The organism is Mycobacterium sp. VKM Ac-1816D (genome assembly GCF_000416385.1).
Taxonomy (GTDB): domain Bacteria; phylum Actinomycetota; class Actinomycetes; order Mycobacteriales; family Mycobacteriaceae; genus Mycobacterium; species Mycobacterium neoaurum_A.
In genome coordinates this window covers 1-57,388 of record NZ_AOHQ01000123.1, presented here as the reverse complement: position 1 = coordinate 57,388, position 57,388 = coordinate 1, and the positions used below count along the sequence as shown (strand labels likewise).

The 57,388-nt window shown below is 68.1% G+C and carries 52 protein-coding genes and 1 tRNA gene (1 of these 53 cut by a window edge); 35 read left to right on the top strand and 18 right to left on the bottom strand.

Annotation, left to right across the window (positions count from 1 at the left end):
- On the bottom strand, positions 1-402 hold the 5' portion of the coding sequence (locus tag G154_RS07020) for a phage holin family protein (protein WP_019510757.1). Its footprint begins 102 nt before the window's first position; only the first 402 of its 504 coding nucleotides appear in the window; it begins with the start codon at positions 400-402; its stop codon lies off the left edge, out of view.
- A 200-nt stretch (positions 403-602) separates the two neighbouring features.
- Here G154_RS07020 and G154_RS07015 point away from each other — a divergent pair, with 200 nt between their 5' ends.
- Positions 603-1,304, top strand: a complete 702-nt coding sequence (locus G154_RS07015; RefSeq protein WP_045546566.1) for a S1 family peptidase — start codon at positions 603-605, stop codon at positions 1,302-1,304.
- Between the two features lie 14 nt (positions 1,305-1,318).
- On the opposite strand, the gene acs is transcribed toward G154_RS07015, so the two are convergent.
- Positions 1,319-3,292, bottom strand: a complete 1,974-nt coding sequence (gene acs / locus G154_RS07010; RefSeq protein ID WP_019510759.1) for an acetate--CoA ligase — start codon at positions 3,290-3,292, stop codon at positions 1,319-1,321.
- A 125-nt stretch (positions 3,293-3,417) separates the two neighbouring features.
- Here acs and G154_RS07005 point away from each other — a divergent pair, with 125 nt between their 5' ends.
- The gene (locus G154_RS07005; RefSeq protein WP_019510760.1) at positions 3,418-4,203 is read left to right on the top strand and encodes a hypothetical protein; all 786 of its coding nucleotides are present in this window, start codon (positions 3,418-3,420) and stop codon (positions 4,201-4,203) included.
- Positions 4,204-4,591: 388 nt separating this feature from the next.
- Here G154_RS07005 and G154_RS07000 read toward each other — a convergent pair whose 3' ends face one another.
- Positions 4,592-5,467 carry an HAD-IB family hydrolase gene (locus tag G154_RS07000; RefSeq protein ID WP_019510761.1) on the bottom strand — a complete coding sequence of 292 codons (876 nt, stop codon included), beginning with the start codon at positions 5,465-5,467 and terminating at the stop codon, positions 4,592-4,594.
- A 411-nt stretch (positions 5,468-5,878) separates the two neighbouring features.
- Between G154_RS07000 and ssd the strand changes: the two genes are divergently transcribed.
- The 7 genes from ssd to G154_RS06965 are packed head-to-tail and all read left to right on the top strand — an operon-like array spanning position 5,879 to position 10,342.
- Complete coding sequence (ssd, locus tag G154_RS06995; RefSeq protein ID WP_019510762.1) at positions 5,879-6,943, top strand: septum site-determining protein Ssd; 1,065 nt, start codon at positions 5,879-5,881, stop codon at positions 6,941-6,943.
- 22 nt (positions 6,944-6,965) lie between these two features.
- The gene (locus tag G154_RS06990) at positions 6,966-8,123 is read left to right on the top strand and encodes a TadA family conjugal transfer-associated ATPase (protein WP_019510763.1); all 1,158 of its coding nucleotides are present in this window, start codon (positions 6,966-6,968) and stop codon (positions 8,121-8,123) included.
- Positions 8,120-8,902: a type II secretion system F family protein gene (locus G154_RS06985; RefSeq protein WP_019510764.1), complete on the top strand. Its 783-nt coding sequence runs from the start codon at positions 8,120-8,122 to the stop codon at positions 8,900-8,902. The genes G154_RS06990 and G154_RS06985 overlap by 4 nt, the downstream gene beginning before the upstream one ends.
- A complete protein-coding gene (locus G154_RS06980) occupies positions 8,899-9,447 on the top strand; it encodes a type II secretion system F family protein (protein ID WP_019510765.1) in 549 nt (182 codons plus the stop codon). Before G154_RS06985 ends, G154_RS06980 begins: the two co-directional genes overlap by 4 nt.
- 19 nt (positions 9,448-9,466) lie before the next feature.
- Entirely contained in the window at positions 9,467-9,670 is a 204-nt protein-coding gene (locus tag G154_RS06975) for a DUF4244 domain-containing protein (protein WP_019510766.1), read from the top strand.
- Positions 9,671-9,693: 23 nt separating this feature from the next.
- Positions 9,694-9,990, top strand: coding sequence for a TadE family type IV pilus minor pilin (locus tag G154_RS06970; RefSeq protein ID WP_019510767.1), 297 nt, complete (start codon positions 9,694-9,696; stop codon positions 9,988-9,990).
- Entirely contained in the window at positions 9,959-10,342 is a 384-nt protein-coding gene (locus G154_RS06965; RefSeq protein WP_019510768.1) for an Rv3654c family TadE-like protein, read from the top strand. Before G154_RS06970 ends, G154_RS06965 begins: the two co-directional genes overlap by 32 nt.
- On the opposite strand, the gene G154_RS06960 is transcribed toward G154_RS06965, so the two are convergent.
- Positions 10,323-11,426: a PAS domain-containing protein gene (locus G154_RS06960; RefSeq protein WP_019510769.1), complete on the bottom strand. Its 1,104-nt coding sequence runs from the start codon at positions 11,424-11,426 to the stop codon at positions 10,323-10,325. The genes G154_RS06965 and G154_RS06960 overlap by 20 nt on opposite strands.
- Before the next feature lie 309 nt (positions 11,427-11,735).
- Positions 11,736-14,066, bottom strand: coding sequence for a DEAD/DEAH box helicase (locus G154_RS06955; protein ID WP_023986381.1), 2,331 nt, complete (start codon positions 14,064-14,066; stop codon positions 11,736-11,738).
- A 290-nt stretch (positions 14,067-14,356) separates the two neighbouring features.
- Here G154_RS06955 and G154_RS06950 point away from each other — a divergent pair, with 290 nt between their 5' ends.
- The 3 genes from G154_RS06950 (at position 14,357) to topA (ending at position 18,203) form a co-directional block, all read left to right on the top strand.
- A complete protein-coding gene (locus G154_RS06950) occupies positions 14,357-14,560 on the top strand; it encodes a cold-shock protein (RefSeq protein WP_006243848.1) in 204 nt (67 codons plus the stop codon).
- A 103-nt stretch (positions 14,561-14,663) separates the two neighbouring features.
- A complete protein-coding gene (locus G154_RS06945; RefSeq protein WP_019510771.1) occupies positions 14,664-15,245 on the top strand; it encodes a hypothetical protein in 582 nt (193 codons plus the stop codon).
- Positions 15,246-15,356: 111 nt separating this feature from the next.
- Entirely contained in the window at positions 15,357-18,203 is a 2,847-nt protein-coding gene (gene topA / locus G154_RS06940; RefSeq protein ID WP_019510772.1) for a type I DNA topoisomerase, read from the top strand.
- A gap of 10 nt (positions 18,204-18,213) precedes the next feature.
- On the opposite strand, the gene G154_RS06935 is transcribed toward topA, so the two are convergent.
- Positions 18,214-19,800 (bottom strand): adenylate/guanylate cyclase domain-containing protein, encoded by a 1,587-nt coding sequence (locus tag G154_RS06935; RefSeq protein ID WP_019510773.1) that lies wholly within the window; start codon positions 19,798-19,800, stop codon positions 18,214-18,216.
- Between the two features lie 80 nt (positions 19,801-19,880).
- Between G154_RS06935 and G154_RS06930 the strand changes: the two genes are divergently transcribed.
- Both G154_RS06930 and G154_RS06925 read left to right on the top strand, forming a co-directional pair.
- The gene (locus G154_RS06930; protein WP_023986380.1) at positions 19,881-21,092 is read left to right on the top strand and encodes a DNA polymerase III subunit delta'; all 1,212 of its coding nucleotides are present in this window, start codon (positions 19,881-19,883) and stop codon (positions 21,090-21,092) included.
- Between the two features lie 66 nt (positions 21,093-21,158).
- Positions 21,159-21,234, top strand: a tRNA-Thr gene (locus tag G154_RS06925).
- Positions 21,235-21,271: 37 nt separating this feature from the next.
- On the opposite strand, the gene G154_RS06920 is transcribed toward G154_RS06925, so the two are convergent.
- On the bottom strand, positions 21,272-22,126 hold the full coding sequence (locus G154_RS06920) for a lysophospholipid acyltransferase family protein (protein WP_023986379.1): 855 nt from the start codon (positions 22,124-22,126) through the stop codon (positions 21,272-21,274).
- Between the two features lie 47 nt (positions 22,127-22,173).
- On the opposite strand from G154_RS06920, the gene G154_RS06915 reads away from it, so the two are divergent.
- On the top strand, positions 22,174-22,743 hold the full coding sequence (locus G154_RS06915; RefSeq protein ID WP_019510776.1) for a TetR family transcriptional regulator: 570 nt from the start codon (positions 22,174-22,176) through the stop codon (positions 22,741-22,743).
- Here the strand turns inward: G154_RS06915 and G154_RS06910 are convergent.
- Genes G154_RS06910 through G154_RS06885 form a run of 6 tightly spaced genes read right to left on the bottom strand, consistent with a single transcriptional unit; the run spans position 22,740 to position 32,442 of the window.
- Complete coding sequence (locus G154_RS06910) at positions 22,740-23,108, bottom strand: hypothetical protein (protein ID WP_019510777.1); 369 nt, start codon at positions 23,106-23,108, stop codon at positions 22,740-22,742. The two genes, G154_RS06915 and G154_RS06910, sit on opposite strands and share 4 nt — an antisense overlap.
- Before the next feature lie 52 nt (positions 23,109-23,160).
- Positions 23,161-24,915, bottom strand: coding sequence for a hypothetical protein (locus G154_RS06905; RefSeq protein ID WP_019510778.1), 1,755 nt, complete (start codon positions 24,913-24,915; stop codon positions 23,161-23,163).
- 33 nt (positions 24,916-24,948) lie between these two features.
- The gene (gene galE / locus G154_RS06900; protein ID WP_023986378.1) at positions 24,949-25,932 is read right to left on the bottom strand and encodes a UDP-glucose 4-epimerase GalE; all 984 of its coding nucleotides are present in this window, start codon (positions 25,930-25,932) and stop codon (positions 24,949-24,951) included.
- 47 nt (positions 25,933-25,979) lie between these two features.
- The gene (locus G154_RS06895; RefSeq protein ID WP_019510780.1) at positions 25,980-27,224 is read right to left on the bottom strand and encodes a hypothetical protein; all 1,245 of its coding nucleotides are present in this window, start codon (positions 27,222-27,224) and stop codon (positions 25,980-25,982) included.
- Positions 27,221-28,561 (bottom strand): M1 family metallopeptidase, encoded by a 1,341-nt coding sequence (locus tag G154_RS06890; protein ID WP_019510781.1) that lies wholly within the window; start codon positions 28,559-28,561, stop codon positions 27,221-27,223. Before G154_RS06890 ends, G154_RS06895 begins: the two co-directional genes overlap by 4 nt.
- A complete protein-coding gene (locus tag G154_RS06885) occupies positions 28,558-32,442 on the bottom strand; it encodes a Pls/PosA family non-ribosomal peptide synthetase (RefSeq protein WP_031601717.1) in 3,885 nt (1,294 codons plus the stop codon). The genes G154_RS06890 and G154_RS06885 overlap by 4 nt, the downstream gene beginning before the upstream one ends.
- 125 nt (positions 32,443-32,567) lie before the next feature.
- On the opposite strand from G154_RS06885, the gene G154_RS06880 reads away from it, so the two are divergent.
- The 5 genes from G154_RS06880 to G154_RS06860 all read left to right on the top strand — a co-directional run bounded on the left by G154_RS06880 (position 32,568) and on the right by G154_RS06860 (position 37,364).
- Positions 32,568-32,954 carry a hypothetical protein gene (locus G154_RS06880; protein WP_019510783.1) on the top strand — a complete coding sequence of 129 codons (387 nt, stop codon included), beginning with the start codon at positions 32,568-32,570 and terminating at the stop codon, positions 32,952-32,954.
- A 90-nt stretch (positions 32,955-33,044) separates the two neighbouring features.
- Positions 33,045-34,637, top strand: coding sequence for an aldehyde dehydrogenase (NADP(+)) (locus G154_RS06875; RefSeq protein WP_023986376.1), 1,593 nt, complete (start codon positions 33,045-33,047; stop codon positions 34,635-34,637).
- A 37-nt stretch (positions 34,638-34,674) separates the two neighbouring features.
- A complete protein-coding gene (locus G154_RS06870; RefSeq protein WP_023986375.1) occupies positions 34,675-35,604 on the top strand; it encodes a 5-dehydro-4-deoxyglucarate dehydratase in 930 nt (309 codons plus the stop codon).
- Positions 35,605-35,607: 3 nt separating this feature from the next.
- On the top strand, positions 35,608-36,867 hold the full coding sequence (locus G154_RS06865) for a glucarate dehydratase family protein (protein ID WP_019510786.1): 1,260 nt from the start codon (positions 35,608-35,610) through the stop codon (positions 36,865-36,867).
- Positions 36,868-36,893: 26 nt separating this feature from the next.
- Positions 36,894-37,364, top strand: coding sequence for a hypothetical protein (locus G154_RS06860; protein WP_019510787.1), 471 nt, complete (start codon positions 36,894-36,896; stop codon positions 37,362-37,364).
- Here G154_RS06860 and G154_RS06855 read toward each other — a convergent pair.
- Positions 37,361-37,990 carry a TetR/AcrR family transcriptional regulator gene (locus G154_RS06855; RefSeq protein WP_019510788.1) on the bottom strand — a complete coding sequence of 210 codons (630 nt, stop codon included), beginning with the start codon at positions 37,988-37,990 and terminating at the stop codon, positions 37,361-37,363. The two genes, G154_RS06860 and G154_RS06855, sit on opposite strands and share 4 nt — an antisense overlap.
- 86 nt (positions 37,991-38,076) lie before the next feature.
- Here G154_RS06855 and G154_RS06850 point away from each other — a divergent pair, with 86 nt between their 5' ends.
- Entirely contained in the window at positions 38,077-39,033 is a 957-nt protein-coding gene (locus G154_RS06850) for an oxygenase MpaB family protein (protein WP_031601715.1), read from the top strand.
- A 53-nt stretch (positions 39,034-39,086) separates the two neighbouring features.
- Positions 39,087-40,013, top strand: a complete 927-nt coding sequence (locus tag G154_RS06845) for a LysR substrate-binding domain-containing protein (RefSeq protein ID WP_019510790.1) — start codon at positions 39,087-39,089, stop codon at positions 40,011-40,013.
- Between the two features lie 85 nt (positions 40,014-40,098).
- Here G154_RS06845 and G154_RS06840 read toward each other — a convergent pair whose 3' ends face one another.
- Entirely contained in the window at positions 40,099-41,079 is a 981-nt protein-coding gene (locus G154_RS06840) for a 2-hydroxyacid dehydrogenase (RefSeq protein WP_019510791.1), read from the bottom strand.
- A 343-nt stretch (positions 41,080-41,422) separates the two neighbouring features.
- On the opposite strand from G154_RS06840, the gene G154_RS06835 reads away from it, so the two are divergent.
- From G154_RS06835 to G154_RS06795, 9 genes are all read left to right on the top strand, one after another.
- Positions 41,423-42,982, top strand: a complete 1,560-nt coding sequence (locus tag G154_RS06835; RefSeq protein WP_031601714.1) for an ABC transporter substrate-binding protein — start codon at positions 41,423-41,425, stop codon at positions 42,980-42,982.
- 28 nt (positions 42,983-43,010) lie between these two features.
- Complete coding sequence (locus G154_RS06830) at positions 43,011-43,940, top strand: ABC transporter permease (protein ID WP_019510793.1); 930 nt, start codon at positions 43,011-43,013, stop codon at positions 43,938-43,940.
- 15 nt (positions 43,941-43,955) lie between these two features.
- The gene (locus G154_RS06825) at positions 43,956-44,939 is read left to right on the top strand and encodes an ABC transporter permease (RefSeq protein ID WP_019510794.1); all 984 of its coding nucleotides are present in this window, start codon (positions 43,956-43,958) and stop codon (positions 44,937-44,939) included.
- On the top strand, positions 44,939-45,958 hold the full coding sequence (locus tag G154_RS06820) for an ABC transporter ATP-binding protein (RefSeq protein WP_023986372.1): 1,020 nt from the start codon (positions 44,939-44,941) through the stop codon (positions 45,956-45,958). Before G154_RS06825 ends, G154_RS06820 begins: the two co-directional genes overlap by 1 nt.
- Positions 45,951-46,982 (top strand): ABC transporter ATP-binding protein, encoded by a 1,032-nt coding sequence (locus tag G154_RS06815; protein ID WP_234713110.1) that lies wholly within the window; start codon positions 45,951-45,953, stop codon positions 46,980-46,982. The genes G154_RS06820 and G154_RS06815 overlap by 8 nt, the downstream gene beginning before the upstream one ends.
- Before the next feature lie 40 nt (positions 46,983-47,022).
- The gene (locus tag G154_RS06810; protein ID WP_019510797.1) at positions 47,023-47,751 is read left to right on the top strand and encodes a sulfite exporter TauE/SafE family protein; all 729 of its coding nucleotides are present in this window, start codon (positions 47,023-47,025) and stop codon (positions 47,749-47,751) included.
- On the top strand, positions 47,748-48,542 hold the full coding sequence (locus G154_RS06805) for an IclR family transcriptional regulator (protein WP_019510798.1): 795 nt from the start codon (positions 47,748-47,750) through the stop codon (positions 48,540-48,542). Before G154_RS06810 ends, G154_RS06805 begins: the two co-directional genes overlap by 4 nt.
- A gap of 97 nt (positions 48,543-48,639) precedes the next feature.
- Positions 48,640-49,998, top strand: coding sequence for an enolase C-terminal domain-like protein (locus tag G154_RS06800; RefSeq protein WP_019510799.1), 1,359 nt, complete (start codon positions 48,640-48,642; stop codon positions 49,996-49,998).
- Complete coding sequence (locus tag G154_RS06795; protein WP_019510800.1) at positions 49,995-50,969, top strand: 2-hydroxyacid dehydrogenase; 975 nt, start codon at positions 49,995-49,997, stop codon at positions 50,967-50,969. The genes G154_RS06800 and G154_RS06795 overlap by 4 nt, the downstream gene beginning before the upstream one ends.
- Before the next feature lie 8 nt (positions 50,970-50,977).
- Here the strand turns inward: G154_RS06795 and G154_RS06790 are convergent, their stop codons facing one another.
- The 3 genes from G154_RS06790 to G154_RS06780 form a co-directional block, all read right to left on the bottom strand.
- Positions 50,978-52,126, bottom strand: coding sequence for an EstA family serine hydrolase (locus G154_RS06790; RefSeq protein ID WP_023986371.1), 1,149 nt, complete (start codon positions 52,124-52,126; stop codon positions 50,978-50,980).
- Positions 52,127-52,160: 34 nt separating this feature from the next.
- The gene (locus tag G154_RS06785; protein WP_019510802.1) at positions 52,161-52,682 is read right to left on the bottom strand and encodes a 2-oxo-4-hydroxy-4-carboxy-5-ureidoimidazoline decarboxylase; all 522 of its coding nucleotides are present in this window, start codon (positions 52,680-52,682) and stop codon (positions 52,161-52,163) included.
- A gap of 71 nt (positions 52,683-52,753) precedes the next feature.
- Positions 52,754-53,242, bottom strand: a complete 489-nt coding sequence (locus G154_RS06780) for an inorganic diphosphatase (protein ID WP_019510803.1) — start codon at positions 53,240-53,242, stop codon at positions 52,754-52,756.
- 66 nt (positions 53,243-53,308) lie between these two features.
- Between G154_RS06780 and dacB the strand changes: the two genes are divergently transcribed.
- The 4 genes from dacB to hpt are packed head-to-tail and all read left to right on the top strand — an operon-like array spanning position 53,309 to position 57,252.
- A complete protein-coding gene (dacB, locus tag G154_RS06775; protein WP_023986370.1) occupies positions 53,309-54,688 on the top strand; it encodes a D-alanyl-D-alanine carboxypeptidase/D-alanyl-D-alanine-endopeptidase in 1,380 nt (459 codons plus the stop codon).
- The gene (locus tag G154_RS06770; protein ID WP_187697569.1) at positions 54,685-55,728 is read left to right on the top strand and encodes a zinc-dependent metalloprotease; all 1,044 of its coding nucleotides are present in this window, start codon (positions 54,685-54,687) and stop codon (positions 55,726-55,728) included. The genes dacB and G154_RS06770 overlap by 4 nt, the downstream gene beginning before the upstream one ends.
- Positions 55,707-56,663 carry a tRNA lysidine(34) synthetase TilS gene (tilS, locus tag G154_RS06765; RefSeq protein WP_023986369.1) on the top strand — a complete coding sequence of 319 codons (957 nt, stop codon included), beginning with the start codon at positions 55,707-55,709 and terminating at the stop codon, positions 56,661-56,663. Before G154_RS06770 ends, tilS begins: the two co-directional genes overlap by 22 nt.
- Complete coding sequence (gene hpt, locus G154_RS06760; RefSeq protein WP_019510807.1) at positions 56,647-57,252, top strand: hypoxanthine phosphoribosyltransferase; 606 nt, start codon at positions 56,647-56,649, stop codon at positions 57,250-57,252. Before tilS ends, hpt begins: the two co-directional genes overlap by 17 nt.
- Positions 57,253-57,388 lie beyond the last annotated feature (136 nt).

The window sequence follows — 57,388 nt, the reverse complement described above, 5'->3', positions numbered from 1 at the left end:
GGTTTCGCGCGGCCCGCGGATGCGCCGCACCTTCAAATAGCCGAGCAGCGCCAGTGCGATGGTGACCAGCACCATGACGCCGAACACGATCAGGAAGGCAGCCCAGCGCCACAGCCAGGTATCCAGCAGCTCGGCAATGAAGAAGAAGAGGAAGAAGGTCGAGTAGAACAACACGACCAGGGCCGCGATGAAGAACAGGCTGCCGGTCAGGCCCTTCTTCACATCGCGGGTGATCTCGGCCTTGGCGAGTTCCACCTCGGCGCGCACCAGGGTGGAAACCTGTGCGGTCGCATCCTTGACCAGATCTCCGATGGAGGGGTCGGCCTTGGGGGCGTGCGGGTCGACGAGCGGAATCGACGTCACAGTGGCAGGCACGCCGTTCTTGCGGTCGCTGGTGCTCATAGGAGGCTATGTTGCCATGTTCTGAGGCGAGCGAAGCGACGGGGAGAGATCTGAGGCGAGCGAAGCGACGGGGAGAGATCTGAGGCGAGCGAAGCGACGGGGAGAGATCTCAGGGCGAGCGAAGCGACGGGGAGAGGGCTCCAGTCCGAGGAGGTGGCGGCTCCGCCACATAGAATGGCGGCCAGCCGAGGAACGGGGAGATGTTGAGACACCGCTGGCAGTCCATTGCGCGCACTGTTTCGCTCGCGGTCCTGGCGCCCGTGGCGGTCGCGCTGAGCCCGGTGGCACATGCCGACGGCCCGGTTCCGCTCGGCGGCGGATCGGGGATCGTCATCGACGGTCACGCCTACTGCACACTCACCGCCATCGGCCACGACTCCGCGGGCAAGTTGATCGGGTTCACCTCGGCGCACTGCGGCGGGCCGGGCGCGGTGGTCGCCGCCGAAGGCGTGCCGACGGCGGGAACGCTCGGCGTCATGGTCGCCGGTAATGACAACCTGGACTATGCGGTCATCGAATTCGACCCGCAGCGGGTGCAACCGGTGAACACGGTCAAGGGATTCCGGATCGACGGGCTGGGACCGGACCCGTCGTTCGGCGAAGTGGCCTGCAAGCTGGGTCGCACGACCGGCTACTCGTGCGGTGTGACGTGGGGTCCCGGTCAGGATCCGGGCACCATCCTCAACCAGGTCTGCGGCCAGCCCGGTGATTCCGGGGCGCCGGTGACGGTCAACAACAGACTGGTCGGCATGATCCACGGCGCGTTCACCGAGGACCTGCCGACGTGCGTGACGCAGTACATCCCGCTGCACACCCCGGCGGTCACCATGTCGATGTCCTCGGTGCTCACCGATATCGCCACCAAGAATCGGCCAGGCGCCGGCTTCGTGCCGATCGCCTGACCGAATTCCGGCGGCTACTTGCTGGCGCGGATCGCCTCGAAGACGCTGGGGTCGACCAGGGTCGAGGTGTCACCGAGTTCGCGGCCCTCGGCCACATCGCGCAGCAGTCGGCGCATGATCTTGCCGCTGCGGGTCTTGGGAAGTTCCGGGACGACGTGGATCTCCCGAGGTTTGGCGATCGGGGAGATCTCCTTGGAGACTTCGGCGCGCAGCTCGTCGACCATCTGCTCGTGGGACAGTTCGGCGGCGTGGCTCTTGAGGATGACGAACGCGCAGATGCCCTGGCCGGTGTGCTCGTCGGTGGCACCGACGACGGCGGCCTCGGCCACCCCGGCGTGCCCGACGAGTGCGGATTCCACCTCGGCGGTCGAGATGCGGTGTCCGGACACGTTCATCACATCGTCGATGCGGCCCAGCACCCAGATCTCACCGTCGCTGCCGTAGCGTGCGCCGTCGCCGGCGAAGTACCAGCCCTGCTCGGCGAAGCGCGACCAGTACGTTTCCTTGAACCGTTCGTCGTCACCCCAGATGCCGCGCAGCATCGACGGCCACGGCTTGTCCAGCACCAGGTATCCGGTGGTCTGCTCGGCACCGTCGACGGCGCGGGCGAGATCGTTGCCGTCGTCGTCGACGATCTTGGCCGAGATGCCGGGCAGCGGTGTCATCGCCGAACCGGGCTTGCAGTGGGTGACCCCGGGCAGCGGGGAGATCATGATCGCCCCGGTCTCGGTCTGCCACCAGGTGTCCACGATCGGGGTCTTGTCGGCGCCGAACACCAGCCGGTACCACCGCCACGCCTCGGGGTTGATCGGTTCACCCACCGAGCCCAGCAGGCGGATGCTGGACAGGTCGTGTTCGAAGGCGAGCTCGCGGCCCCACTTCATGAAGGTCCGGACCACCGTGGGAGCGGTGTAATAGATGGATACGCCGTACTTTTCGATGACCTGGAAGTGCCGGTGCTCGTCCGGGGACGCCGGCGTGCCCTCGTAGACCACCTGCGTGGCTCCGTTGGACAGCGGTCCGTACACGATGTAGGTGTGGCCGGTCACCCAGCCGATATCGGCTGTGCACCAATAGACGTCGGTCTCGGGCTTGAGGTCGAAGACGACCGAGTGCGTGTAGGACGCCTGGGTCAGGTACCCGCCCGAGGTGTGCACGATGCCCTTGGGCTTGCCGGTGGTCCCGGAGGTGTACAGCAGGAACAGCGGGTGCTCGGAGTCGAAGGACTCGTGGGCGTGTTCGACCGATGCCTTGGGCACCGTTTCGTCCCACCACAGGTCGCGGCCCTGGGTCCACGGCACGTCGATCCCGGTGCGGCGCACCACGAGAACATGCTCGACGGGGCTGCCGGAGCCGAGGCCTTCCAATGCCTCGTCGACACCCGTCTTCAGCGGTGCGGCCTTGCCCCGGCGGTACTGGCCGTCGGAGGTGATGACGATCTTGGCCTGGGCATCCTCGATGCGGGCCTTGAGCGCCGAGGCGGAGAAGCCGGCGAACACGACCGAATGCATCGCGCCCAGCCGTGCGCAGGCCAGCATCGCGATGATCGCCTCGGGCACCATCGGCATGTAGATGGCCACCCGGTCGCCTGTGGTCAGGCCGAGTTCGGCGAGCGTGTTGGCGGCTTGGTTGACCTCGTCTTGGAGCTGGGCGTAGGTGATGGTGCGCGCGTCGCCGACGGGCTCGCCCTCCCAGTGGATGGCGACCCGGTCACCATTGCCGGCCTCGACGTGGCGGTCCACACAGTTGTAGGCGACGTTGAGCTTGCCGCCGACGAACCACTTGGCGAACGGCGCGTTCGACCAGTCCAGCACCTCGGTGAACGGGGTGCCCCAGGACAGTCGGTCGGCCTGGGTGGCCCAGAACGCCAGTCGGTCGGCCTCGGCCTGATCGTAGAGATCGCTCGTGGCGTTGGCATTGGCCGCGAACTCGGCGGGCGGGGGATAGGCTGAGGGCACGCCGGTCTGCGTCGCTGTCGTCTCGCTCATGGGTGTGAGCGTAGTCACCGAAGGTTGCAGCGGCGTTGGAGCGTCACAAGATGCGCTGCGGACGGCTGTCGAACTGCGCCGAACGTCGGGGATTGCAGGCTCAGCGGTCGGCTAGCGTTGTTCGGATGACCGACGAGCGCTCGCGCAAGGAGCCGAACAACACCGATCCACTCGCCCCGCTGGTGGCTCTGGAAGGTGTTGCCGCCGCCGGTGACGAGGCGCGCGAGGCGCTCGGCCGGGCCCATCGGCACCGCACCAATCTGCGGGGCTGGCCGGCGACCGCGGCGGAGGCGGCCCTGCGCGCGGCGCGCGCGAGCTCGGTGCTCGACGGCGGCTCACTGAATCTGTCCGAGTCCGGCGAACCCGATGCGGTGCTGGCCGGGGCATTGCGGGTGTCCGAGGCGTTGGAAGGTGGCGCGACCGCGCTGACGCAGGTGTGGCAGCGGGCGCCGCTGCAGGCGTTGGCCCGGTTGCACTCGCTGGCGGCGGCGGACCTGGTCGAGGACGACCGGTTGGGTAGGCCGCGCTCGGCGCCGGAGGTGGGTCCACGGCTGGAGATGCTGGCCGAACTGGTCACCGGCGGCACATCGGTGCCCGCCTTCGTGCTGGCCGCCGTCGCGCACGGTGAACTGTTGACCCTGGAGCCCTTCGGTTCGGCCGACGGTGTGGTGGCCCGCGCGGTGTCGCGACTGATCACGATGTCCAGCGGGCTGGATCCGCACGGACTCGGTGTGCCGGAGATGTTCTGGATGAAGCAGTCCGGGAACTACCGGGCCGCCGCGCGTGGGTTCGCCTCGGGCACGCCGAACGGATTGGGTGCCTGGCTGGTATTGAGCAGTCAGGCGCTGCACGCCGGAGCGCGGGAGGCACTGTCGATTGCGGAGGCCGCGCGCGACCAGCCCAGCAAATGAAGCGGGCGACGCTCCGTGACCCACTTGCGTCGGTCACGGCTCGTCGCCCGCTAGCACGGATTCCGGTTACCAAGCGTGCTGAGGTGGGTTGTGTGGGTGGCCTCGGCGTTCTCACGTTGCGCTATGGGCGCAACCCCACCCAAGGGGTTGTCACGTCATTCGCTTTTCGTGATTCCGCAGGCCCACAACGCTTCTGCCTGTATCGCGGCTTGAGCTCCGCGTGGGTTCCGGTGATCCGTGCTAGGAGTTTCGACTCGGGAGATCACACCTTCTCTTCCGGTGTGGCCTTGGCCTTGTCGAGCTCCGTGCACTCCTTTGTACTACGTGACCGCGGTCACAGCAAGGGTCAAACGGGGGTGATTCTCGATCGTTATGAGGACGCTCTCAGCTACCGACGGGTAACGGTGGGCGGCAACAGCTTCCGCAGCAGTGAGTAGGTGAGCGCACCGCCTGCGAGCGCGCTCAGTCCCACCGCGAGCGTGGTCGCCACGGCAGCGCCGGAGGGTGCCGGGAGTCGGTCGCGCAGCGATACCGGCCGGGTGAAGGCCAGCACCGGCCAACCGCGCTGGCCGGCCTCCTTGCGCAGTGCGCGATCGGGGTTGACGACCGAGGGATGTCCGACTGCCTCGAGCATCGGCAGGTCGGTGATCGAGTCCGAGTAGGCGTAGCAGTGCTCCAGCGCGTAGCCCTCGCGGGCGGCCAGTTCCCGGATGGCCTCGACCTTGCCCTCGCCGTAGCAGTAGAAGGCCACCTCCCCGGTGTACTTGCCGTCCTCGACGACCATGCGGGTGGCCATGGCGTGGGTTGCGCCGAGGGCCGCGGCGATCGGCGCGACGATCTCTTCGCCGGATGCCGACACCACGACGACATCGCGCCCGCAGAGCTTGTGGTCGGCGATCAGGTTGGCGGCCTCGTCGAAGACCAACGGGTCGACGATCTCATGCAGGGTTTCGCCGACCACGGATCGCACCTGGTCCACGTCCCAGCCGCTGCACATATCGGTGAGGTAGGTGCGCATCCGATCCATCTGGTCATGGTCGGCGCCGGACATGAGGAACAGAAACTGGGCGTACGAGGACTTGAGTACCGCACGTCTGTTCAAAAGTCCTTGGTCGAAAAAAGGTTTGCTGAAAGCCAAGGTGCTGGATTTCGCGATGACGGTCTTGTCGAGGTCGAAGAACGCCGCGGTGCGAACTGGCTGACCGCCCTGTACTGCGGGATCGGGAGCGGTGGCAAAATCGGCAGAACCATCGGGTACCGTCACAGGTCACAGCATAGGCGCCCGCGACGCGGCAACACTTTCCCAATGCTGGGAAAGTGACAGCTCACGACACCTGTCGCAATCTGCAGGATTTTCGACATAACCTGCGAATTCGGTCGTCCGCTACTTGCACTGCACGGCGAATCCGTGTGTATAGTGGCAATCACTCGGCCTTAGCCGAGTGTGGATCAGCCCGACCCCCCGGGGCTGATACACGACGACCTCCGCCTCCTCCCCCCCTGGCGGGGGTCGTCCCTTTTTCCGGACTTTTTCCGCCCTCTCCTCGACATCGAGACCTTCCGCGAGGTTGCGGAACGCTGTTTTCAGTCTTTTGGTCTATCCACAATCGCCGGTTCATCCACAGATGTGCGTGCGGCACTGGTGCGGTGCGGGTCGTCCGCACAGGCTGGTGGGGTGACGTCGAACGCAACCCTGCTGGCCGTGGTCGAGCGCAGCTCCCTCCGCGAGGAGATCGACAGGGTGGCCGCCGCCGCCGGCCTGCCGGTGGTGCATGCCGAACGTCCGTCGGGGCGGGCAGCCTGGCTCGGCGCCCGTGCCGTCGTGCTCGACGCCGGGTCCGCACATCGCCTCGCGGAGTTGGATCTGCCGCGACGGGATCGCGTGCTGCTGGTCGGTGAGGACGATGCCGGAGTGTGGGAGTGGCGGGGTGCGGCAGCCGTTGGCGCACAACACTTCTTCAAGCTGCCCGAGCAGGACGAGGACCTCGTCGGCGCCTTCGGTGCCGCGGCCGCCGACCCCGGCCCGGGCGGTCGCGACGGTGGTGTCCTCGCTGTCATCGGTGGGTGCGGCGGTGCGGGCGCCTCACTGTTCGCCACTGCCGTGGCGCAGTCGGCGGATTCGGCACTGCTCGTCGACGCGGATCCGTGGGGCGGAGGCATCGACCTGGCGATGGGCACCGAGGGCGTGCCCGGCCTGCGCTGGCCGGATCTCGCGGTGCGGGCGGGCAGGCTGAGTTTCGACGCACTGCGCGGGGCGTTGCCGACGTCGCGGACGGTGACGGTGTTATCCGGCGGACGCAGCGGTGGGGAGATTGCGGCGGGACCGATATCTGCGGTCGTGGACGCCGGTCGCCGCGCCGGGGTCACGGTGGTCTGTGACATCCCGCGCCGAGCTACGCCGGTGACCGAAACAGCGCTCTGCACGGCGGATCTGGTGGTCGTCATCGCACCTGCCGATGTGCGCTCGGCGGCCGCCACCGGTGCGCTCACCCGGTGGGCGAGGGAGATCAATCCGAATCTCGGTCTGGTGGTGCGCGGGCCGGCGCCCGGGGGGCTGCGGGCTGCGGACCTGGCCGACGGTATCGGTCTGCCGCTTCTTGCGGCGATGCGTCCGCAGCCCGGACTGGCCGGTGCGCTGGAGCGCGGTGGGCTCCGGCTCGCCGCCCGGTCGCCGTTGGCACTCGCCGCCGTGCGGGTGTTGCAGGTGCTGCGCGGACAACCGGTGGGGGCGGGGTCATGAGCGACGCTTGCGAGGACACCGCATGAGCGACTTGATCGAGCGGGTGCGGGAACGCCTCGCCCATGACGGGGCCGCGTTGCGACCGGCGGTGGTCGCCGACGCCATCCGCGCGGAATCCGGTGGCCTGCTCGGTGACACCGAAGTACTCAGCAACATGCGCAGCGTTGCCATCGAGTTGACCGGCGCCGGCCTGCTTGATCCGTTGTTACGTGCCTCGGGGACCACCGATGTCCTTGTCACCGCGCCCGACGCGGTCTGGGTGGACGACGGTAACGGGTTGCGGCGCAGCGGCATCCGCTTCCCCGATGAGGACGCAGTGCGCAGGCTCGCGCAGCGCCTCGCCCTGGCCGCCGGACGCAGGCTGGACGACAGCCAACCCTGGGTCGATGGTCATTTGAGCTGTGTGGGGGTCGATCCCGTCCGGTTGCACGCGGTGCTGCCGCCCGTGGCGGCCGCGGGGACCTGCATCTCGCTGCGGGTGCTCCGACCGGCCCGCCAGGATCTGGCTGCGCTGATCGCCGCTGGTGCGATCGCCGAGCCCGCCGCGGACCTGTTGGCCGGCATCATCGCGGCGCGGCTGGCCTTCCTGGTCTGTGGTGGGACCGGCGCCGGCAAGACCACGCTGCTGTCGGCGCTGCTGGGGACGGTGGCCGACACCGAACGTCTCGTCTGCGTGGAGGATGCGGCCGAGCTCGCGCCCCAACACCCGCATGTGGTGAAGCTGGTCGCCCGCGGCCCCAACGTCGAGGGCGTGGGTGCGGTGACGGTACGTGACCTCGTTCGTCAGGCACTGCGGATGCGGCCGGACCGGATCGTGGTCGGCGAGGTGCGTGGCGCCGAGGTGGTGGACCTGTTGACCGCGCTGAACACCGGTCATGACGGCGGCGCGGGCACCGTGCACGCCAACAGCGCAGCCGAGGTTCCCGCGCGGCTGGAGGCGTTGGCCGGGCTCGGTGGACTGGACCGCACCGCGCTGCACAGCCAGCTGGCCGCCGCGATCCAGGTCGTCGTGCACGTCGGGCGCGACCGCGACGGGATCCGGCGGGTGCGCGAGATCGCCGTCGTAGAACGCGATCATGATGGCTGGGTAGGCGCGCGCACCGCCTGGCAGCTGCGGCGCGGGTTCGGCGACGGGATCGACGCGCTGCGCCACCTGTTCGAGGATGCGGGCATCCGATGACGGTGGCGGTGATCCTGTTGGCGGCGGCGCTGCTCGTCTTGCCGACGCCGGCCGGTCACCGACTCGGGCCTCGGAGGCGACCTCGTCGACGACGGCGGATCTCACCGGCGTGGCTCGGTGCACCCGCAACCGTGCTCGCGATGCTCTGGTGGGAGCCGACGGTCGTTCTGGCATGTCTCCTGGTGGCGGCCACCGTGGCTCACCGGCGTCGGCGCGCGGCGTGCCGACGGGCGGCCGTCGCGGAGGCGCTGCAACTGCGCGATGCGCTGGACGTCCTGGTCGGAGAGCTCAGGGTCGGCGCGCACCCCGTGGCCGCGCTCAGCGCGGCGGCCGGTGAGGTCGGCGGTCAGGTCGGGGACCGCCTGAGGACCGTCTCGGCGCACGGGCGTCTCGGCGCCGATATCGCCATCGGGTTGAGTTCGGTGGCCGAGACCTCCGCCATCCCCGCGCAATGGCGACGGCTGGCGCTCTGCTGGCAGTTGGCCCACCATCACGGCCTCGCGGTCGCCACGCTGCTTCGCGCCGCGCAGCACGACATCGTCGAGCGCGACAGGTTCCGGCTGCGGCTGGACGCCGGACTGGCCGGACCGCGCACCACCGCCGCGGTACTGGCCGGGATGCCGGTACTGGGAATCCTGCTGGGACAGCTGATCGGAGCCGAGCCGGTGCGGTTCCTGGTCGCCGGCGGGCCCGGCGGGGTCATCCTGCTGATCGGAGTGGCACTGTCCTGCCTGGGGCTGTACTGGTCGGACCGCATCATCACGGCGGTGGCGTCATGAGCGTGGCCGCGGTGCTACTCGCGGCGGCGGTGCTGATCGGAGCCGGACCCGCACACAGAATGCGGGCACCGATGCGATGCGCGCCGGAGCTGCCCGATGATCCGCTGGCCGCGGCATCGTGTCTGGACGTCCTGGCAGCCTGCCTGTCGGCGGGTATGGCGACCGCGACCGCCGCTGCGGCGGCCGCGCCGCTGGCGCCGGTGCTGCTGCGTGCTCAGCTGATACGCGCGGCCGACCTCCTCGTCCTGGGCGCGGGTTCGGAGCGGGCCTGGGCAGACCCCGGTGGCACCGCCGACCCGCACGGGGCGGTGCTGGCCAGGCTGGCTCGCCGCTCGGCGGTATCGGGTGCGGCACTGGCCGGCGGGATCGCCGAACTGGCCGACCAGGTGCGCATCGACGCGGGTTCGGCCGCCGATGCGGCCGCCGAGCGCGCCTCGGTGTTGATCGCAGGCCCGCTCGGGCTGTGCTATCTGCCCGCCTTCGTCTGCCTGGGAATCGTCCCGGTGGTCGCCGGGCTGGCCGGTGACCTGATGTCAGGCCTGTAACCGATGAGAAGGAGAAAACATGCTGCACAACATGATCCGAAGGATGCAGGCCCGTGTCATGGTGGTCGCCGCCGACGAGTCCGGGATGAGCACCGTCGAATATGCGATCGGCACCATCGCCGCCGCCGCCTTCGGTGCCATCCTCTACACCGTGGTGACCGGCGACTCGATCGTGACCGCACTGTCCAACATCATCACCCGCGCTCTGAACACCGGTGTCTGAGCGGTGATCGCGGCGGTGTCACGGTGGAGGCGGCGTTTGCGATCGCCGCCTTGGTCGCGGTGTTGGTGGTGTGCCTTGCCGGTATCAACGCGACCGTCCTGCACATCCGGTGTGTCGACGCCGCGCGGGAGGCAGCGCGACTGCTCGCCCGCGGCGACGACGGGGTCGCCGCGGCGCGCCGGGTCGGGCCGACCGGGTCGACGATCTCGGCGCAGCGCGACGGTGCGTTCGTCGTGGTGCGCGTCAGCACGGCGACGGCACTGCTGCCAGGGATCGTCATCTCCGGCGATGCGGTGGCGATGGCCGAGCAGTTCCGGTGAGGACCGTGGCTCGGCGACGTTGATCGCGACCGCGCTGATGGTCGTGCTGCTCACGGTGACCGTCGGGGTGCTGGTGCTCGGCTCGGTGGTGGTGGCACGCCACCGCGCGCAATCGGGGGCCGATCTGGCCGCGCTCGCGGGCGCCGCATCGGTGCCCGCCGGTCACCAGAGTGCCTGCACGGCAGCACAAGCCGTCGCCGAATCGAACCATGTCACGGTGGTCGAGTGCGCTGTGCACGGGCTGGATGTGGTGGTCAGCGTCACGGCCACCACCGTGCTGCCAGGCCGAAGCGCCCGGGCGGAGGCCAGGGCGGGGCCTGCCGATGGTGTTCTCAGTCCGTCTGGCCGGTGATCTTGCGCAGCCGCAGCAGCGATTTGAGTGCCGCACGAGTGCCTGACTGTGCACCCTCGACCGCGGTCGCCTCCTGCTCGGCGGCGGCGATCTCCTCGTCGGTGGGCAACCGCATCGACATCAGTGCCGCGTAGGTGTCGTCGTCGAGTTCGATGCGATTCACGGTGACGTGGATGGGGGTGAACCCGCCGCCGTGGGCGGGCAGTCGCAGTACCCGGGCGGTCGGCCCGTCAACGAATTCCTGTGCCATTGCCAGGACGTGGCGTTCGTCGCCGGGATGCAGGACGGTTTCGCCCTGCTCGCCGGCCCGCCAGTCGAAGAACGGGCACGGCTTGTCCAGCCATTTGAGCAGCCGCCAGTGGTTGAGGTCGACGATCGCCCGGTGCACGCCGGGCGCGGCAAGGCCGTTGAGAATCCGTTGCGCCAGATCGTCGGGTCGCACCACCGGCCCCTCGACGAGGCTGCGCCAGTTCATCGCTCGGCATATCAACCGTTCGCTGCCGTCGTCCTGCTCCTCGGAGATCGCCCTGGCCACGAAACCCACGGTGATCGGCTCACCCCGGAAATCGGTGACGTTCCACGTGCTGCACAGCACATGACCGGGCTTGGCCCGGATCACCATGGACAACACCTTCGATTCGTTGGGATTGAGAGCCCTGGCCGGCAGATCCTCGGCGAAGGCGCGGCCCTGGGTTGCCTCGACGCTGGCGTCCCGGCCCGCGTTGTACAGCGATTCCGCAGTGTCCGTGGCGATTCCGGCCGTCAGATCCCATTTCAGCGGTCCGGGTACCGGCCGGTCCGGCGGGTCGGCGCCGGGTTCGCCGATCCAGAGGTGTACGCCGTGGATCACCCCGTCGGACATGTGCACCACCTCGGTGCGGATCACGCGGTCGTTCTTGGGGGTGATGCTGGTCAGCGCCTGACCGGCACGCAGCGTCTCGCCGATCGCCGATTGGATGGCCATCAGGTGCGGGTTACGGCGGAGAAAAGTACTGATCGGGACCAGGTTCTTGGTCCTCGATCCCTGGGCGACGATCGCGGGTTCGTCACCCAGTGTCTCCACGAGCAGCCAGTCGTGGTCCATGCCTGCGAGTTTAACTGGCCCCGACGCTCCTGCCGGGTGTTTGCTCATGCTGCGGAATCCGTAGGAACGTGCTGCTGAACCCCGATTCGGATGCGCATTCTTGACGTCGCTGGCGTCAAAAAGAGTTGCAGGGGGTCTGCTGAAAAGGTAATTTCCGACTGTACCTGGTTCGCCGGGACTGAAAACGGATCGCGTCTTCCGACCGTTTTGAGCATGCGGAAAGTGTGATCGGCGTTGCTGGTGTGGCGCTGCAGACCACGGCGAGACGGCCGACGCGGGGTGGGCCTTCCTGTCGGGGACAACGCGGCGTCAGTGTCCCGCCAGCTCGCCGAGCACCATCCGCAGAACGCGTACCGCGCCTGCCTTGTCCAACGGATCGTTACCGTTGCCGCACTTCGGCGATTGCACGCACGACGGGCAACCGGCGGGGCATTCGCAGGCCTCGATGGCCGCCGCCGTCGCCTCCCACCACAGTTGCATCTGCCGATATCCACGGTCGGCGAATCCCGCGCCGCCCGGATATCCGTCGTAGACGAAGATGGTCGGCAGCCCGTCTTCCGGCCCGGAGGCCGTGGACACCCCGCCGATATCGCCGCGATCACAGCTGGCCACCAGCGGCAACAACCCGATCGCGGCATGCTCGGCCGCATGCAGCGAACCCGGAACGGCCAATGGGTCTATCCCGTTGGCGTACAGCATTTCCGGAGTGATCGTGCACATCACCGCGACGGTCTCCAGTGTCCTGGTCGGCAGGTCCAGCTCGACGAAGTCGATGACCTCACCATCGAGGCTGCGGCGCAGGTATCCGGTGACGGTGTTCGACACCGAGACCGGCACGACACCGACGGTCACCTGACCCACGGTCCGGCGCTCACCGGCTCCGGTCACCGCGATATCGGTGACTTCCCTTGCGGCCGTGGTGTATCCGGGGTCCTCGGCGTGCACGATCGCGATACCACCCTCGAAGTCGAGGCTGTCCACGACGTAGCTCTCACCCTGGTGCAGATACACCGCGCCGGGATGTACCGACGCCGGAGCCTGGCCGGTTCCGGTGGTGCCGAGTACGCGGCCGGTACCGGATTCCAGGATCGCGATCTGTCCACCCGAAGCGCCGCGGATGTCGACCGCCGGGTGCGGATCGATCTCGGGCGCGGGGAACCAGCCGTTGGGACGCCGGCGCAGCAATCCGTCGTCGACCAGGGTGCGCGCGACCTCCTCGGCATCCCAGGTCCGCACCTCGGCGTCGGTCAGCGGGAGTTCGGTCGCCGCGCACAGCAGCTGCGGACCCAGCACATACGGGTTGCCCGGGTCGATCACCACCTTCTCGATCGGTCTGGCCAGCAGCGCGCGCGGATGGTGCACCAGGTAGGTGTCCAGTGGGTCGTCGCGGGCGATCAGCACGATCAGTGCGCTCTGGCCGCGGCGGCCGGACCGCCCGGCCTGCTGCCAGAACGAAGTGACGGTGCCGGGGAACCCGGCCAGCACCACCGCATCCAACCCGGCGATGTCGACACCGAGTTCGAGGGCGTTGGTGGTGGCCACCCCGCGCAGGTCCCCCTCGCTGAGCGCGTGTTCCAGCGCGCGGCGGTCCTCGGCCAGATAGCCGGCCCGGTAGGAGGCGACCCGGTCGGCGAGGTCGGGGGCTATTTCCTCCAGCCGGTTCGCCGCGGCCAGGGCGGTCAGTTCGGCCCCGCGCCGCGACCGCACGAAGGTCAGGGTGCGGGCACCCTCGGCGATCAGGTCGGCCATCACCCGAGCGGATTCCGCACCGGCCGACCGCCGCACCGGCGCGCCGTTCTCCCCGACCAGGTCCTCGAGCAGCGCGGGCTCCCACAGTGCCACCGTCCGCCCGCCGTGCGGGGAGCCGTCCTCGGTCACCGCCGTGACGGTCTCACCGATCAGCTGGGCGGCGGTCTCGGCGGGGGCCGCGGTCGTGGCGCTGGCGAAGATGACCGTCGGCGACCCGGAGTATCGCGCGCACAGCCGCAACAGCCTGCGCAGTACCAACGCCACATTCGAGCCGAAAATACCCCGGTAGTAGTGGCATTCGTCGACGACGATGTACTTGAGGTGGCGCAGGAAGACCGCCCACCTGGCGTGGTTGCGCAGCAGCGACAGGTGGATCATGTCCGGATTGGAGAATAGCCACCGGGACCGTTCGCGGGCGAAGCGGCGCAGATCGGTGCCCGCATCACCGTCGTAGGCGCACGGCGCGACACCGCGCAGGCCGGGCACCTCTTCGCACAGGCTGTGCGCGGCGCGCAGCTGATCGTGCCCGAGCGCCTTGGTGGGGGACAGGTACAGCGCGCGGGCCAACGGTTCGGCGGCCAGCGTGGTCAGGATCGGCAGCTGGTAGGCCAGGGACTTGCCCGAGGCCGTGCCGGTGGACAGCACCACGTGCCGTCCGTTGTGGGCCAGGTCGGCGGCGACCACCTGGTGCGACCACGGGGTGTGCACCCCGCGTGCGGTGAAGGCGGCCACGACGTCGGGTTGGGCCCACGCCGGCCAGGGCAGGGTCGTGCCGCGCCGGGGTGGGATGTCTTCGACATGACGGATCGGATGTTCGTCGACCGGAGTGCCCCGCACCGCGCAGGACAGCAGGTCACGGCCGAAATCGGACCCGGTATTGCGCCCTGACACAGACACGACGCTCCCTTCGGTGTTCACCAGCATGTATCCCCAGGTGAATTGTTGACTACTTGATCGTGCCGAGACTGTTGCTGGCGCGTTGAACGTGGTTGACTGAAGGTGGTCGCAGCTTCTGTGTTCGTGTTTTTGCACCCGCAGGATCGTCGTTGCGATCGCGGTTCCTGCGAGGGTTGTAGGTCGGGTCGAGTTCCGACGACACACGCGTTGGTAAGCGGTCGGAACGGGCCCGGTACACCGGACGTCGGTGGACCGCACCCGGTAAGAGAAGGAAAGTACGAAAGATGCCACAGGGAACTGTGAAGTGGTTCAACGCGGAGAAGGGCTTCGGCTTCATCGCCCCCGAGGACGGCTCCGCTGACGTTTTTGTCCACTACACGGAGATCCAGGGGTCGGGCTTCCGCACCCTGGAGGAAAACCAGAAGGTTGAGTTCGAGGTCGGCCAGAGCCCCAAGGGCCCCCAGGCGACCGGCGTCCGCGCCGTCTGAGCCAACGCAACACCGAAGACACCCCCGGCCCGGCCGGGGGTGTTTTCGTATCCGACCGTGCCATTGCACCGACGTCTCGGCCACCACGGATAGTGTCGAACATGTGAGCCAACTGTCCTTCTTCTCGGCGGAGTCGGTGCCCCCGACCATCGCCGACCTGACCGGCCTGCTGGCCGCCCAGGGACAGGTGGTGTCCGTCGGTGGGCAGGCGCGGCTGTCGGTGGTGGTCGACAAGTGGTGGCGCGCCCAGGGGCTTGCCGAGATGATCGCCGAAGCCGGGCTGACCCCCGAGCTGACCCGCACCGAGGAGGACAACCCCCTGGTGCGCACCGCGCTGGACTCCCGCGTGGTCGATATCGCGGGAGCCTGGACCCGCGGCGCGGTCAAGACGGTGCCGGGTAGCTGGGTGCCCGGCCCGCGTGCGCTGCGTGCCTGGACGCTGGCCGCCGGGGTGCCCGAGGCCGCCGACCGGTACTTGCTGGGATTGGATCCGCATGCGCCGGATACCCACGCCACGTTGGCATCGGCGCTGATGCGGGTGGGAATCGCACCGACGCTGATCGGTACTCGCGGACCGCGTCCGGCGTTGCGGGTGAGCGGTCGACGACGGCTGTCACGCCTGGTCGAGAACGTCGGGGAACCCCCCGGTGATGCCGAAGCGTTTGCACATTGGCCGAGAATATGAGGCCGTCCGGCGGGCGAGCCAGTTTGCACATGCCCGTCCTGGATGCGAAATTGTCAGTTGCCTGCGGTGACAGATACCGCCAGGCAACAAAGAAGTGGAGAGTAGAAGAAGGTGGCTGACGACGACCGGAGCCGGGGAGGCACCGGTACCGTTCGGCGTCTCGTAATTGTCGAGTCGCCGACCAAAGCGCGCAAGATCGCCGGCTATCTGGGCTCCAACTACATAGTCGAATCCTCCCGCGGCCACATCCGAGACCTGCCACGCGCAGCCGCCGATGTCCCGGCCAAGTACAAGTCCGAGCCGTGGGCGCGGCTCGGGGTGAACGTCGACGCCGACTTCGAACCGCTCTACATCGTGAGTCCGGACAAGAAGGCCACGGTCACCGAGCTCAAGGAACTGCTCAAGGATGTCGACGAGCTCTACCTCGCCACCGACGGTGACCGCGAGGGTGAAGCCATCGCCTGGCACCTGCTGGAGACGCTGAAACCGCGCGTCCCGGTCAAGCGGATGGTCTTCCACGAGATCACCGAGCCGGCCATCCGGGCCGCCGCCGAAAACCCGCGTGATCTGGACATCGACCTTGTCGACGCCCAGGAAACCCGCCGCATCCTCGACCGCCTCTACGGCTACGAGGTGTCCCCGGTGCTGTGGAAGAAGGTCGCCCCCAAGCTCTCGGCAGGCCGGGTGCAGTCGGTGGCGACCCGCATCATCGTGCAGCGCGAGCGTGAGCGCATGGCGTTCCGCAGCGCCGGATACTGGGATGTCAGCGCCGAGCTGGACGCCTCTGTGTCCGATCCGGACGCGTCGCCGCCGCGGTTCACCGCCCGGCTCAACACCGTCGACGGCCGCCGGGTCGCCGCCGGACGTGATTTCGACTCCCTCGGCGCGGTCAAACGCCCCGACGAGGTGCTCGTCCTCGACGAGGCCGGCGCGACCAGCCTGGCCAACGGCCTGCGTGGCGCGCAACTTGCCGTGTCCTCGGTGGAGCAGAAGCCCTACACCCGCAAGCCCTATGCACCGTTCATGACGTCGACGTTGCAGCAGGAGGCCGGCCGGAAACTGCGGTTCTCCTCCGAGCGCACCATGAGCATCGCGCAGCGGTTGTACGAGAACGGCTACATCACCTATATGCGTACCGACTCCACGACGCTGTCGGAGTCGGCGATCAATGCCGCCCGTAACCAGGCCCGGGACCTCTACGGCGCGGAGTATGTCCATCCGACGCCGCGTCAGTACACCCGCAAGGTCAAGAACGCGCAGGAGGCGCACGAGGCGATCCGCCCGTCCGGTGACGTGTTCCAGACCCCCGGCCAGCTGCACAGCGCGCTGGAGGCCGACGAGTTCCGGCTCTACGAGCTGATCTGGCAGCGCACCGTTGCCTCGCAGATGGCCGATGCCCGCGGTACCACGCTGAGCCTGCGCATCGCAGGCGCCGCCAGTTCGGGCGAGCAGGTCGTCTTCAACGCCTCCGGTCGTACCCTGACCTTCCCCGGCTTCCTGAAGGCCTATGTCGAGAGCATCGACGATCAGGCCGGCGGTGAATCCGATGACGCCGAGAGCAGGTTGCCCAACCTGACGCAGGGGCAGCGGGTCGATGCCGCGGACCTGACCGCCGACGGGCACACCACCTCACCCCCCGCGCGCTACACCGAGGCCTCGCTGATCAAGGCGCTCGAAGAACTCGGCATCGGTCGTCCGTCGACGTACTCGTCGATCATCAAGACCATCCAGGACCGTGGCTACGTGCACAAGAAGGGCAGCGCACTGGTGCCGTCCTGGGTCGCGTTCGCCGTGATCGGCCTGTTGGAACAACATTTCGGCAGGCTGGTGGATTACGACTTCACCGCCGCGATGGAGGACGAGCTCGACGCGATCGCCTCCGGCAACGAGCGACGCACCAACTGGCTCAACAACTTCTACTTCGGTGGCGAGCATGGTGTGGACGGCTCGATCGCGCGGGCCGGTGGGCTCAAGCAGTTGGTCGGCGGCAACCTTGAGGAGATCGACGCGCGACTGGTCAACTCCATCAAGCTCTTCGACGATGACCAGGGTCGCGCCATCAATGTGCGCGTCGGACGTAATGGCCCCTACCTGGAGCGGATGATCGAAGACCCGGACAACCCGGGTGAACTCAAGCCGCAGCGCGCCAATCTCAAGGACGAGCTGACACCCGACGAACTCACCCTTGAGCTCGCCGAAAAGGCTTTTGCGACACCGCAAGAGGGTCGCTCCCTCGGCGTCGATCCGGAATCCGGGCACGAGATCGTGGCCAAGGACGGACGTTTCGGGCCCTATGTCACCGAGGTGCTGCCCGAGCCCGAGGATCCCGATGACGGCAGCGCGGGGTCGCCGGCGAAGAAGGGCAAGAAGCCCACCGGACCCAAGCCGCGCACCGGCTCACTGCTGCGCTCCATGGATCTGGAGACGGTGACCCTTGACGACGCGCTCAAACTGCTCTCACTGCCCCGCGTGGTCGGTGTCGACCCCGCCAACGGTGAGGAGATCACCGCGCAGAACGGCCGCTACGGGCCATACCTCAAGCGCGGCACCGACTCTCGTTCGCTGGCGACCGAAGAGCAGATGTTCACCATCACCCTCGACGAGGCCCTGGCGATCTACGCCGAACCGAAGCGGCGCGGCCGTCAGGGTGCGGCCACCCCGCCGCTGCGTGAGCTGGGCAACGATGCCGCCTCGGGTAAGCCGATGGTCATCAAGGACGGCCGGTTCGGACCGTACGTCACCGATGGGGAGACCAACGCCAGCCTGCGCAAGGGTGACGATGTCCTCTCGATCACCGACGAACGCGCCTCGGAACTGCTGGCCGATCGGCGTGCCCGCGGTCCGGTGAAGAAGGCCACCAAGAAGGCTGCGGCCAAGAAGACGACCGCGAAGAAGGCGGCGGTCAAGAAGGCTCCCGCCAAGAAAGCACCGGCCAAGAAAGCCGCCAAGAAGGCTTAGCCGGAAGGCGTCAGCTGCTGGGCTCGGGCTGTGGCGCGTGGGCGATGGCGCGCACCGCGGGCCTGGCCAGCTGGGTGGGCGCCGACCGGCCTCGCAGTTCGACGATCTCGCCGACGTCCCAGGCCAGCGCTTCGGCATCGACGGCGCTGCTGACCGCGTTCGCCGAGGCAAGCACGTGGCCCTCCTCGAGCTTGGCGAGCTCGGTCAGGCGCGCGGCCTCGTTGACTGGGTCGCCGATCACGGTGTACTCGAATCGGGCCTGCGCACCGATGTGCCCGGCGATGGCCCGGCCCGCCGACACCCCGATACCGAATTCGGTCTGGCCCAACACGTTGATCAGCTCGTCGTGCAGTTCACGGGACGCCGCCAGTGCGGCACCGGAGGCGTCCGGGTGTTCGATGGGCGCGCCGAAGATGGCCAGGGCGGCATCACCTTGGAACTTGTTGACGAAGCCGCCGTGTTTGTTCACGGTGTCCACGATGACCCGGAAGAACTCGTTGAGCAGGTTGACGACCTCGGCGGCCGGGATCGTGGAGGCCAGCTGTGTCGAGCCGACCAGATCGACGAAAAGCACTGCCACGTCGCGTTCCTGGCCGCCCAGCTCGGTGCCGCGCTCCAGCGCCCGGCGGGCCACGTCCTCGCCGACGTAACGGCCGAACAGGTCACGCAGGCGCTGCCGTTCGGCCAGATCGCGGACCATGTCGTTGAAGCCGGCCTGCAGCAAGCCCAGTTCGCTGGCATCGTAGATCTGCATGTGCGCGTTGTAGTTTCCGCGCTGCACCTCCCCGAGCGCCCAGCGCAGCTGGCGCAGCGGATCGGCGATCGACATGGACACCAGTACGGTGCCGACCAACCCGATGAGCAGTGCGGCGATAGCCAACAACAGGATCGGGGTCGCCAGCTTGTCCGCGGGCGCCTTGAGCACCTCGAACTTGCTGGCCACCACCGCCAGCACGATCGTCAGGATGGGCACGCCGGTGGACAGCACCCAGGTGAGCACCTGGCGCAGGATCACCCCAGGTGCGCGGAAGTTCTCCGGCACGCCGGTGCGCAGCGCGGCCACCGCGACCGGACGCAGCACCCGCTCGGACTGCAGGTAGCCGATGATGGCCACCGTCGTGGCACCCAGCGCGGAGGCCACCGCGACCACCGGCGCCGACCGGCTGGCCACCGGCCAGCTCGCGACGATGAACACCACCGAGCCCAGCAGCCAGTTGGTGACGTTGATGACCGAGCGATAGAACGGCATCTTCAGCGCGCGTGCGCGGGCGACCTCGCTGATGGGCGCCACATCGCCCATCAGGGTGTCCCGGCGCTGCCAGCGGATCACCGGCAGCAGCAGCCGCAACGTCACGTAGGCGGCGATGCTGAACGACACGAACAGGAAGCCGAGGAACACGGTGAGGTTGAAGGTGGGCAGCTCCTGGAGCTGCACGCGATCCTCCGGGGGCAGCGCATAACGCAGGAACCCCAGCACCATCAGCGCACCGATGATGTCGGCCTGGACCATGCCCAGCAGGAACACCGGCCAGGGGGTACGGGCCACCCATCGGACGAACGCACTGATGCGCCCGATCGGTATGGCCTCCGCACTCACCCGTTTACCGTATCGGTCGGTTGCGACCTCTGGCGCCGCTGTCGCCGTGTCGTGTCCTTGTGTGGCACTAGGGTGCAGGTGTGGGAAGCGGTGTTTTTTCGTCTCTGGTGGGCCAGCACCATGTGGAGGAAGAGCTGGTGGCGGCCGCTTTGGCGGCCCGTGCCGTGGGTTCGCACAGTGGGCTCACCGCAGGCGGGATGACACATGCCTGGTTGATCACCGGTCCGCCGGGGTCGGGGCGTTCGGTGGCCGCGGTGTGCTTCGCTGCGGCCCTGCAGTGCACCTCCGAGGGCGTTCCGGGCTGCGGGGAATGCCGCGCGTGCACCACGACGATGGCGGGTACGCACGCCGATGTCCGCCGCATCATCCCCGAGGGCCTGTCGATCGCGGTCAAGGAGATGCGGGAGATCGTGCAGATCGCCTCGCGCCGGCCGGGCACCGGACGCTGGCAGATCGTGGTCGTCGAGGACGCCGACCGACTCACCGAGGGGGCGGCCAACGCCTTGCTGAAGGTGGTGGAGGAGCCGCCGGCGTCCACGGTGTTCCTGCTTTGTGCGCCGTCGGTGGATCCCGAGGACATTGCGGTGACCCTGCGGTCACGGTGCAGGCACGTCGCGCTGGTGACACCACCGACCGATGCGATCGCCGATGTGCTCACCGAACGCGACGGGATCGCGGCCGATATCGCGGCTTGGGCGGCCTCGGTCAGCGGTGGCCACGTGGGCCGGGCCCGCCGGCTGGCCACCGATCCGGAGTCGCGGCAGCGCCGCGAGCGGGCGCTCGGGCTGGCGCGGGACGCGGCGACGCCGACCCGCGCGTACGCGGCCGCCGAGGAGTTGGTGACCACCGCCGATGCCGAGGCCAAGGCTCAGACGGTGGACCGCAACGAGGTCGAGACCGAGGAACTGCGCACCGCGCTGGGCGCCGGGGGCACCGGTAAGGGCACGGCGGGGGCGATGCGCGGTGCGGCAGGCGCGATGAAGCTGCTGGAGCAGCGGCAGAAATCGCGCCAGACCCGCGCCTCGCGGGACGCGCTCGACCGGGCGTTGATGGATTTGGCGACCTATTTCCGTGATGCGCTGGTGGTGTCGGCGGGTGCGGGGACCGTGACGGCCAATCACCCGGACATGGCCGAGCGGGTCGGCGCGATGGCCGCCCATGTGCCACCGGATCGGCTGCTGCGCTGCATCGAGGCGGTCCTGGAGTGCCGGGAGGCGCTGGCGGTGAACGTGAAGCCCAAGTTCGCCGTCGATGCCATGGTCGCGACGGTCGGGCAGGCGCTGCGCGTCTGAACGGCAACTGATTCGTGCCGCGGGCGGGGGCTGTCGTAGACTCGTCGGGCCTGCCCAGGCAGGCGCGCCACCCTAGCTCAGTCGGTAGAGCAATTCACTCGTAATGAATAGGTCAGGGGTTCGATTCCCCTGGGTGGCTCCACGTCTTGATCACTGCACGTCTTGATCACTGCACGTCTTCATGGCTGTACGGCATCACGCCAGGCCAGCGGGTTCAGTTGCCGGTACGGATCGGCTGCGCGAATCTGAAGAAGCTGGGCCAACACCGCTTCCAAGGATTCCTGGGTACGAGTCTTGAGGCTCTCGGCCCAGTCGTCGGCGGCGACGCCGGCAGGTCGGGTCGAGTCGATGGGCTCGGCGAAACGCAGGTACATCCGTTGTGGCCGCGGGATCATTGTCGGGCCGATCCCGCGCACCAGCGGCATCGCCATATCGGGCTTGCCCGCCATATGGCTCGACAGTGCCGCACTGAGCCTGCCCCATGCCCCGTCGCGGGTGGTGAAGCTCCGGTATACGTCGTCGCCACCGATCAGTCCGGCCGGGACGATCGGATAGTCGTGCTCGGCGGCGATCCGGGCGAACCCCGCGCGGCCCCGCCAGTTCAGGGTGTTCTCCTCACCCTTGAACTTGCCGATCTCGCGGCCTCCGCCGGGGAAGACCAGGATCGGCTGATCATGGCGCATCAGTTCGCGCGCGGATTCGGGCGCGCCGACGGTGGCGCCGCAGGCGGCCAGCAGATCTGCCGCCGGGCCGGGCATCCTGCCGAAGGCGCGGTCGGTGAGCGGTCGGACCAGCGTGCCGAGTTCGCGACGCACCGCATACGGAATCAGCAGCCCTTCGGTTCCGGACTGAGTGTGGTTGCCCACCAGCAGGAATCGGCCATCGCGAGGGAGGTGATCGAGTCCATCGACATAAGGGCGGCACAAGTCGACGAGTGGTGCTGCACCGTCGGCAATGGTCTCGACGGCCCGCCGTAGTGCACGGATGCGGCCGGGCTGGTTCATCAGATTGGCGGTGTCGGTCATAACGGACATATCCACACCGTACCGAACGAACTGGTTCGTCTGGTTATGCTTTGGCTGTGAGACGCACGACGGAGCTTCGCGACGACATCCTCTCCGCGGCGCGCGCCGAGTTTGCGCAGTACGGTCTGGCCGGCGCCCGGATCGATCGAATCGCCCGGGCCGCCCATGCCAGCAAGGAGCGCCTCTATGCGCATTTCGGCAACAAGGAGGCGCTGTTCCGCGAGGTGTTCGTCACCGATGGCGCCGAATTCTTCCGTTCGGCCAGGCTACGTCCGGACGACGTCGCCGAGTTCGTCGGCGAGGTCTATGACCTGGCCTGCCGTCGGCCTGAGCACCTGCGCATGGTCACCTGGGCGCGGCTGGAGGGATTCGACCTGGGCGCACCGGAGTTCGAGGATGCGCCGCCCATGGAGGCGGCACTGACCGCCATCGGCACGGCGCAGGCCGACGGTCACGTCGATCCGAGCTGGCGGCCCGCGGATCTGCTGGTATTGCTGTTCTCGGCGGGGCTGGCATGGGCGCATCTACCGCATCCGGACGCTGTCGCAGAGGGCGCGGTCGAGACCGCGCGCCGCCGCGGCGTCGCCATCGAGGCCGCCCGCCGACTCATCGCGCCGCGTCCCTAACCCGCCCGGCGCCGGGCCTCCCGCCGCTCGGCCAGGCGGCCGAACAGATCGTCGAGGTCGATCTCATTGGCCTGCCGCGGCCTGCGCTGATGAAAGCGCGCGTCGTCATAGCTGGTCGGGCATTCGAACCGGTGCAGGTGCAGGCAGGTGGCCGGCCACCTGCCCTCGTACACATCGTCGAGATCCACCACCTGCCGGGACAGCCGCCGGATGGCGAAGCGGTTACCGGCCGCGCTGTCCTCGGTGGGGAACTCGGCGGCGTCGAAGAGGTGCCAGCCGCCGTACACGGTCTGCAACCACACGGTCTCGATGCCGCAGTGTCTGCACGGCGCCACCGTCGAGGGCCGCGAGTCCGAGGAGATCATCAGCCAACCGTAGGCGCGGGCACCGACAAGTCGGGGGCAGCACACGCCGGTGTCAGCGGGCAGCGACGAATCCCACCGGTCCCGACGCGATGCACACCGACAGTGCCGCGGTGTTCGCGCTGACCGTGATCGAGTCACCGGCGCCGGACAACCGCACGAAGACCCGGTTCAACCCGGGATGGGTCGGCACCTTCACCGGTGCGCCCTCGGCCAGCGACATCGTCAGCGAGCCTTCGCTGTTGGCCAGGTAGTTGATCTCGGCGGTCCAGTCGGCGGGCAGCAGCGGACCGTCCAGCGGCATCGTGACGTCGGCATCGGTCTGCACCAGATACCCGCAGTTGGGGATCGGACCTGCGGCGATGGACCGCACCCAGGTGACCAGCGCCTCGCGCAGCCTGCCGGTACTGTCGAGCACACGCAGATCGGTGGTGGTGCCGCTGAACTCGGGGCGCTGCGGCAACAGCGCGAACATGTGGCTGGCCAGATTCTCCGGCGCGGCCACCCGCTGCATGATCAGCGGATCGACCTCCTGGTCGAGCAGCGGCGTCCCGCGCGGTGCATCGGCCAGGCCGGCCTCGGCGTTGTGCAGGTACTGCGGCACCGGGCTGTCCCGCCACACCCGCAGGAATGTCGATGTCGAGTACAGGCTGCTGCCGACGAACGCGACGGCCAGGGCGCAGACCACCGCGGTGCGCCCCCGGGAGGCATCCAGCCATGCCGATCCCGGCCGGTTGGGCGCGCTCAGCGCGACGGCGGCCAGGATGGTCGCCACCACCACCAGATCGGGCAGGTAGCGCAGGGCCTGCGCCAGTTCCAGCGCGGTGAACTGCGAGGAGCGCATCAGATAGATCGGCACCTGGCAGGCCAGCCCGTAGCCCAGCGCGGCCACCCATACCGCGGCGATCCGCTGTTTCCGGGCCACCGACACCGCTACCACCGCGGCCAGCGCAATCCAGCCGAGCACCATCACCGTGACCGGCGGCGTGGCCCAGGGTGAGGCGGGGGCCCAGCGCTGCCAGTCCCACGGTCCACCGGCCAGACCCGGCACGATCCCGTGCGTCACCGAGCGCCACCACAGTTCGGCGGTCATGCCCAGATCCAGCGTCCACCGTTTCTGGTCGACCACCAGCAGATAGACCCCGATCCAGCCGGCGGTGGCCGCCAGCAGCCCGACCCACAGGCGGATCCCTCGATGCCACACGGCGGCAAGCGGTTCCCGGCTCACCCACGCCAGCAGGGCGGTCACCGTGAACGCGACGAACGGGATCACCGCCGATTTCTCGAAGAACAGCAGGCCCCCGCAATAGACCAGCACCCCGGTCACCGCGTAACGCCGGTTGCCGGTGCGCACCAGCTGGATGGCATCCCCACACACCCAGGCCAGTGCGGCCAGCATCGGCAGCGAGTTCAGCCCCGCGGCCCACCACGCGAATGCCGGCACCGTCAGCGGGGTGAACAGGGCGAACACCAACGGGACCAGCAGCACCGGGCGCCACCCGAGGATCAGGTGCAGCACGCGCAGCAGGGCCAGCGAGGCCAGCAGCTGCAGCACCACGAGGCTCAGAGCGGGCCAGAACCATTCCAGCGGAGCCAATCGGGTGATGGCCCCGGCGACCAGGAACGCCCCCGGCATCACGTGCCCGTCGTGATCGTCGAACAGATACTCGACGGACAGCAACCCCTGCGTGCCCGCCCGGCCGATCAGGATCAGGTCATCCCAGTAGAAGTAGCCACCGAAGGCGAGCACCGCCCGGATCGCCAGCTGTGCCGCGATCAACGCGGCGGCAACCCTGGGGACCCATTTCATCGCAGCCGACTGTACGGACGCCCGTCCAGTCGCTCAGCCCGCGGTCGGATAGTCCTGCCCGACGGCCTGTCGGGCCGCCCACGCCGAGGCGACCATATCCGTCAGCGAATGCCGCATCTGCCAGCCCAGATCGCGCGCCGCCAGGGTGCCCGCGGCCACGATGCGGGCCGGATCACCCGGCCGGCGCGGGGTGACCGCGGGCTCGAAATCGATACCGGTGACGTCCCGGATCGCGGTCATGATCTCGCGCACCGACGTCCCCGATCCGCTGCCGAGGTTGTACACCGGCTCGACGGGCTCACCGGCGGCCAGCCTGCGCGCCGCCGCGACATGGGCGTCCGCCAGATCGGAGACGTGGACGTAGTCGCGCACGCAGGTGCCGTCCGGGGTGGCGTAGTCGCCGCCGTTGATCTGCGGGACGCGGCCGCCGTAGAGCATGTCGAGCACCTTGGGGAACAGATTGTGCGGGCTGCGGTCGTACAGGTCTACCGAGCCGGAACCGACGACGTTGAAATAGCGCAGGCTGGTGTGCCGCAGTGGGCGTGCCCGCGCCTCATCGCGCAGCAGCCACTCGCCGATGAGCTTGCTCTCGCCGTACGGCGACTCCGGCGCCGTCGGCGTCTGCTCGTCGACGATCTCGACATCGGGGGTGCCGTAGGTGGCGGCACTGCTGGAGAACACGATCTGGTCGATATCGGTGGCCGCCATCGCCTCCAGCAGGGTGGCCATCGCGGTGACGTTCTGGCGGTAGGTGTGCAACGGGTACTTCACCGATTCGCCCGCGTACTTGTATCCCGCGACGTGGATCACCCCGCTGACGGCGTGGTCGGCCAGCGTCGCGGTGACGGTGTCGAGGTCCAGCAGGTTGGCGGTGACCAGTTCGACGCCGTCAGGCACGAATCCGGCGATACCGGTGGACAGATCGTCGATCACGACGACATCGGCGCCCGAGGCTTTCAGTGCGCGCACCACATGCGCTCCGATGTACCCGGCACCGCCGGTCACTAGCCAGGACATATCTCTCCTCGTGTGGGGACCCGAAGCCGGGTTCATGCTGTCATGGATCAGGATCGGGCGAGCGCGTACATGTGCACCGCGATGCCGACCACGGGACCGCACAGCAGCGCGATGACGGTCCTGGTCTCCAGTGCGGCCGGCAGCAGCAGCAGTGCGCCGGCGGCCAGGGTGGCGCCGATCCATCCGGCGGCGTAGGCGCGGTGCAGTGCGGCCGCGACGGCCGCGGCGCCGGTGAGGGTGAGCAGTGCGATGGCGGTGGCCGCGGCGGTCAGCCAGGCCAGCAGTGCGCCGCTCGCCTGATATTCGGGCCCGAATGCGGTGTGCAGCAACCAGGGGCCGGCGACCGCGGCCGCCGCGACGCCGATCGTGCCGATCGCGGTGACCACCAGTGCGGGGGTGAGCAGCGCACCCAGTCTGCGGTCGCGCTGATCGACGAAATGCGCTATCAGGTTGCCCTGCATGGCCGTCAGCGGCACCAGCAGCGGAGCTCTGGTGAGGGTGACCGCGAGGATCACCACTCCGCCCGCGGCGCCGAGTTCGGAGCTGGTGGCCTGTAACAGCACCGGGAATCCCATCACCAGGATGGCGCTGGCGCCGGCCGCGGCCACCGAATGCGAGGCGCCCGCCAAGAAGGTGCGCGCGCTGCCCGCGCAGGTCAGCGCGGCCGCCGCCCGGGCGCCTCGGGAGCACACCAGCATGGTCAGCCACGCCAGGCAGCCGGCGACGGTGGCCCACAGGAACCCGGCGAGCCCCCAGCCGAAGACGAACGCCGCCACCGCGACCGCCACCCGGGTCACCGCGTCGGTCACCATCAGCGAGCCGTACTGGGTCCATCGATCGGTGCCGGCCAGCATGCCCAGAAGCGTTGCGTGCAGGCAGAATCCGCCGAGACCGATGCTGAGCAGCGCCACACTGAGCCACTGGTACTCGGTGAAGACCCGGGCCGACCACAGCGGTGCGGTCACGCCGATCAGGGCGGCCGCACCGATGCCCACGCCGACGGCCACCCACATCGGCCGGGTCCGGGATGCTTCGGGTGCGCTCCGCGTGCGCGCGGCCCGCACCTCGCGGGTGGCCTCCTGCAGCAGCCCGTTGGCCGCGCCGCTGACGAGACCGAACGCCCCCCAGAACACCCCGAAGAGGGAGAAGCCCGCGGGCTCCAGGCTGCGGGCGGCCAGATACAGCACCACGTACCCGCACAGTGCGGTGCAGGCGGTGGCGATTCCGACCGTGGTGACGCTGGCCCGCGTGACCGGCCCGCGCGCCGGCAGTGCGGAGCCGCCGTCGGTCACAGGTCCGGGAGGTCGGTGGAGTACAGCCAGCGGTCCCACAGCCCGCGCAGCGAGACGTCGGCATGGTTGGCCGCCAGGCCGGTGAAATCATCGGTCACCGCGGTGCTGTGCCGGTAGCGGGCGGTCCAATCCTGCAGCAGTGCAAAGAAGTTGTCGTCGCCGATGGTATGGCGCACGGCGTGCAGGGTGAGCGCGCCGCGTTTGTACACCCGGTCGTCGAACATGTCGGTCGGTCCCGGATCGGTCAGCAGCAGATCCTGCGGTGAATCGGCCAGCTTGCGGTGATAGTTGCGGGCGCGTTCGTCGGCGCTGGGCCCGCCGGACTCCTCGGACCACAGCCACTCCGCGTAACAGGCGAAGCCCTCGTGTAACCAGATGTCCCGCCACCGGCGCGCGGTCACCGAATTGCCGAACCACTGGTGGGCCAGCTCATGGGCGATCAACCGCTCGGAACTGCGCCGGCCGTCGCAATGGTTGGCACCGAAGATGGAAAGCCCCTGTGCCTCAAGCGGGATCTCCAGATCGTCGTCGGTGACGACGACGGTGTAACCGGTTTCCAACGGGTAAGGGCCGAACTGGCGGATGAACAACTTCATCATCTGTGTCTGCCGGCCGAAGTCGTGGTCGAAGTTGCGCCGCAATCGATCCGGGAGGACCGCGTGCATCGGGACAGGGCTCTTGTTCAGCCGGTGCCTGGTGTATTCGCCGATCTGCAACGTGATCAGGTAGGTCGAGGTCGGCTCGGCCTGCTCATAGGTCCACGTGGTGTGGCTCGCACGGGTCTGCTTGGACAACAGTTCCCCGTTGGCCAACGCGTAGTAGGGGCTGTCGGTGCTGATCCGGATGCGAAAACTGGCCTTCGCGGAGGGATGGTCGTCGCACGGGAACCAGGAGGCGGCCCCGTTGGGCTGACCGGCCACCAGCGCACCGTTGGACAGTTCCTCGAATCCGACCTCGCCCCAGACGGTGCGCAGCGGTCTGGGTGTGCCGCCGTAGCGCACCACGAGCGTCATCGCCGCACCGGCGGGCAACGTCTCACCGAGGGTGATGTGCAGTTTTCCACCATGACATCGGAAGTTGTTGGGGCGCCGGCCGTTCACCGTCACCTTCGACACGCCCAGCGCATCGGAGAGATCGAGGGTGAAGGCGCGCAGCGCGGCAAGGGTCACCGCGGTGACGGTGACCGTGCCGCCGAGGCGGTTGATCGCCACCTTGTACTCGATGTCGAGTTCGTAGCGTGACACCCGGTAGCCGAAGTTGCCGTTGCGCGGCAGGTACGGGTCGATCACCGGGGGAGTGTGTGCCGTCTTCTTCGCGACCTTCTTGGCACTGCTCATTCGGCTCGCTTCTTTTTCGACTTCGTCCAGGGGGCAATGGGATTGCCCTGCCAGCGGGTCCACGGCGGGACCTCGTCACCGCGCATCACCAGCGAGGCGGGCCCGATGGTGGCCCCCGCGCCGATGCGTGAGGCGGGCAGCGCGACACAGTGCGGGCCCAGCGTGGCGCCCTCGTCGAGGATCACGGTGTCCATCCGCATGATCCGGTCGTGGAACAGGTGGGTCTGCACCACACAACCGCGGTTGACCGTGCTGCCCGCGCCCAGCGAGATCAGGTCGGCCTCGGGCAGCCAATAGGTCTCGCACCAGACGCCGCGGCCGATCTTCGCGCCGAGTCCGCGCAGCCAGATGTTCATGATCGGCGTGCCGGTGGCGGCCCTGGCGAACCAGGGCGCGGCGACCGTCTCGACGAATGTGTCAGCCACCTCGTTGCGCCAGACGAACGACGACCACAGCGGATGTTCGATGGCGGTGATCCGGCCGATGACGATCCACTTGGCCGCCACCGCGATCGCCCCGGCGACGGCCCCTGCGACCAGCAGCACCACTCCGCCTGCCACCGCCGTCAAGCCGTAGCCGATCGTGCCGGCCAGGGCGTGCAGCGCCGCCAGCACCGCGACGCCGATGAAAAACGTCACCATGACCGGGATCAGCCTGCAGGTTTCGACCACCGAACGCTTGATCTTCAACTCGGTGGACGGGTTGAAGGTGCGCAGTGCGTCGGCAGCCGTCGGCTGGCGGCGCAGCCGGATCGGCGGGCTGCCCAGCCAGGACGACCCAGCCTTGGCCTTGTGCGGGGCGGCCGAGAGCACCGCCACCAGGCCGTCGTCGGGAACCCGCCGGCCGGGCTGGGTGATACCGGAGTTGCCGAGGAAGGCGCGCTTGCCGATGGTCGCCTTGGCGACGTGGATCCAGCCGCCGCCGAGTTCGTAGGAGGCCACCATGGTGTCATCGGCCAGGAATGCCCCGTCTTGCACCTCGGTGAACTTCGGGGTCAACAATGCGGTGGAAATCTCGGTGCCCTTGCCGACCTTCGCGCCCAGCAGTCGCAGCCACCACGGCGTGAGCAGGCTGGCGTACATCGGGAACAGGTAGTTGCGTGCCGCATCCATGAGTCGTTCGGTGGCCCACAGCTGCCAGCCGACCCGGCTGCGCACCGGGTGATACCCCTCGGTGAGGCCGAGCGAGAGCAGTCGGACGCCCAATACCGTCAGCACCGCGTAGGTGCCGAACGCGACCAGCGCGGCCACCGGGGTCCATGCCAGCGCGGGCACCAACGCGTCGGTCGGGCTCGCGGTGCCGCGCACCGCCCAGGCCAGCACCGCCAGGCCCGCTGCCAGCGCCGTCAACGGCAGGGCGCCGAGCAACATCGATGTCACGCTGTAGATGCCCACCCACAACGGCGCGCGGCCGGGGCGCTCGTCGGGCCAGGGGTGACGGGCCTTACCGGATTTGGCTGCCGGCGAACCCTTCCAGTACTGCCCGTTCTTCACCTTGCCCACGACACCGGAGCCGGGAGCCACGTCGGCGTTCTTGCCGACCGTCGCGCCGGGGAACAGTGTGGTGCGGGCGCCGATGGTCGCATCGGTGCCGATGCTGATGGGTCCGACGTGGAAGATGTCGCCGTCGATCCAATGCCCGGTCAGGTCGACCTCGGGTTCGACGGAAGCGCGGTGCCCGATGGTCAGCATGCCGGTGACCGGCGGTGCCGAATGCAGGTCGACACCCTTGCCGATCGAGTTACCAAGGGCGCGGCCGTAATACACCAGCCACGGCGCGCCTGCCTGGTTCTCCGCTCCGCTGGCCTCGGCGAGCCGTTCGGCGAACCACACCCGCAGGTGCTCCGATCCGCCGCGGCGGTAGCTTCCGGGTTGCAGATTCGACAGCAGGGTCCGCGCGCTGAGCACCGCGATGCCCATCCGGCCCGGCGGGGTGATGAAGATGATGAAGCCGGCCAGCAACCACCACCAGTTCAGTGTGTTCGCCCACGGCACCAGGTCGATCGCGGCGGCGATGTTGTTCAGGACGGCCAGCCAGATGACCCACTGCAGCCCCGTCAGCGTGGCCAGCGGGACCGACAAGGCGATCTGAGCGATCTGGGTCACCAGCGGGGTGGGCCGCACATCGCGGCGCACCACCTCCGGAGGTGGTGCCAGCTCGTCGAGATAACCGGCCAGCGACCCCAGCCTCGGATGGTCGTACAGATCGGCGACGGTCACCTGCGGATAGCGTCCACGCACCGCGGTGACCAGCTGCGCCGCCGACAGTGAGCCACCGCCGAGGGCGAAGAAGTCCGCTTCCGGCCCGTCGACGGGCGCGGCCAGCACGTCACGCCACAGCCCGGCCAACCAGCCCATGGTGCCGCCGAGGTCGGGCTCGTCCTCCGGTGCGGCGCCCGGCGGCGGCCAGGGCAACGCATTGCGGTCGACCTTCCCCGAGGTGCGGGTCGGCAGTTCGTCGAGGAGCACCAGCCGCGGTATCAGGGCCGCGGGCAACGCCTGGGCCAACGCCGCGCGGGCAGCACCGAGATCGAAGGCCGGATCGGCGGATGCGATATAACCCACCAGCAGCGGTGTGCCGCTGGTCGTCTTGCGGACCGCGGCCGCCCCGCCGCTGACACCGGGCAGGTTGACCAGCGCGGCGTCGACCTCGCCCAGTTCGATCCGTCGCCCACCGACCTTGACCTGGTCGTCGGCGCGGCCTTGGAAGTAGAGCCCGTCGGCCTCCAGTCGCACCAGATCGCCGCTGCGGTAGGCCCGGGCCCAGCCCAGGGTGTCCATCGGGGCGTACTTCTCGGCATCCTTCTCGGGATCGAGGTAGCGGGCCAGGCCGACGCCGCCGATCACCAGTTCACCGATCTCCCCGAGACCGACCGGGCTGCCCTGCTTGTCCACGACCGCCAGGTCCCACCCGGCCAGCGGCAATCCGATGCTGACCGCGGAGCGCCCGTCCAAGGGGGCGGCGCACGCCACGACGGTGGCCTCGGTGGGACCGTAGGTGTTCCAGACCTCGCGGCCGTCCACGGCGAGGCGCTCGGCGAGTTCGGGCGGGCACGCCTCGCCACCGAAGATCAGTAGCCGGACCGCCTCCAGCGCCTCGGCGGGCCACAGCGCAGCCAGCGTCGGGACCGTAGAGACGACCGTCACGTCGCGGCTGACCAGCCACGGGCCCAGATCCATCCCGCTGCGCACCAGCGACCGCGGGGCGGGCACCAGGCAGGCGCCGTTGCGCCAGGCCAGCCACATCTCCTCGCAGGAGGCGTCGAACGCCACCGAGAGCCCCGCCAGCACGCGGTCACCCGGGCCGATCGGTGCCGACCGCAGGAACATCTGTGCTTCGGCGTCGACGAAGGCGGCCGCATTGCGATGGGTGACCGCCACACCCTTCGGGGTTCCGGTGGACCCGGAGGTGAAGATGATCCAGGCGTCATCGCGGGTCAACGGGGGAGCGGCGCGCCAGCCGCGCGAGGACCCGGGACCACGAACAAGGCCTGCCTCGGTGATGATCGCGACCACCTGGGCCTCCCCGAAGACCAGGGCGGCGCGCTCCTCGGGATCGTCGGCATCGACGGGAACGTAGGCGGCGCCGGTGGCCAGGGTGGCCAGGATGGCCGTGTAGAGGGCATAGCTGCCCGACGGCATCCGGATACCGATCCGGTCGCCACGGCCGATACCGCGGGCGGCCAGCCACTGCACGCTCTCCTCGATATCGCCGATCAGTTCGGCGTAGGTGAGCTGAACCTCGCCGTCATCGATCGCCGGCGCGTCCGGGAACCGGCGCGCCGTGTCGTAGAGGATGTCCACCAGGGTCCGCGGGGGAGCAGCGGCTTCGGCGAGTAGGTACTGGGAAGGGATGGCCTGCCCGGCTTCCGCTGCTGTCACGGCTATAAAACTACTGAAGCCCGGTGACCCGTCCACACGCGGCGCGCGGCTGCCGGATTGTTCCGTTCCGGTCGTGCTGATCGCAACCATTGGCCGGCGGTGTGTGCCGCTCCTAACGTGGCCTCGTGCGGCTATTCGTGGCAGATGAGACGTGGAGTGAGCTGACGTCGGGGGCCGACCCCGTGGTGCGGGTATCGGCTCGTGACCTGCAGCAGGCGCAGCGGGCGCGGACCCGATTGCGTCATGACGACGGTGACGTGGCGGTGATTCTCGACGTCGGGGTCGCGGTCGCGCCCGACATCCGCTCCGCCTACGCGTCGCTGGGCGAGGTCGACGGCGTGCGCTACGCCGGGACGGTGCACGGTCTGGCCGGTCTGATCGCCGATATCGAGTCCGCCGGGGTCGCCGATGGGGTGACGTTGGTCGACGCATCCGGTTCCGATCCCGATCTCGCCGAATTGGGACGCACGGTGCTGGATCTGCTGTCGCAGCGGCACCGCGCCGTCGCCTGAATCACGGAGTGCAGACCTATCCAAGTTCTGCATTAGTGCCCACTGAAATGGTCTTGGACATGTATGGATTCTCTCCATACCGTTGCTGGTGTGACTGCGACTCTTCCCACCCAGCTGACCGGACAGATGATCATCGCCGGGACGCCCGTCACGGGCACCGGCCACGAGGTCCGGGCGTTCGATCCGGCGGCGGGGCAGCCGCTGGAACCGGTCTACCGCCACGGTGACACCACCGATGTCGACGCCGCCGCGGCGGCGGCCGCCGAGGCCTTCCCGGCCTACCGCGCCACCACCGCCGAACAGCGCGCCCGGTTCCTGGAATCGATCGCGGCCCATATCGAGTCGGTCGCCGAGTCGCTGATCGCCCGCGCCGTCGCCGAGAGCGGTCTGCCGACCGCGCGAATCACCGGCGAGGTCGGCCGCACCACCGGCCAGCTGCGGTTGTTCGCCGAGGTGCTGCGCGAAGGCAGCTGGAACGGTGCCCGCATCGACACCGCCCAGCCCGACCGCACTCCGCTGCCACGTCCCGACATCCGCCAGCGGTTCGTGCCACTGGGCCCGGTCGCGGTGTTCAGCGCCTCCAACTTCCCGCTGGCCTTCTCGGTCGCCGGGGGTGACACCGCCTCTGCCCTGGCCGCCGGATGCCCGGTCGTGGTCAAGGGACACGACGCCCACCCGGGCACGTCGGAGATCGTGGCGCGTGCGGTCACTTCGGCAGTCACCGAGTCGGGCCTACCCGCCGGCGTCTTCTCGCTGCTGTTCGGTAGCGGGCCGGGTCTCGGCGTCGCGCTGGTCACCGACCCTCATATCAAGGCCGTCGGCTTCACCGGATCCCGTTCCGGGGGAACGGCGTTGATGGCGGCCGCCGCCGCGCGTCCGGAGCCCATCCCGGTCTACGCCGAGATGAGCTCCATCAATCCGGTGTTCCTGCTCGAGGGTGCGCTGGCCACCCGCGGTGCGGAGCTGGGCAAGGCCTTCATCGGCTCGCTCACCATGGGGTCGGGGCAGTTCTGCACCAATCCGGGCCTGATCATCGCCGTCGACGGCCCGGGGCTCGACGCCTTCGTCACCGCGGCCGGCGAGGCCATCTCCGCTGCGCCCGCCACCCCGATGCTGACGCCGAATATTGCCGGCAACTACGCGTCCGGTGTCGAGATGCTCAGCGGTGCAGCCGAACTGGTTGCACACGGTCAGGTCGGCGCTATCGAGACCTGCGGGCAGGCGGCACTGTTCAGTACGGATGCGCAGAGCTTCCTGGGTAACGAAGAGCTGCAGGCCGAGGTGTTCGGCTCGGCCAGCCTGATCGTGCGATGCGCCGACACTGCCCAGATGCACACCGTCGCCGCCGGCGTCGAGGGGCAGCTCACCGCGACCGTGCATGCCGACACCTCCGACGAAGCCGCGGCCGGTGAACTGCTTCCGCTGCTTGAGCTCAAGGCGGGCCGAATCCTGTTCAACGGCTGGCCCACCGGTGTCGAGGTGTGCCATGCGATGGTGCACGGGGGCCCGTTCCCGGCGACATCGGACTCGCGCACCACATCGGTCGGTGCCCGCGCGATCGAACGCTTCCTGCGTCCCGTGGCCTATCAGAACGTCCCGAAATCGCTGCTGCCCAGCCCTGTTGCCGACGACAATCCCGATCGTCTGTGGCGGCGCATCGACGGCCGGCTCACGCAGGACTGACCTACCCCTCCACCACCATTTCAAGGAGCTTTCCACGATGCGTCCCACATTCCACGGCGTGCTGTTCTTTCCCGTCACCCCCTTCACCGCCTCCGGTGCGGTCGACACCGACGCGCTCTCGGCGCACCTGACCAAGGGTATCGAGGCCGGCCCCGGCGGTGTGTTCATCGCCTGTGGCACAGGTGAATTCCACGCTCTCGAACTCGGCGAGTTCCGCACCGTGGTGCGCACCGCCGTCGAGGTGATCGCCGGACGTGTTCCGGTGTACGCCGGAGCCGGCGGCGCGGTGGCCCAGGCCAAGGCGTTCGCGCTGGCCGCACAGGAAGAGGGGGCCGACGGCATCCTGCTGCTACCGCCCTACCTGGTCGAGGTGCCCCAGCCTGGCCTGGTGGATTATGTCGCCGCGGTCGCCGGCGCCACCACACTGCCGGTCATCGTCTACAACCGCAACAACGCGAAGTTCACCGAGGCATCCGCTGTCGCCGTCGCCAAGATCGACAATGTCGTCGGATTCAAGGACGGCACCGGTAATTTCGACCAGGTGGCGCGGATCGTGGCTGCCGTCAAGGCTCAGGTCGACCCGGATTTCCTGTTCTTCAACGGTCTTCCCACCGCCGAGACGACCCAGTTGGCGTTCCGCGCCATCGGCGTGCCGCTGTATTCCTCGGCGACGTTCGCGTTCGCCCCGGACCTGGCGCTGGCGTTCTACAACTCACTGGAGTCGGGCAATATCGAGCTGACGAGCGCGCTGCTCAACGCGTTCTTCATCCCGCTGGTTCAGCTGCGCGACACGGTCCCGGGATATGCCGTCTCGCTGGTCAAGGCCGGCGTCACGATGGAGGGTGTGCCCGCCGGATCGGTGCGCCCGCCGCTGGTGATGCCCAGCGCCGAGGATGTCGCGGCACTGGCCTCGATCGTCGCAGCCGGTCGCGCCGTGTTGGCCGATGCGCTGAGCGGAGCCGTGTAACTCGTGAGCGCCATCCGCATCACCGGCACGCGGATCACCCCGGTCGCCTTCGTCGACCCCCCGCTGCTGAACACCGTGGGGGTGCACCAGCCCTACGCGCTGCGGGCAATCATCCAACTGGACACCGATGCGGGTCTGGTAGGTCTCGGCGAGACCTATGCCGACACCCGCCATCTGGCCCGGTTGAACGCCGCCGCCGCGGCCATCACCGGTCTGGACGTGTTCGCGCTCAACCAGATCCGCGCCGCGGTCGCGGTAGCGTTGGCCGGAGATGATGCGGCGGTGGGGACCGCGGGCATGATCACCACGGCAAGCGCGGTCGACCAGGTGCTCTCTCCGTTCGAGGTGGCCTGCCTGGACGTGCAGGGTCGAGCACTGGGTAGACCTGTGTCGGATCTGTTGGGCGGCAAGGTGCGTGACGCCGTACCGTTCAGCGCCTACCTGTTCTACAAGTGGGCAGGCCATCCCGGTGCCGAGCCCGACCAGTTCGGCGAGGCGCTGGACCCCGACGGCTTGGTCGCCCAGGCGCGCCGCATCATCGACGAGTACGGTTTCACCGCCATCAAGGTCAAGGGTGGCGTGTTCGCCCCCGAGGAGGAGATGGCCGGTATCGAGGCGCTGGCCAGAGCCTTCCCCGGTGTCCCGCTGCGCCTTGACCCCAACGCCGCGTGGACCCCGCAGACCTCGATCAAGGTGGCCACCGGACTGGCAGGCATTTTGGAGTACCTGGAGGATCCGACACCCGGACTGGACGGGATGGCCGAGGTCGCCGCGCAGTCCCCGATGCCGTTGGCCACCAACATGTGCGTCGTCGCGTTCGATCAGCTCAAACCGGCGGTGCTCAAGAACTCGGTGAAAGTCGTTCTCTCCGATCACCATTACTGGGGCGGACTGCAGCGCTCCCGGCTGCTGGCCGGGATCTGCGAGACCTTCGGGCTGGGCCTGTCCATGCATTCCAACTCGCATCTGGGTATCAGCCTGGCGGCGATGGTGCACCTGGCCGGCGCCACCCCGAACCTCACCTACGCCTGCGACACCCACTGGCCGTGGAAGACCGAGGATGTCGTCAAGGACGGCGCGCTGGCCTTCGTCGATGGCTCCGTCCCGGTACCCACCGGACCGGGCCTGGGTGTCGAGATCGACGAGGACTCGTTGGCCGCGCTACATGAGCAGTACGTGACCTGCGGGATCCGCGACCGGGACGACACCGGCTACATGCAGACCGTCGATCCGAACTTCGCCCTCGCCAGCCCACGCTGGTAGCCGCCTCACCCCGCTACCGTGGGTGGATGGCAGACCAGCCGGCCGTCGATGCCGCCCACCCACCCGAACTACTGCTGCGCATCGTCAATCCCACACTGAAGTTCGCCCTCAAGACTCCGCTGGGCGCGTTGATCGGCGACTTCATGCTGGTGTCCTTCACTGGCCGCAAGACGGGCAGGCGATACGCGACGCCGGTCAGTGCGCACCACCTCGACGGTGTGCTGTACGTGCTGCTGGAGGCGCAGTGGAAGTACAACTTCCGCGACGGCGCCGACGCGCAGGTGTCCTACCGCGGCAAGACCACCACGATGCGCGGCGAGTTGATCAGCGACCCCGCCGCGGTGGCGGCGTTGGCCGAACGGATCGCCACCTCCTACGGGCCGAAGAAGGCGCAGCGTCAGATGGGACTGGTCTTCGCCGGTGATCGACTGCCCACGTTCGCGCAATGGGAAACGGCGGCAAGGGAAGTGAAGCTCGCCGCCATCAAGCTCAGTTAGCCGGGAGCGGCCGCGCGGATCGCCTCGAACAGCGATACCAGCACGTCGACCAGGTGTTCGCGGTCGACCTCGATATCACCGAGCAGAACCGCTCCGATGGACGCGGTGACCCCGCCGACCAGGAACTGCGACACCAGCCGCAGATCGGTCGGCAGCCCATTGGTGGCCCGAGCCGGGTCACCACCGGCTGCGGTGGCGGCCAGCATGCCCGCGAACCGGCTCGACTCGGCGAGGCTACGACGACCCAAAGCCGGTGTGGAGGTGGCCTCCAGCACCAGGATCCGGCCCTTGCGCCGGTCGCCGAGGATCAGGTCGACCAGTTCGCCGAGCACCGCCCTGGTGCGTGCCAGGGCATCATCGGGTGCCTGCTCCAGCGCGGCGACCGACCGACGCGCCGCCTCTTCGATGACCTCGGTGTAGACGGCAAGATGCAGCGCCTCGATATCGGCGAAGCTCTCGTAGAAGTACCGAGCGGCCACACCGGAGGCCTCCGTGACACCGCGCACTGTGGTGCCGGCGATACCGCGCGTTCCCATCAACTCCAGGCCGGCGGCCAGTAATTTGGCACGCCGTTCGGCGACCCGGTCGACGGCGGTTTGTCCGCCGTAGCGCCGCGAGACCGCCATCGGACCATCTTGACACAGCGGCTCTACGCTGTTTTTCTCAATCTGCACACAGATGTTTCCTGTTTTCTCGGATGGGGGTTCCGGCGATGACGAGCACGGCACAACGGGTCGAGGCGGACACCTCGCCCAGACCCTGGGATCCCGGTCAACCACACCACGAACTGGCTGCTGACGTGCGCTGGTGGATGGGCACACCGCTGGCCTTCGGTCTGTTCGGCAGGCTCGCCCTGGACCAGGTGGCCTACCGCAAGGTCGCGGCCGCCGTCGACGCCAGCGGTCGGTTCGCGGCGAACTTCACCGACCGAGGGATCAACAGCTACCTGTGGAACGGACCGCTCGCGTTCGCCGACGAGGCCGACCGGCGCGCCACCGCCGAACGACTGAAGACCAAGCATGGCGCGGTACACGGGGTCGGCAAGGGGGATTTCGCCGGTGAACGGTTCAGCGCGCTGGACCCTGCGTTGTGGAAGTGGGTCGGCACCACCTCGCTGAACATCTTCTACGCCGGATACACCGCGGTCTACGGCAAGCACTTCTCCGACGAGCAGCGCGAGGTGGTGTGGCGCACGGTGTGTGCGATGGCCGATGTCGGACTGCCCAGTGACGCTGCCGATGTGCCGGCCACCGTGGCCGAGATGCGCGCCTACTACGACGAGGTCGCCACCACCGAACTGGCGAGCAACCCGTTCCTGCTGTGGGCCGCCGATCAGTTCTCGGGTCCGCCGGTGCCGACGTTGTTCGGCCCGGCATGGCTGCACCGACTCATCGAGCCCGGCTGGCGGCTGATGGTGCCGGTGCTGGCACGCCCGGCCCGCATCTGTGCCGAATCGGCGACCCATCCGGTGATGATGGAACTGATTGGCAGTGAATGGAATTCGGCCAAGCAGCTGGAGTTTACGCTGTACCGGGTGGTGATCCGCGCGGCCCGGCGGCGGTTGCCCAAGTGGCTGGTGTTGGAGCCGATGGCCTACAACCGCTACCGCTACGAGAAGTTGCGTGACTTCCACACTCGGTACGAACTGGAGAGCTTCGCCGCACGCTAAACTGATGCACCACCGACGTCCCGCAGTGGCGCGGTGATACGAGGAGTGCATCGATGTTCTCGCTGGCCCGATTGTCCTGCTTCATCGCCGTGGCCGAGGAACTGCATTTCGGGCGGGCCGCAGAGCGGTTGCACATGACCCAGCCCCCGCTCAGTCGCCAGATCCAACAGCTGGAGGCCGAACTCGGGGTCCAGCTCATCGACCGCACCACTCGCACCGTCACGCTGACCCCGGCAGGGGCGGCCTTCCTTCCGGATGCCCGCCGCATCCTCCAACTCGCCGAGAGCGCGGCGCTCACCGTGAAGCGGGTACCCGCCGGAGATCTGGGCACCGTGGTGGTGGGCTTCACCGCGGCCTCCGCGCACGCGGTGCTGCCGCGTCTGCTGGAGCGCACCCGCGAGAAGCTGCCGGACGTCAAACTCGAACTGCGCGAGATGGTTTCCTCGGTGCAGCTCGAGGCCCTGATGAGTGGTGACATCGACCTGGGGATGGCCCGGCCGCCGCTCAAACGCCCCGGTATCGTCTCTCGCCCGCTGCTGCACGAGCAGCTGGTGGCCGCGCTGCCCGCGGGCCATCCGCTGGTCGGGCAGGCCCGCCAACTCACCCTCAACGACCTCGACGGCGAGGACGTCGTGATGTACTCACCGGTCGAAGCGCGCTATTTCAACGAATTGCTGATCAGTACGTTCACTATCGCCGGGGCCACCCCGCGCTACGTCCAGTTCGTCACGCAGGTGCACACGATGCTGGTGCTGGTGCGCTCCGGGATCGGCATCGCGCTGGTGCCGGCGTCGGCCGCCACCCTGCACCCCGAGGGCGTGGTGTTCCGCACCATCGGTGCGTTCCGCGAACGGCCGGTCGAACTCGATGCCTGCTGGCGCCAGGACAGCACGAACCCGGCGCTGCTGCGACTGTTGCGTGATGTGCTCCCGGCGCGGGAGTGGACCACCGACGACCTGCTGGATGGCTTCGGAGGCTGACTCGCACAACGCAATGTGACCCTGACAGCGTCGTCACGGATATATATCCACGGTGGCACTGTCAGGGTCACATTGCGATCGACCGCTACACCCTGGCGGCGGGCTGCACTACCGGCGTGACCAGCTGACCGGTCGACAGGAACTCGTCGAGGTTGCGCAGAGTGAGGGCCTCCATGGCGGCGCGAGTCTGCACGGTCGCGCTGCCGACGTGGGGGAGCAGTACGACGTTGTCCATCTCGAACAACTCGGCGGGGACCTGCGGTTCGGCCGCGAAGACGTCCAGACCCGCACCGGCCAACCGTCCCTCGCGCAGGGCGCTCACCAGTGCCTGCTCGTCGACGACGCTGCCCCGGGCGATGTTGATCAGGTATCCCTGCGCGCCGAGCGCATCGAGCACGGCGGCGTCGACCAGCTTGCTGGTGGCGCTGCCGCCGGCGGCGGCGATCACCAGCACGTCGACATCGCGTGCGAGCTCGACGGGCGTGTCGACGTATCGGTACGGCGAATCGGGCACCCGGCGGCGATTGTGGTAGTTGATGGTGCAGCCGAAGGCGCTGAGACGCTTGGCGATTGCGCCACCGATACGGCCGAGCCCGATGATGCCGACGCGGGTGTTGCTGACCTGCCGGGTCAATGGGTAGCTCCCCTCGGCTGTCCAGCGGCCCGCGCGCACATAGCGGTCGGATGCCGAGAACTGGCGCATGGTGTCGATCAACAGTCCGACGGCGGTGTCGGCGACACAGTCGGTCAGGACGTCGGGGGTGTTACTCACCCCGACGCCCCGAAGTTCGGCGGCCTCCACATCGGTCGTGTCGTATCCGACACCGAAGTTGATCACGGCGCCCAGTCGCGGCAGCGCGCTCATCAGAGCGGCGTCCACGCCGGTGCGACCGGATGTCACCACGGTGGTCACCGCGTCGGCATGCTCGGCCAGGAACGCCTCGCGGGCGGCGTCCTCCTCGGGCAGGACCAGGGCGTCGTACCGGGCGGCGAGGGTGTCGGCCAGCGAAGGTTTGAGTGGACCGACCTGCAGGACACGGTCGATGGATCGCGCTGATGTTCCCATGTGGCTCCTTCGTTCCTCGATGTCACGGTAGGGAGACCTGCGGATACCTGTCCAACACGGAAATAGCATGGGTTGATACAGAACATGCATGATTGGCGATTTGCCCACCGCTTCGAGGTATCAAACATCGGACGCGAGCGGCATAACAGCAGTTCATGGGCCATTTATGGAACGCGGCGCCGGCGTCGGCCAGCTGCGGAATGGCCGCAGATCCGCGCGTTTCGGACGGTTGACGCTGTCGGAACGGCGCTCCTACGGTGTGTCTACCGTCACAGATGGTGTCCACATACATGGACATCACTCCGCTGGCCGGTACAGCCCAATTCCCGATCTGGAGGTTCCGATGGCTGCGACACGCATGGCGCCCAGGCTGCTGGTGATCGCCGGTACAGCTGTGCTGGCAGCCGGGTGCACCGTCGCCAACTCCGGGGGCGGCGGCTATGACCCCGACACCCTGCGCATCGTGCTGCAACAGGAGCCGCCGACACTGGAACCCTGTGAGAGCTCGCTGACGTCGACCGGGATCGTCGTGCGCTCCAACATCACCGAACCGCTGCTGGAGCGCGATGCCACCACCGGAGACCTGCAGCCGCTGTTGGCCACCGAATGGGAGCAGACCAGCCCGACCGAGTGGACCTTCCGATTGCGTGACGGCGTCACCTTCTCCGACGGTGCACCCTTCACCTCCGAGGATGCCGCCTTCTCCATCGACCGCGCCGTGAATTCCGACCTACAGTGCAACGTCGACGGGTATGTTTTCGGCGACGAGAGCCTGGCTCTGCGTACCCCGGATGCCGAAACCGTCGTCATCGGTACCACAGAACCGGATCCGATTCTGCCGCTGCGTATTTCGTTCGTCGAGATGGTGCCGCGCACCACCAGTGTCGACGAGAAGGTGCGCGAACCGATAGGCACCGGACCCTATGCGATCGAGCGCTGGGAGTACGGCCAGAAGCTGACCCTGACCCGCAATCCCACCTACTGGGGAGCGGCACCGGCGTTCGGCAAGGCCGAATACCGTTGGCGCAGTGAGGGCAGCGTGCGCGCCGCCATGATCACCAATGACGAGGCCGATATCGCTGTCGGGCTCGGGCCCGAGGACGGCGCCGGTGATCTCGGCGTGCCGTTCCAGAACAACGAGACCACCGCCCTGCGGATGCAGGCCACCGAGCCGCCATTGGACGATATCCGGGTGCGTCAGGCGATCAACTACGCCGTCAACCGGACCGGCATCGTCAAGGCGCTGTTCCGTGACCTGGGTGAACCTGCCGCCCAACTGATCCCCTCGGGTGTCGTCGGCTACAACGAAGAACTGCCGCTGTGGCCGCACGATCTGGACAAGGCCAAGGAACTCATCGCCCAGGCCAAGGCCGACGGTGTCCCCGTCGACCGCCAGATCCGGCTGATCGGGCGGACCGCCCAGTTTCCCAAGATCACCGAGACCATCGAGGTGCTGCAGAGCGAGTTCACCGAGATCGGCCTCAACGTCAAGATCGAGATGATGGACACCGCAAGCCAATTGCAGTACCAGTTGCGGCCGTTCCCGGCGAATACCGGGCCCTATCTGCTGATGATCATGCACGGCAACCAGGCCGGTGACGCCGCCTTCACCCTCGACCAGTACATGCTCTCCGACGGCCCGCAGGCTGCATACGGCACACCGGAGTTCGATGCCAAGATCCGCGCCGCCGAGGCGCTCACCGGGCAGGCCCGCCAGGATGCCTTCGCCGAACTGTTCGCCGAGGAGCCGCAGGAGATCATGCAGATGGCCTACCTGGCCCACATGAAGGGCATCCTCGGCAAGTCGTCACGCGTCGACTACACCCCCGACCCGGCGACCGGCGACGAGATGCGCCTGGCCGCGATGACACCCGCGGCCGGCGACCGCGCCGACCAGTCCTGACCCGACCGCTCCCGAAAGAGGACACGCCATGTTCGCATTCCTGCGGCGCCGGATATACACCAGCACCATCCCCTTGATCATCGTGCTGCTCGGTGTCTTCCTGCTCGCCAGGCTCACCGGCGACCCCACCAACCTGTACCTGCCCGAATCTGCCACCGCCGACCAGCGCGCCGCATTCGCCGAATCGAACGGCTTCAACGATCCGCTGATCGTCCAATTGCTCGACTACTTCAAGGGTGTCATCCATCTCGACTTCGGCACCTCGCTGCGCACCGGCGAATCGGCCGCCGAGATGGCATTGCGCGCCTTCCCGGCCACCCTGCAACTGGCATTCGTCACCATGTTGCTCGCCATCATCGGCGCCGTGGTGATCGGCTGCTGGGCGGCCTACCGGCCCAACTCGCTGGCCGACCGGTTCTCCAGCCTGCTGTCCATGACCGCCGCCTCCATCCCGGACTTCTGGTTCGCCATCACCGGCGTCTGGCTGTTCGCGGTGCTGATGGGCTGGCTGCCCACCTCCGGCACCGACGCGGGTGTGTTGTCCTGGGTCCTGCCGATCGCGACCCTGATGATCCGCCCTCTCGGCGTGCTCACCCAGGTTGTCCGCGGCGCAATGGTTTCCGCGCTCTCGGCACCATATGTCCGGCTGGCGCGCAGCAAGGGCGCAGGCGATATGCGCGTGGTCACCCACCACGCACTGCGCAATGCCGCCGCTCCCGCCCTGACCGTGGCCGGCGACCTGGCCGTCGGCCTGATCAACGGCGCGGTGGTGGTCGAGGCCATCTTCGGCTGGCCAGGCATCGGCAAGCTCATGATCGACGCCATCCTGCAACGCGATTTCGCGGTGCTGCAGGCGGCGGTCCTGCTCACCGCCGTCAGCATCTTCATCCTCAACATCGCCATCGACGCGTGCTACGCGCTGCTCGATGCCCGCGTCCGCGAACCCGCCAAGGTCTAAGGGAGCCAACTGAAGATGAGCACTCAGATCGATCTCGTCCCGGTCAAGCCGACCACCGCCATCGTCGGCGAACCGGTCACCAAGAAGAGCTCCGCCGGCTCAGTCTGGTTCCGCCTGCTGATCAACGACCGCGTCGCCGCCGCCGCGGCGGCGGTGCTCAGCCTGGTCTTCCTCACCGCGATCTTCGGCCCCATGCTGGTCGGCGATCTGGCGACCCGCATCGACCTCGACAACTCCAATCAGGCGCCGTTCACCCTTGCCCACGGCTGGGCCAATGTGCTCGGCACCGACCCGCTGGGCCGCAGCATGCTGGCTCGGTTGATCGTGGCCTGTCAGACCACCCTGTCGGTGGCCGTTCCGGCCGTGGTGATCTCGGCGGTCATCGGCTCGATCATCGGCATGTGGGCCGGTTACTACCGCGGCTGGCGGGAGACCGTCGCGATGCGCGTGGCCGATGTGATCATGAGCTTTCCTTCGCTGTTGTTGGCGGTGGTGGTGCTCTACGTGTTCTCCCCGAGCGCGGCCAACATCGTTGCGGTTCTGGCCATCACCCGTATCCCGGTGTACCTGCGCACCGCCCGCGCCGAATCCGCCGAACTGTCCAGCCGCGTATTCGTCGACGCCGCCCGTACGTTCGGGGCAAGCGGGCGGTCCATCATCACCCGGCATGTGCTGCCTATCGTGCTGCCCACCCTGCTCACCGTCGCGACCCTGGACTTCTGCTACGTGATGCTGGCGGAGAGTTCGCTGAGCTTCCTGGGTATCGGCATCCAGCCGCCCGATGTCAGCTGGGGCCTGATGGTCTCCCAGGGGCGCACCTACCTGCATACCGCGTGGTGGCTGTCCTTCCTGCCGGGGCTGGCCATCGTGATCACCACCGTCTCGGCGACCATCCTGGCCGCCTGGGCCCGCATCGCCACCGACCCCGCCCAGCGGTGGCGACTCACCGTCCCGCAGAAGCGACTGTCCCGCTTCACCAAGTCCGGAAAGGCCATCTAATGACTGCTGTCGCAGAACATCTCCCCACGGACCGGGTGGACGCCGATCCCGCGCTGCGGGTCGAGGGACTGACCGTCGACATCCGTACCATCACCGGCACCGTCCGGGCCGTCGACCATGTCAGCTTTGCCGCCCGCACCGGTGAGACGCTGGCACTGCTCGGCGAGTCCGGCTGCGGCAAATCGATGACCGCCACCGCGCTCGTCGGCCTACTCGAACCGGTGGCCCAGGTCGCCGACGGCACGGCGCGCATCGGCGATGTCGACATTCTCTCGGTGGGCCGTAAGAAGCGGCGCGAGATGGCGGGCCCGGAATTGGCGATCGTCTTCCAGGACGCGCTGACCGCGCTCAACCCGCTCTACACCGTCGGCACCCAGTTGGCCGAACCGTTCCGCATCCATCACGGCATGAAGGCCAAAGAGGCCAAGGCCAAGGCGGTGGAACTGATGGCGCGCGTGGGCATCCCGCAGCCCGAAGAACGGATGAAGGCCTACCCGCACCAGTTCTCCGGGGGCATGCGCCAACGCCTGCTCATCGCGATGGCCGTCGCGCTCAACCCGAAGGTGCTGATCGCCGACGAGCCGACGACGGCGCTGGACGTCACCGTGCAGGCGCAGATCATGGCCCTGCTCAAGAGCCTGCGTGCGGAGTACGACATGGCGGTCGTGCTGATCACCCACGATCTGGCCCTTGTCGCGGAGGAGGCCGACCGCGTCGCCGTCATGTACGCCGGCAGCATCGTCGAAACCGGCCCGGTGTCCGAGGTTTTCGCCGATCCGAAGCACCCGTACACCAAAGGGCTGCTCGATTCGGTGCCGGTCGACGCCGAGCGCGGTGCCGGCCTCAAATCGATCGGCGGCAGCCCGCCGGACCTGCACTCGATCCCGGCGGGGTGCGTGTACCAGGACCGCTGCCCGCTGGTCGCCGATATCTGCCGCAGCACCCGACCCGCCCTGCAGGCCGTCGGTAGCCGGCGCGCGTCCGCCTGCCACTTCCCCACGGAGGTCTCCCATGCCTGATTCGACGATGACGCCCGATTCGACAACGGCGGCCGATTCAGTGCTCGAGGTCCGCGACCTGACCAAGTCCTTCCGGGTATCCGGCGGCAAGACACTGACCGCGCTCGACGGCATCAATCTGGATCTGGCCCGCGGTGAGACGCTGGGTCTGGTCGGCGAATCCGGTTGTGGCAAATCCACACTCGCCCGCACCCTGATGATGCTGGAACGCCCCGACGCGGGTTCGGTGAGCTTCGAGGGAATCGATCCGTTCGCGCTCAAAGGCAAGGAACTGCTGAAGTTCCGGCGGCGCGTGCAGATGGTGTTCCAGGATCCCTACGCCTCGCTGAACTCGCGGATGACGGCGGCCGAGATCATCGCCGAGCCGTGGCGTACACACAGATCCCTGTACAAGACCCGCGCCGACCGCGATATGCGGGTGCGCGGCCTGCTCGATCTGGTCGGTCTGGGCGCGAAGGCTTTCGGCAAGTACCCGCAGGAGTTCTCCGGTGGCCAGCGCCAGCGCATCGGCATCGCCCGGGCTCTCGCGCTCAATCCCGAGGTCATCATCTGTGACGAGCCGGTTTCGGCGCTGGACCTCTCGGTTCAAGCGCAGATCCTCAACCTGCTCAACGACCTTCAGCAGGAGCTGAAGATCTCCTACGTCTTCATTTCCCACGATCTGTCGGTGGTGCGCCACGTCGCCGACCGGGTTGCCGTGATGTACCTGGGCCGGATCATCGAAACCGGGCCCACCGAAGCGGTTTTCGACCGTCCCCAGCATCACTACACGTCCGCTCTCATGTCGGCCGCGCCCAAGCTGCACGACGCGGCGCGCGGCGAGCGGATCCTGCTCACGGGCGAGGTGCCCTCACCGCTGAATCCGCCGTCGGGATGCCGCTTCCGGACCCGCTGTGCCCACGCGACCGACATCTGTGCCCGACAGCGTCCACCGTCGGCCGTCGATCCCGTGGTCGCCGGCCACACTGCGGAATGTCATCATCCTGCCCAGCACGAGGCATCGGCGTTGTCGCACAGCGCATGAGCGGGATGACGGGGACCTCGAACCACGGGGCGTGCGGGACATGAACGCGAGCGTGCCCGGGTTCGCGGTCATCATGGTCGCGGTGATGTTGGCGTCCTGCCTGCAGGGCTCCATCGGCTTCGGCATGGGCATGCTGGCCGCACCGGTGGTCGCGATCATCGATCCCGCGCTGGTACCCGGCACGTTGATCATGTTGGCCACCCTGCTCACGCTGCTGGTGGTGCTGCGCGAAGGCACTGCCATCGATATGCGCGGAACCGGGTGGGCGCTGCTGGGCCGGGTCCCCGGCACCATCGCCGGTGCACTGCTGCTGGCGGTCATTCCTGAACGCGCCCTGGCGATCCTGATCGCGGCCGTGGTGCTGGCCGGCGTGGCGATCACCAGCCTGGGTTGGATTCCCGAACCCCGGCGGCGCAACCTGATGTTGGCCGGCGCCACCTCCGGGGTGCTCGGTACCGCGACATCCATCGGCGGACCGCCGATGGCGCTGGTGTGGCAGCGCACCAGTGGCGCCCAGCTGCGAGCGACCATGGCCGGCTTCTTCCTGGTCGGCTCGCTCATGTCCATCGCCATGTTGGGCGTGACCGGTGCCGTGGACCACCACACGGTGCAGATGTTCGCACTGCTCATACCGGCGGCGGTTCTCGGATATGTGTTGTCGCGCTATGCCAACCGCATCCTCACTCCCTTGCGGCAGCGGTGGACCGCCATCGCCGCATCCACCGCGGGCGCGGTGGTTCTCGTCGTCCGACAGACAGGCCTGCTATGACCGAATCGACTGCACGCGCGGGGGTCAAGTCGGCCGTCCGCACCGTCGAGCTGCTGGAGTACCTGGCCGCGCGACAGGACGAGCCAGCCCGAATCCGGGAGATCAGCGAGGATCTCGGCATGCCGCGCAGCAGCGCACACGCACTGTTGCGCACCCTGATGGCACAGGGCTGGGTGCGTGCGGACGAGACCGGTACGCTCTACGGCATCGGGATCCGTGCGCTGCTGGTGGGCACCAGCTATCTTGACGGAGATCCGTATCTGCCCATGATCGCGCCGTTCCTGGACGATCTGCGCAGCGACTGGGACGAGACATTCCACCTCGGCCGCCTCGACGGCACCGACATCGTCTACCTGGCCACCCGGGAATCCCAGCAGTATCGCCGCGCCATCAATCGGGTCGGCAGGAGGCTGCCCGCACACGCCACCGCGCTGGGCAAGGCGCTGTTGGCCGAACGCACCGGCGTCGATCGCCACCAGCACCTGCCCGCCGAGTTGGCGGCGATCACGCCGGCGACCATCACCTGCCACGATGAGCTGGCCGAGGCGCTGGACACTGTACGTATCCGCGGCTACGCCACCGACGACGAGGAGAACACCCAGGGAGTGCGGTGTTTCGCCGTCGCGCTGCGCTACTGCTGGCCGGCTCAGGACGCGATCAGCGCCTCGGTACCGAGGGCGCGGCTGACCGCAGAACGTGAGCGCGGCCTCGTCGAGGCACTGTGCGCCGTCGGTGACAAGGTCAGCCGGGTGCTGCGTCCGATGGCCAATGGCGATAAGTGGTTCGCCTGATGTCGGCAGCGAACGTTCCCGAGCATTCAATCCCTGAATCAATTGATGCCACATCAGTGTTGGACGTGCATCAACCGACATTTATAGGCTGGTCGATATGAGCTCGTCGAAGCGCACCCCGATCGTCACCGAGATGCGGGTTGTCCCCATCGCCGGGCATGACAGCATGCTGCTGAACCTCAGCGGCGCACACGGCCCCTACTTCACCCGGAACCTGGTGATCCTCAAGGACTCCGACGGCAACACCGGTGTCGGCGAGGTCCCCGGTGGCGCCGCGATCGAGCGCACGCTCCTCGAGGCCAGATCGCTTGTCGAGGGCCGCGGTATCGGTGCCTACAACAACGTGCTCGGCGACATCCGCCGTACCTTCGCCGACCGTGACGCCGGCGGCCGCGGCGCCCAGACCTTCGATCTGCGGGTCACGGTGCACGCCGTGACCGCGGTCGAATCGGCCATGCTCGACCTGCTCGGGCAGCACCTCGGCGTGTCGGTCGCCGCCCTGCTGGGGGAGGGACAGCAGCGAGATCGCGTTCAGGCCCTGGGGTATCTGTTCTTCGTCGGGGACAGTGCCAGGACCGATCTGCCCTACCGCACGGCCGCCGACGAGGCCGTCTCCGGTGATCCTGCCGAGGAATGGCTGCAGGTCCGACACCGCGAGGCCATGACACCCGAGGGGGTCGTCCGGCTCGCCGAGGCGGCGCACGCGCGCTATGGCTTCGCCGACTTCAAGCTCAAGGGCGGGGTGCTGCCTGCCGCCGAGGAGGCCGCCGCCGTCACCGCACTGGCCCGTCGCTTCCCCCAGGCGCGGATCACGTTGGACCCCAACGGCGGATGGCTGCTCAAGGACGCCATCGCGACCTGTCGGGGGCTGACCGACGTGCTGGCCTACGCCGAGGACCCGGTGGGGCCCGAGGGCGGGTTCTCCGGGCGCGAGGTGATGGCCGAGTTCAAGCGCGCCACCGGCCTACCGACGGCCACCAACATGATCGCCACCGACTGGCGCGAGCTGGGCCACGCCATCCGGGCCGGTGCCGTCGACATCCCGCTCGCCGATCCGCACTTCTGGACGATGAACGGCTCGGTGCGCGTCGCGCAATTGTGCGCGGCCTGGGGCCTGACCTGGGGGTCGCACTCCAACAACCACTTCGACGTGTCACTGGCGATGTTCACCCAGGTTGCCGCGGCGGCACCGGGAGAGATCACCGCCATCGACACGCATTGGGCATGGCAGGACGGCCAACGCATCACCAAGGCGCCGTACGAGATCGTCGATGGATACCTCGACGTGCCCGCGGCACCCGGGCTCGGGGTCGAGCTCGACGAGGACCGGGTGGCAGCCGCGCACCAGCTGTACCTCGCCGAGGGGCTGGGCGCCCGCGACGACGCCATCGCCATGCAGTATCTGATCCCGGGCTGGACGTTCGACAGCAAGCGGCCATGCCTGCAGCGCGCATGAAAGTTTATGTGGCAGATCGCAACCTGGTCCCACACCGGGCGCGCTTCGAGGCAGCGGTACCGACAGGTGTCGAACTGTTCTGGGCGGATGCCGATGGTTCGATCGAGTGCCTGCGTGACGCCTCGGTGCATGTCGGTGGTCGGTTCACCGCCGAGATGGCCGCCGTCGCCGAGAAACTGGAGCTCGTGCATGTGGCCGGCGCGGGTACCGACCGGGTGGCGTTCGATGCGCTGGCCCCCGATGTGTTGGTGGCCAACACGTTCCATCACGAACGGTCGATCGCCGAGTATGTCGTGGCGGCAGCCATCATGTTGCGTCGCGGCTTCCTGGCCCAGGATTCGGCATTGCGCAGGGACGTCTGGGCCAGCGCGGTTTACGACGACACCATCGCCCAGCCACCGACGCTCGCTGGTGCGCGGATCGGCTTCGTCGGGTTCGGCCATATCGGCCAACAGTCCTGGAAGCTGCTGCGGCAGTGGGGGTGTGGGGGCGCGGCCGTCACCGGTTCCGGCCGGGTGACCGGCGATCACGGGCTCGACCGGGTGGACGATGTGAGCAGGCTCGACGAGCTGGCCGGCGCATCGGACGTCCTGGTCGTGTCAGCGCCGCTGACACCGGCGACCACCGGGATGATCGGCCGCACCCAGCTCGATGCGCTGGGCCCGCACGGGATCCTGATCAACGTGGGCCGCGGCCCGCTTGTCGACCAGCGCGCCGTCTATGACGCGCTGCGTACCGGCCGTCTCGGCGCCGCCGCGATCGACGTCTGGTATCGCTATCCCGAGGCCACCGGCCGCGGCGCCCTCGGCGCACCCGCGGACCTTCCGTTCCACGAGCTGCCGAACCTGCTGATGACCCCGCACTCCTCGGGCATCACGACCGATACCTTCCGGGGCCGCGTCGACGATATCGCGGCCAATATCGGCCGTCTGGTGCGTGGCGAGCCGCTGCACAATGTGGTGACGCGCTGACCGGTTGGTCAACCGATGCCGTCGAGCGCCTGGTAGATCAGCCGGAAGTAGCGGTCGGTGCGGGCCGACCCCTCGATGCCGGGGCCCATCTTGTTCATCACGTAAGCGATCGTGGTGCGCGAGTCCGGGTTCATCGACTCCCAGGATCCGCCCCAGCCGCCCCAGAAGCAGATCTTGCCGTCCGGAATGTAACCGATTGCGGGACTGGGTAAACCGAATCCAAGACCCATGCGCAGGTGGTGCCCGGCCAGTACCAGGTCGGGTCCCTCGATCTGTGGCTCGAAGATGTCTTCGACGGTATCGGGTCGTAGCAGGCGGACACCGTCGACGCTGCCGCCCAGCGAGATCACCGACAGGATCTTGGCCAGGGCTCGTGCGTTCGTGTGCCCGTTGGCGGCGCCGATATCTGCTGCCCGCCACTGTGGGGTGTTCGCGATCTGCGGGTCCGGCGCCGGCCCGGTGAACGTCTTGAGCATCTGCTCGGTCCACTCCTGCATGGGCGGTATCCCCTCGAAAGGATCTGCCGGAGCGATGATCTCGGCGATCCGCGGGACGTCCTCGGGCCGGGCGCCTATCTGGAAGTCGGCGCCGAGCGGATCGGCGATCTCCTCTACGACGAACTGCTTCAACGGTTTTCCGGTGACCCGGCGAACCACTTCCCCGATCAGGTGGCCATGGGTGAGCGCGTGGTAGCCGGTGGCCGAACCCGGTTCCCACCAGGGGGACTGCGCCGCGAGCATGGTCGTGGAGCGGTCCCAGTCCAGGATGTCCTCGGGTGTCACCGGCTGATCCCACCCGGATACTCCCGAGGAATGCGTCAGCAGATGCCGGAACTCGATGCGGTCCTTGCCGCCGGCCCCGAACTCGGGCCACACCTCGGCGACGGGGGTCTGCGCTAAGACCAGGCCGCGGTCGATCAGCATCAGCCCGGCCAGCGCGGTGACGTTCTTGGTGGAGGACCACACGTTGACGATGGTGTCGGCGGTCCACGGTGTGGTGCGCGCCGCGTCGGCGTGACCGCCCCAGATGTCGACGACCAGTTCGCCGCCGATATCGATCGCGATCGCGGCGCCGCACTCCTCACCGTCATCGATGGCTCGGCCGAGCGCGTCGGCCACTTGCTCGAACCGGGGGTCGCACACACCGTCGACGGTCATGGCAGCCATCATGGCCGATCACCGTCGGGCGTATCTACCAGTTCTGGTAACCGCCCTCGGGGCCGAGCATCCGTTCCAACCTGCTTCGACCGATCTTGGCCAGCTCGTTGCGCAGGATCTTGCGTTCGGTCTCGATGTCATGGTGCATCCGGTCGGTGACGGCGGCCAGGACATCGCGTGCGCAGTGCCCGTCGACGAACATCACGAAGGTGAACCCGTAGCGCTGCGCGTACTGCCGCGAGGCGGCGCTCAGCGCTGCCATCAGTTCGGCATCGTCATCCCAGACCGCACAGGGTTCGGCCTGCGACTTCGCGCTGCGCGGTCGCCTGCCGATATCGGGGCACGCGTCCAGGATCTGATCCACGGCGGATTCGGGCAGCTCGAACAGCGCGGCATCGGCGCGGCGGAACAGTGCGTCGTGATCTGGATAAGGGCGGCCGCGGACGAGTTCGCGGGCCAGCACGTAGCTGTTGCAGCACTCGTAGAGCGCATGTACGGCCTTGCGTTCGGGCAACGCGTTGAACACGTCCAGGCCGATTCCCTGATGCAGCAACACGCATCAATCATCAGAGGGCCAGGACACGGCCGGGTTACCGCGTGTTACGGCGGTGCTAAATCAGGAGCCGATCAGTGACCTTGGGCCTTGAACCGTTCGATCGAGCGCTGCAGCTCCGCCTCGGCCTCTTCGCGGCCGACCCAGTCGGCCGTCTTGACGAACTTGCCCGGCTCCAGGTCCTTGTAGTGCACGAAGAAATGCTTGATGGCGTCCAGCTCGAACTGGGAGACGTCACCGACATCCTGGATGTGCTCCCAGCGCGGGTCGTCGGCGAGCACGCAGAGCAGCTTGTCGTCACCGCCTGCCTCGTCGGTCATCTTGAACATCGCGACCGGCCGCGCCTCGACAGTGCAGCCGGGGAAGACGGACTCGGGCAGCAGCACCAGGGCGTCCAGCGGATCGCCGTCCTCGCCGAGGGTGTCCTCGAAGAACCCGTAGTCGGCGGGATAGCCGAACGAGGTGTAGAGGTACCGGTCCAGCTTGACCCGTCCGGTCTCATGATCCACTTCGTACTTGTTGCGGGACCCCTTGGGGATCTCGATGACGACGTCGAACGACACCCGAACAGCTCCTTCGCCTCGGTTGGTCTGGCGGGTCCACCTTAGAGGAGCGATACGCTGCACGTTATGCGGCCCGGTCGATGGCGCCGATCAACCCACCTGGTGATCGGTCTGGTGGTTCTCGTTCTTGTCGCCGTCGTCGTGGGGGTCGCCGCGATCGTGACGTCGTCGCGGACCGCGGCGAAGAACGCATTGCCGGCCCAGCCGGCGGCGGTGACGGCGGCTCCCGGTGTGGCACCGCTGGGCGACGCGGTGACCGAGCCGACGGCCAAGGGCATGGCGGCGATGTTGGCCACCGCGCTGGCCGACCCGAACCTGGGAATGCTCACCGGCCGGGTCACCGATGCGGTCACCGGACAGGAACTGTGGTCCCAAGGTGAGGACATCCCCATGCAGCCGGCGTCGACCAACAAGACGCTGACCACCGCGGCGGCACTGCTCACCCTGGACCGGGATGCCAGGCTGACCACCACGGTGCGCGAGGGTGACCGACCCGGCGTGGTGGTGCTGCGCGGCGGCGGCGACCCGACACTGTCGGCCTTCGGCGGTGACAAGTCCACCTGGTACAAGGGCGCGGCGCGGATCAGCGACCTGGCCGACCAGGTCAAGAAGGCCGGTGTGCGGGTCACGGCGGTGCAGGTAGACCTGAGTGCCTACAGTGGCCCGACGATGGCGATCGGCTGGGATCCGCTGGACATCGACGGTGGCGATATCGCGCCGATGGAATCGGTGATGCTCGACGGCGGCCGTACCCAACCGGTGTCCTACGATTCGCGCCGTTCGCGCACCCCCGGTCTGGATGCCGGCCGTGCGCTGGCCGTCGCGTTGGGTGTCGACCCGGCATCGGTGACGGTCAGCACCCGGTCCAGTGCTGACGCCGACGAGATCGCGTCGGTGCAATCGCCGCCGCTGATCGAGCGGTTGCGCCAGATGATGTACGAGTCCGACAACGTGATGGCCGAATCCATCGGGCGTGAGGTGGCCGCCGCGCTGAACCGTCCGCAGAGCTTCGACGGCGCGGCACAAGCGGTGCTCGGGCAGTTGCGCGCCGCCGGTATCGACACCACCGGGGCCAAACTGTTTGATTCCAGTGGCCTTTCGGTCGACGACCGGCTGACCGCGCTTACCCTGGACGAGGTGATCGCTGTCGCCGTCGGAGACGACCAACCGAAACTGCGGCCGCTGGTCGACCTGCTGCCGATCGCCGGTGGCAGCGGAACGCTGTCGAACAGGTATCTCGACACCGACGAGGGGCGGGCCTCGGCGGGCTGGTTGCGCGCCAAGACCGGTTCGCTTACCGGCACCAACAGCCTGGCCGGCATCGTCACCGACAGCAGCGGCCGGGTGCTCACCTTCGCGTTGTTGTCCAACAATGCCGGTCCCACCGGTCGCACCTCACTCGACGCCTTGGCCGCCAAGCTGCGACTGTGCGGGTGCGGCGGATGAGTCAGTCGGTCGGCGCCGCCGTGGACTGGGCGGTGGCAGCCACCGTCGGTGCCAAACTGTCCCGGCCCGCGCCGGCGACCACCGACTACACCCGTGATCAGGCCATCACTCAGCTGGCCGAGGCTGCCCGCACCGCCGAGTTGCCGGTCCGCGAGGTGACGCACCTCAACGAGGGTGCCGAGGTCCCCGAAGCCAGGGTGGTCGACCGTCCGCAGTGGGTGCAGGCGGCGACCCAGTCCATGCGGGCGATGACCGGCGGCTCGGACGAACAATCCCGCGGCGTCGCGGCGGCGTTGGCCGGCAAGGTCACCGGTGCCCAGACGGGCGCGGTGCTGGCGTTCATCTCCAGCGGAATCCTGGGGCAGTACGACCCCTTCTCCAACGGCGGCGAGTTACTGCTGGTCTATCCCAACGTCATTGCCGTGGAGCGGCAACTGCGGGTCGATCCGGCCGACTTCCGGCTGTGGGTGTGTCTGCACGAGGTCACCCATCGGGTCCAGTTCCGCGCCAATCCCTGGCTGGCCGAGCACATGTCGTCATCGCTGGACACGCTGACAGGTGACGGTGCCGATCAGATCGGTGACCTGGTGGGTCGGCTCGCCGAGTATGTGCGCAATCAACGCAACGGCTCCGCCGACGAGCCGAATTCGACCGGTGTACTGGGGTTGCTGCGGGCGGTTCAGGCCGAACCGCAGCGCGCGGCGCTGGACAGGTTGCTGGTGCTCGGCACGTTGTTGGAGGGACACGCCGAGCACGTCATGGACGCCGTCGGGCCCGCCGTTGTGCCGACGGTGGCCACCATTCGGCATCGCTTTGACGAACGGCGCCAACGCAAACAACCTCCGCTGCAGCGACTCATCCGCACCTTGCTGGGTTTCGATGCCAAGCTCAGTCAGTACACCCGCGGCAAGTCCTTCGTCGACGAGGTGGTGTCCCGGGTGGGGATGGATCGCTTCAATGCCATCTGGACCGATGCGCAGACGCTGCCCAAGCCGGAGGAGATCGAGGAACCGCAGCGATGGATCGATCGGGTCCTGTAGCGCAATTACGGTCAGCCGTAGCGGCTTTCGCTGCGACACAGCTGCGCTCTGCCGGGCCGTGGGCGGTGGCGTTGTCCGGTGGTGCCGATTCGCTGGCGCTCACGGCGGTGGCCGCGATGCTGCGACCGACGACCGCGCTGATCGTCGACCACGGACTGCAGGACGGTTCGGAGCAGGTGGCCGCCACCGCGCGCGATACCGCGTTGCGGCTCGGATGTGTTGACGCACAGGTTCTTCGGGTCGAGGTCGGTACCGCCGGTGGTCCGGAGGCGGCGGCGCGGACCGCGCGTTACCGCGCTCTCGATCGCGGTCGCGACGGTATGCCGGTGCTGCTCGGGCACACAGTCGATGATCAAGCCGAGACGGTGCTGCTCGGCCTCGGGCGCGGTTCGGGTGCCCGTTCGATCGCCGGGATGCGTCCGCTCGATGATCCGTGGTGTCGGCCGCTACTGGGGCAGCGCCGCGCCACCACGGTGGCAGCCTGCGCGGAGCTGGGGCTCACACCCTGGCACGATCCGCACAACACCGATCCCCGTTTCACCAGGGTCCGGTTGCGTACCGAGGTGCTCCCGCTGCTGGAGGAGGTGCTCGGCGGTGGCGTGGCCGCGGCCCTGGCCCGTACCGCCACCGCGCTGCGGGAGGACACCGAGGCGTTGGACGCGCTGGCCGACACCCACGCCACCGATGGCGACACCCTGGACGTCTCCGCTCTGGCGGTTCTGCCCAGCGCGGTCCGCCGCCGGGTGATCCGCGTCTGGCTGCTGGGACATGGCGCCTGCGATCTCAACGACGGACAGCTGCGCGCCGTGGAGGCCCTGATCACGCGATGGCGCGGTCAGGGCGGGGTGGCAGTGCCCGATGAGGTGCCCGCGGAGCGGTTGTTCGTGGCCCGCCGGGACGGGCTGCTGACGCTCTACCGTGAACCCGTCGGGTGAGCACCGCTACGCTGTGGACGTGACTGCGGAGTTGTATCCCGGCGACATCAAGTCGGTCTTGCTATCCGAAGACGAGATCAAGGCCAAGACTGCCGAGCTCGCCGCCCAGATCGCCGCCGATTATCGTGCGGGCGACGGTGACCAGGATCTGCTCCTGATCACGGTGCTCAAGGGTGCCGTCATGTTCGTGACCGACCTGGCACGTGCCATCGGGGTGCCCACCCAGCTGGAGTTCATGGCGGTCAGCTCCTATGGATCCTCGACGTCCTCCTCGGGTGTGGTGCGCATCCTCAAGGACCTGGATCGCGATATCCACGACCGTGACGTGCTGATCGTCGAGGACATCATCGATTCGGGTCTGACGCTGTCCTGGCTGTTGCGCAACCTGGCGACACGCAATCCCCGGTCGCTGCGCGTCTGCACGCTGCTCCGCAAGCCCGATGCGGTGCGCGCCGACGTCGACGTCACCTATATCGGGTTCGACATCCCCAATGAGTTCGTCGTCGGCTACGGCCTCGACTACGCCGAGCGTTACCGCGATCTGCCCTATATCGGCACGCTGGAGCCGAAGGTCTACCAGTCGCCGTAGCGGGTGCCGCTGCGAGAATTTTCCTTGCAGCAATCAGCCTTTCGGCGTAGACTCGAACATAAGTTCGAATACGCCGCGGTTCCCGATCCTGGGATTTGGTGAGCCGCAGACCGCGACTTCGGTCGCCGCGAGGTTC

Bases quoted from the DNA above. Each gene is read 5' to 3' on its own strand.
- G154_RS06825 (WP_019510794.1), top strand. From the start codon at position 43,956: ATGAGCACTCAGATCGATCTCGTCCCGGTCAAGCCGACCACCGCCATC.
- G154_RS06850 (WP_031601715.1), top strand. From the start codon at position 38,077: ATGACGAGCACGGCACAACGGGTCGAGGCGGACACCTCGCCCAGACCC.
- G154_RS06870 (WP_023986375.1), top strand. From the start codon at position 34,675: ATGCGTCCCACATTCCACGGCGTGCTGTTCTTTCCCGTCACCCCCTTC.
- G154_RS07015 (WP_045546566.1), top strand. From the start codon at position 603: ATGTTGAGACACCGCTGGCAGTCCATTGCGCGCACTGTTTCGCTCGCG.
- galE (WP_023986378.1), bottom strand. From the start codon at position 25,932: ATGTCCTGGCTAGTGACCGGCGGTGCCGGGTACATCGGAGCGCATGTG.
- G154_RS06795 (WP_019510800.1), top strand. From the start codon at position 49,995: ATGAAAGTTTATGTGGCAGATCGCAACCTGGTCCCACACCGGGCGCGC.
- dacB (WP_023986370.1), top strand. From the start codon at position 53,309: ATGCGGCCCGGTCGATGGCGCCGATCAACCCACCTGGTGATCGGTCTG.
- G154_RS06845 (WP_019510790.1), top strand. From the start codon at position 39,087: ATGTTCTCGCTGGCCCGATTGTCCTGCTTCATCGCCGTGGCCGAGGAA.
- G154_RS06980 (WP_019510765.1), top strand. From the start codon at position 8,899: ATGAGCGTGGCCGCGGTGCTACTCGCGGCGGCGGTGCTGATCGGAGCC.
- G154_RS07005 (WP_019510760.1), top strand. From the start codon at position 3,418: ATGACCGACGAGCGCTCGCGCAAGGAGCCGAACAACACCGATCCACTC.
- G154_RS06835 (WP_031601714.1), top strand. From the start codon at position 41,423: ATGGCTGCGACACGCATGGCGCCCAGGCTGCTGGTGATCGCCGGTACA.
- G154_RS06990 (WP_019510763.1), top strand. From the start codon at position 6,966: ATGAGCGACTTGATCGAGCGGGTGCGGGAACGCCTCGCCCATGACGGG.
- G154_RS06840 (WP_019510791.1), bottom strand. From the start codon at position 41,079: ATGGGAACATCAGCGCGATCCATCGACCGTGTCCTGCAGGTCGGTCCA.
- acs (WP_019510759.1), bottom strand. From the start codon at position 3,292: ATGAGCGAGACGACAGCGACGCAGACCGGCGTGCCCTCAGCCTATCCC.
- tilS (WP_023986369.1), top strand. From the start codon at position 55,707: ATGGATCGATCGGGTCCTGTAGCGCAATTACGGTCAGCCGTAGCGGCT.
- G154_RS06805 (WP_019510798.1), top strand. From the start codon at position 47,748: ATGACCGAATCGACTGCACGCGCGGGGGTCAAGTCGGCCGTCCGCACC.
- G154_RS06920 (WP_023986379.1), bottom strand. From the start codon at position 22,126: ATGTCCGTTATGACCGACACCGCCAATCTGATGAACCAGCCCGGCCGC.
- G154_RS06800 (WP_019510799.1), top strand. From the start codon at position 48,640: ATGAGCTCGTCGAAGCGCACCCCGATCGTCACCGAGATGCGGGTTGTC.
- G154_RS06790 (WP_023986371.1), bottom strand. From the start codon at position 52,126: ATGACCGTCGACGGTGTGTGCGACCCCCGGTTCGAGCAAGTGGCCGAC.
- G154_RS06985 (WP_019510764.1), top strand. From the start codon at position 8,120: ATGACGGTGGCGGTGATCCTGTTGGCGGCGGCGCTGCTCGTCTTGCCG.
- G154_RS06810 (WP_019510797.1), top strand. From the start codon at position 47,023: ATGAACGCGAGCGTGCCCGGGTTCGCGGTCATCATGGTCGCGGTGATG.
- G154_RS06890 (WP_019510781.1), bottom strand. From the start codon at position 28,561: ATGAGCAGTGCCAAGAAGGTCGCGAAGAAGACGGCACACACTCCCCCG.
- G154_RS06830 (WP_019510793.1), top strand. From the start codon at position 43,011: ATGTTCGCATTCCTGCGGCGCCGGATATACACCAGCACCATCCCCTTG.
- G154_RS06905 (WP_019510778.1), bottom strand. From the start codon at position 24,915: ATGAAATGGGTCCCCAGGGTTGCCGCCGCGTTGATCGCGGCACAGCTG.
- G154_RS06855 (WP_019510788.1), bottom strand. From the start codon at position 37,990: ATGGCGGTCTCGCGGCGCTACGGCGGACAAACCGCCGTCGACCGGGTC.
- G154_RS06960 (WP_019510769.1), bottom strand. From the start codon at position 11,426: ATGGACCACGACTGGCTGCTCGTGGAGACACTGGGTGACGAACCCGCG.
- G154_RS06820 (WP_023986372.1), top strand. From the start codon at position 44,939: ATGACTGCTGTCGCAGAACATCTCCCCACGGACCGGGTGGACGCCGAT.
- G154_RS06770 (WP_187697569.1), top strand. From the start codon at position 54,685: ATGAGTCAGTCGGTCGGCGCCGCCGTGGACTGGGCGGTGGCAGCCACC.
- G154_RS06910 (WP_019510777.1), bottom strand. From the start codon at position 23,108: ATGATCTCCTCGGACTCGCGGCCCTCGACGGTGGCGCCGTGCAGACAC.
- G154_RS06965 (WP_019510768.1), top strand. From the start codon at position 9,959: ATGCGGTGGCGATGGCCGAGCAGTTCCGGTGAGGACCGTGGCTCGGCG.
- G154_RS06815 (WP_234713110.1), top strand. From the start codon at position 45,951: ATGCCTGATTCGACGATGACGCCCGATTCGACAACGGCGGCCGATTCA.
- G154_RS06860 (WP_019510787.1), top strand. From the start codon at position 36,894: ATGGCAGACCAGCCGGCCGTCGATGCCGCCCACCCACCCGAACTACTG.
- G154_RS06975 (WP_019510766.1), top strand. From the start codon at position 9,467: ATGCTGCACAACATGATCCGAAGGATGCAGGCCCGTGTCATGGTGGTC.
- G154_RS06950 (WP_006243848.1), top strand. From the start codon at position 14,357: ATGCCACAGGGAACTGTGAAGTGGTTCAACGCGGAGAAGGGCTTCGGC.